Below are 57,671 nucleotides of genomic sequence, written 5' to 3'. Positions count from 1 at the left end.
AGTATATGAATTTTTATCTTCGGCTTGCCTTTGATATAAGCCATGAATCACTCATCTTTGTTGTAAAGGTGGGTGTTTTTGTTTCACTTGACAATGAAAAAGTAATATGTTAAATTCATTTACTGAGTGTTCTTTATAAAGGAGGCTGCAAATGGCACAAGAAAAACGACCTTTAAAGCTAAAGATTTTCTTAAATGAAGATAATGTGCGTCATCAGAAATTAGCTGACAATTTGGCTAGTAAAGCTAATGACTGGATCGAGGCACATTTGGAGAATATTGATCTTGACTCTGTGGAAGTTAATACAACTGCAGCTGGTAATTATGCGGTCTTGACGATTGTGATTAAATATTACAAAATTAGCTCAAACTAAGGAGGCATCATGGCAATTAAAATGTTTATTCGTGAAGAATGTACCAATCATCAGGAATTTGCTGACAACCTAAGTGATGAAATTAATGCCTGGCTGAGCGATCATTCGAACATTTTTGTGAATTTTGTGGATTTTAGATTGGCAGGCAACACCGAAGACAATGGAAAATGGTATTCAATCATCAGCGTTAAAGTTGATTATTCGAAAAGTAGAATCAAAGCCAAGAAGCAGAAAGGAGGAGGTGCACAATTGAAAGGCGTACGTGTAAAAATTTTCCTGGATGAAACCAATATGGAACATCAGAAGTTGGCAGATGAGATGTCCGAACGGGTTAATGTTTTCATTGATGATAATCCACGAAGAGATGTGCATTTTGTAGACATGCGAATTGCATCTATGGCGGTGCCATCTTCCGGCGGTTGGACGGCATTAGGTTTGTTGGTACAGTATTCTGATGGAACAAGACGTTCGTGATTATATAAACACACAGGAGACTAAATAGTCTCCTGTTTTTTGTTGTGGATATCTTTTTACAAATGAATTGAAATAAATTGTCCATGTGTTAAGCTTGGTGCGCGGAACTGTGGTTCTTTTTATAATTTTAATTATTGGCAAGGCAAGGAGGGTGGCAAAATGGAGGTGGGTCATGTTGATTCCAACGCAACGTTGCTCGTTATCGGAGAGCAAAAAGACTGGGACGCGTACCTTAAACTATGCCGGAATTTACGATCCGGTAGGATGAAAAGAACCAACTATGTGATTGAAACTTATGAGTGCCTTGAAGCTGGCAAACTACCTCAGATTGACAGTGAGATTGTAATAATCTTCTTGTTTTTCCCACATACTCATTGGAATAAATACATTGAGTGTAAGGGATATGATGGTCTCTATGGTAATGCTCAGTTTTATGAAAAGTTTCGACGCTTTTGGTCAAAAATCAATCTGGTTTTGCTCAGTCATTACCATGATAAAACTGTGTATTACTTGAATCATCCTTTATACATTTTTACTGACCGAGACAAGGAATTAACTAAGTTGATGTTGCAAGGCGCTGGGATTAATGTGCCTGAATCAGTTTATACACGTGAGCTTGAACAGATTTTGCAGATGGTCGATGATGGCGAGCAGTTGTATTTAAAGGTTCGTTACGGCTCCATGGGGAAGGGCATTACCTACATGGACAAGGATTACTGGAAAACCAATTTTGGCTTTGTTGATGGAAAGATTGTCAATTCTGAATCTGAATTCAATTGGCGATTTCAGGATGTCGCGGGAAATGAAGAGTTTGTTCAACAGCTTTTAAGAAAAGACATAATTATTGAAAAAGCTGTTCCTGCGGGCCTAATAAATGGTTTGAGGTTTGATCTGCGATTTTACGTGTTCAGAGGGAATATTAACTATATTTACTGCCGTGTAAATGAACCAGAAAGTGTGACTACCAACATTTCTCAGGGCGGGACGGGGAAAGATGCTCGATTTTTGCAGTACATACCACCAAAAGTTCTTCAGCGAGCCAGAAAGATTGCTGTCCGTTCAACTAAAGCTTTGGCTTTGGATCTTGCTGGTGTAGACATAATGTTTAGTGCTGATTGGAAAAAAATCTACGTGGTGGAATTGAATGCTTTTCCTGGTTATCCGAGCTCAAAAGGTTTTAATCTTTCTAAACGAATTCTGGAAGTTATCGATGCTCAAGAATGGGAGGAGAAGTAATGTTTACAAATGCGTTCAAATTCGAGCGCATTTTTTTTAATATTGACAAAATCATACAAATAATGTATATTGTGGTGTATTGATCTTTAACGTGGGAGGCGTAAAATGAGTGATTTTGGAGAGTTGAATGGGCATGCTGTTGGTATTATTATGAAGGAATTGGTGCGTCGAGCCATTGAGGCGATTCGCCTAGAGAGGTTGAGTTTTTCAGCCCAGGTTAAGCAGGGTTATGACGGTCAGATGAATGATGTCATGACCTCAGCTGATGCAGCAGCTCAGCGAATTTATATCAAGTCTTTGCAAGAATGTTTTCCTAGCTTTGGAATTGTGGCAGAGGAAGATGAGTTACGCATTGAGTGTACTCATTCGGACTGTGACATATATTTCACCGTTGATCCCTTGGATGGCACGAAGGCCTTCGTGCGACGTCAGTCGCATGGTGTTGGTACGATGTTGGCACTGGTCCAAGGTGGGGAAGTTGTTGCCGCCGCAATTGGTGATGTAAACACCAAAGAGATTTTTTACTTCCGGCCTGGTTCAAGTCGAGTCTATCGTATCTTTGATATGGATATAGCTGAGAGACTTCTGGTTGATGAAAGTAAAACATTGATGGAACAACGTTGGGTTCTGCGAGATCCGTCATACACATATTCACAGCCGATTGATGTCGCTATGAAAAAGGGTGGAATCACTGGTGGTCATGAAATAGATGGTGGCAGTATTGGGACAATGTTTGCTAGGTTGTGGAAAGGTGAAGTTGGTGCAGCAATTTTGCGTGCCGGTTGGCAAACTCCATGGGACTTAACTCCTATCTTTGGGATTTCCAGAAAGCTTGGTTTCAAGTTTTTTGATGTAGTCCCTGTGAGAGGAATAGCAATTGCACTGGAAGATCAGTTGCAAATCAGCTCAAGGAAGTTTCAAACAGATCATGAAATTATCGTAGTACATCAAAGTCGAATTGCCGATCTTCGTGAAATCTTTGATGTGAGGTACGTGAAATGAGTAAAAAGCAATGGTTTGTGGAATGTGCAGATGCTTTTACGAATGAAACCGTCGTTGGTGGCTTGCAAGAGTTGAGTGAGTCGACAGATATGGTGGACATATTTGACGCTGATGATGAAAAACATCGAGTATTTCGTGTGCCATATTCGTTTATTACCAGATTACATGCAAGTCGAAAGTCTTTTCCTGTAAAGTTCAAGGTCTGGCAACGAGCTTCTGATAACTCAAAAGCTTATGTGTGGAAGTTTCACACTACCAGGCGAAAGTCGGTCAAAGAGAAAAAAGCTGAAGCTGACTTGGCTAGACTGAGGAGAAAGTAAGAGAAAAAAGCTCTACCGTTCATCAACGGTGGAGCTTTTATATTTGTTATAAAAAAGATAATAGTTTATAATTAATTTGGTCAGGGTTTGACAATGCCTAATATTATTGATAAGTTTAACTATTGATTTCTGTTCTTTAACCAAATAAACATGACCCCTAGTGCGTTGGGAGGCGGGTTATCCTATCAACTCAACCCCGAATCACAAGATGCTTTAATTTTGTGGAGGAAACATGCCGGAGTCGGAAAAGAAAGTTTACATACTTGACACAAATATCCTTATTTACAACCCCACTGTTATTGATGACTTAGGAGATAATGTCATTGTTGTCCCTTTGTGGGTTGTTGAAGAATTGGATGATATCAAACGGTTGAAACCTCAATTGGCTTTTACTGTTAGAGAAGCAACCAGGAATATTGAAAAATACAGAGCAAAAGCGGAAAGTCAGGGCAGATTCCTACGTAATGGAGTAGAAACTGATGGTGGCGGAATAGTCTTTGTTGATTATAATGCTGCTGATATTTCCAAACTTGGCCTGGGATATCCACTAAAGGAAAAAGTGGATAATCGAGTTATCCTTACTGCTAAACATTGGAAGGACCAGGAAGATAAAAAGCCCGATCAAGCAGGAAAGGAAGTTATTCTTCTTAGTCAAGATGTTAATATGCGCATCAAGGCCAGTGCTATTAGTATTAAATCTGAAGACTGGCAACGTGATAAACTGGTTTCTAGTGTAGATCAGATTTTTTCTGGGATAATTCATCTTGAGTTGTCAGCGGAAAAGGCTAGCGATGTCAATAATAAACTACATCGAGATGACGGAGTTCTTCTTAGTGAATTGTCCGAGGAATTAGGTCAGTTAGAAGTGAATCCAAACACTGGATTTGTTTTTCATTGGACAGTAAAAGATACTCCAAAAACCTCATTAGGTATTTATCGGACCAGTACAGGCAAGGTTCATTTTGTTAAAGGACCTCACGCTAAAACTGGTAACTGGAAAAGAAGAATTAAACCAGTTAATAATGAACAAGCCTTAGCTCTCGCTCTCTTGATGGAGTCGACTGCCACTATGGTTACTTTGCTGGGTCCAGCTGGAACAGGAAAAACCTTGATGGCCTTGCTGGCTGGCAAGAGACTTGTTGAGAGTGCAGATAATGAATTCGACAAGATTCTAGTATGGCGTCCAATTACGGTTGTTGGCGAGAAAGAGCTGGGTTACTATCCTGGCACGTTAGAAGAAAAGTTTGAACCTTGGGCAAGACCTATTATTGATGCTTACTCCTTGTTGGTTACAGACAGAGATATTCAAAATGGTTCAGCTGTGATTGACTACGTTAGAGCTCAAATCACACAACATATTTTGTCTGTAGAACCTTTGATCCACGTTCGTGGAAAAACTGTCAATAATACCATTCTGATTCTTGATGAAGTTCAAAATATGACACCGCACGAAATTACAACTGCAGTTACCCGTTTGGGACATGACTCAAAGATAATTTTGACAGGTGACATTGGGCAAATTGACAGCGAGTATTTGTCTGCCCTTTCAAATGGATTGACATTTACTGTAGAAAGGTGGAAAGATTCGCAAATTGCTGCCCACATTAGTTTTGTAAAACCTGAGAGATCTGCTTTTGTGGAAGAAGCAATCAGGCGTATGCGTTAAAAAATAAACCCGTAAGTTCGATAACTTACGGGTTTTTGTTTACTTACGAGTAACTCTTAAAATTTCCTCAAGTGTGGTTACACCTTCTAGCATTTTATCAATGCCTGATTCTCGAAGTGGTTGCATACCGAGTCGAGTTGCCTCGCGTCGGATTTCCATAGCAGAATAGCCTTGGAGAACGCATTCTCTAATTTTATCTCCCATGGACATAAGTTCATATAAACCTATCCGGCCTTTGTATCCTGTGTTATTACAACGCTTACAACCAACGCCGTGATATAGACAGGCATCAGTAATTTTGTCTTCCGGTAAACCGAGTTCAAGTAGCCTGTCAGCAGAAACAGGCAGAGGTTCCTTGCATGCCTTGCAAATAACCCTAACCAGTCTTTGTGCTGCGATTAAGTTGATGGCAGAAGTCACCAAAAACGGTTCTACTCCCATGTTTAATAGACGATTGATTGTTGAAGGGGCATCATTGGTGTGTAATGTTGACAGTACCAAGTGACCAGTCAAGGCTGCTTTAATGGCAATCTCTGCCGTTTCAAAATCGCGAATTTCGCCAACCATGATAATGTCCGGATCTTGTCGTAGAAATGATCTAAGCGCGGCTGCAAAGTTTAGTCCGATTTCATCATTGATGTGAACCTGACTAATTCCTTCAACAGTAATTTCAACTGGGTCTTCAGCGGTTAGAATTTTGTCTGTTGATTTGTTCAATTCCATCAGAGCACTGTAAAGGGTGGTGGTTTTGCCTGACCCGGTTGGCCCAGTTACCAATACCATGCCCCAAGGTTGCTTAACAGCTTGTTGAAATTCTTCGAATTGCCCAGCGTTGAAGCCAAGCTTTGTCATGTCTAGCTTTAGAGCACTTTTGTCTAGAATTCGAAGGACAATGTGTTCACCATTGGTTGTTGGTAAAACTGAAACGCGAAAATCTACATCCTTGGTGTCACCGATTTTTAGTTTAATCCTTCCATCTTGTGGAAGTCGGCGTTCGGAAATGTCCAGGTCGCTCATAATTTTGATTCTAGAGACAACGGCATTACGAATTCTGCTTTCCGGAGCAACCGCCTCTGAAAGAACTCCGTCGATTCGGTAACGGACGCGGTAAGATTTTTCATAACTCTCAATGTGAATATCTGAAGCGCCTTTCATGATGGCATCGTAAAGAATCAAATTTACAAAGCGGACAACTTTTTCCTCACCAGATTCTGATTCCAGTTGTTGCATGTCAATAGTATCTTCTTCTCTTAATATCCGAATGTCTTCAGTTGACAGGTCGGAGTTTTCTAAAACATCAGTCAGTGTGTCTTCTTTGTAAAATTCATTAAGAGCAGATTCCAATTGTGATTCAGTGGTAACCAGAACTTCAACTTTTTTGAAGCCAGTCATATGTTTAAAATCGTCCATGAGGTACAGAGATGCAGCTGGGTCAGCAGTGACAATGGAGAGAGTGTCTTTTTGTATTTCAATTGGGACAATACCAAAGCGGACTGCATCACGTTTTGAAAAAACCTTCAGAACATCTTCTGGGATGGCAATTTGATCAATGTCCACCGAGGCCACACCAAATCTTTTGGCAATCTGCTTGACATAGTCAGTTTCAGACAGGTGTCCTAACCCTGATAAAGCTCTTTGCAGTGTTCCACCTTGTTTGGCGATTTCACCTCTGGCTTGATCAAGTTGTTCGATCGATACAACCTGCTCTCGTAGTAAAATTTCACCCATCGCATCAACGCTACGAGCGTTTGGCACTGGGGGAGCAGTTTTGGAATTTTTTGTTCCAGTATTGCTACCTTTGTCGTTTTTTCTGGCTGTCATTTGGAGCCTCCTTGTTAAAGATCATTTAATATACTAATTTACAGTAAATAATTAACTTTGTAAAGATAAGTAAAATAAGCCACACAATTGGCGGCTTATTAACAGAAAGCAAATAATTTAAGCTTTTATTCTCTTGCTAAAGAGGTTGTACAACCAGGCAACTATTGCGCCGCCAATGAAACAGTCAACAAATGCCCAAAGTGCACCAATAATACTACCAACGAAAGTTGGAGCATAGCCTACGTAGAGAGTTGAAAATATTTGCACGAGTTGTGTACCGTAGTCAAAGAGCCAGGCTATTAAACCAAGCAAAAGCGCCCAAATAGCACAAGTCATGCCAATTGCTAGAGCGAAACTAAACACATTGATTTGTTTTTTCTCAAACATAAATTTGTATTATTATATTTAAAGCATAGCATAACCACAGAAAAGATAAAGGGTTTCAAAACGACAACAAATGTGTTATATTGACTACAGTTATAATTAATATATATTTTTATGTTAGAGTTTTCAAGTTTAGAATTTCTCAAAAATTTCAGCTTTTTGGAAAATACTTTTTACAGTTGGTTGATTGCAATTATTATTTTCGTAGGCTTAATATTTTTGTTAAAATTATTCCAAGTTATCATTTTATCGCGATTGAAAAAAATTGCCGGCAAAACCAAGAATGATCTGGATGATGCGATGATTGCTATTTTTTCAAAAATAAAGCCACCGTTTTATTTCTTTGTGGCCTTATATTTCGCTATTAAATATTTATCATTCCCTGAATTGGTTGGTAAGGTTTTAACAGTAATTATCTTAATCGCTGTTGTTTATGAGGTTGTTCAAGCCGTGACTCGATTTGTGGATTATTTTATCAGTAAATATTTAGAAAAAAATAAAGATTCACAAGGCGAAAAAAAGCATTCTCAGTCTATGCTCCGAGCTGCCAGCATGATAGTAAAGTTCGTGTTGTGGGCCATAGCCTTAATTATGATTCTTTCTAATCTAGGGATTAATGTTACATCTTTGATTGCTAGTTTGGGGATTGGTGGGATTGCTATTGCCTTGGCTTTACAAAATATTTTGACAGATATATTTAGTTCATTTTCATTGTATGTTGATAAACCATTTCAGCCAGGTGATTTTATTACGGTTGGAACAGATTCTGGAACTGTAGAGCGCATCGGTATGAAAACAACTCGCATACGAACTTTGCAAGGTGAAGAATTAGTTGTGTCTAATCGAGAATTAACAACTGCTAGAGTTCAAAATTTTAAAAAATTAGAACAGCGTAGAGTGGTTACTTCTTTGGGGGTTGTTTATGGATTGTCATTTACTAAGTTAAAATCCATTCCTCGAATCATTAAAAAAATAGTTAAGGAGATTGAAGGAGTTGAATTTGATCGTTGTCATTTTGCTAATTATGGAGACTTTAGCTTGAATTTTGAATTAGTATATTTTGTTAAATCTACTGAATATGCAGATTACATGGACAAAAATCAAGAAATTAATTTACAAATATTCAAAGCTTTCGAACAAGAAAAAATCGAATTTGCTTATCCTACTCAGACTATACAAGTTGAAAAGACTTAATATTGTTTAATTTTAGTCAAAAGGTCGGGATTGAAAGATCCTGGCTTTTTTATTGACAAAATTTGTAATTGTGATAATATATTTCATTAATTGGCCCTTTAACAATTTTGTTTCGGTTATAACACAAGGAGGCATCAATGAGTGGGAATGTAAGTTTGGAATTGCTAAATGTGGTTCTTCAGAAAACACGAGAGCTGTATATCTTTGATGCTGCTGTGATGCCAGCCAGGCAGAATGTGCTTGAGCAGGCTGCCGATTTTGGAGATGAAGATTCCATGCCAAGTGAATTTTATATTTTTCTTGGCTACAACGCTTTTTTGCTTGTAAAACCAACTTACGCAAGTCGTGGTCAAATCAAGATAATTGCTGAGCTTAGTCATGAAGAACGACAGCGTTGGATTTTCTTGATGAAGCAACTTTGTAGAGACGTGTTCTTCGACGCATCATCAACTATTCCTACAGATCTTCTGTGCGAAAAGCCTGAGGTTGTGGAACAATCTGATTCAGTAAGTGAGACTGAAGAGGCGGATAAAGATGCTGCACATTTGGATGAACTTGATCTAGATGATTTGGTAAAAGAGGCTGAATTAGAAGAAGATGAATCTTCTGATGCGGGTGATGAACCTTATGTAATCACACCAAAAGAGGTTGAGCCTGAAGTAGGCCAATCTGTGATTGAATATCCATCTGTGGACGAAGAACCTTATGTTGTTACACCAAAAGAGGTTGAGCCTGAAGTAAGCCAATCTGTGATTGAATATCCATCTAAGGAAGAAGAAGCTGTCGTCGAATGTGTTCAAATTACTCCATTCATTCTCATCACACGTCAGAATACAATTGACGTTTCAGTTTGTCCGCATTGCTTGTTGGTTGAAGAAGTCGGCGAGCAATATTGTAGTCGGTGTCATCACAAGTTTGAAGTTGAAGAATGTGATCATTGTGGTCAGTTCAATTATGCTGGCCATAAGCAATGCTTGCATTGCGAACACAAATTTGTTGAGGATAAGGTTGAATCTGAGGAAGAGTCGAGTCAATCAACTCATCTCGATTCAAAAGATGAACATGAGGATGGCCCGGAAGTAAAATGTCCAGAGTGCAAAAAATATTTTCGTGAAAGTTATATGGAAGATGACGAATGCCCATATTGCTCGGAAACAATTGTGAAGTGTGATCATTGTGGTGTATGGAATGAGGATCGTGATTTTGAAGATTCCATTTGTGTTCATTGTGAAAAAAACTACAATGAAATACCTTGTCCACATTGCGAACTTGGCATTCTATCAGACTTGGATGAGTGTTCCAATTGTGATGAAAAGTTGGAAATGGTAAGTTGCCCACATGAAGATTGTGAGATGCGGTTTTATAAAGGACTAGAAGAGTGCCCTGCTTGTGAAGAAAATGTGGGTGAGTGCCCCAATTGTGGTTCAGTTCAAGAAGGTTGGGATGAAGATGAAGCTCACAATTCCAGTTGCGATAAGTGCGGAGGTTCGTTCTTGCAAGTAGAGTGCCCTCATTGTAATAAAGAAATCGCTGCTGGTTTGCAAGAATGTCCAAAATGCAGCAAAGCGTTGATCAGGACTGATTGTCCCAATGTAGACTGCGAACTTAATACTGAAGAAATTTTGTATGTTGGATTGACGCAGTGTCCATATTGCGTAGGGACCTTTGTTGAATGTATCAATCCGAATTGTTTCAGTATGTTGCTAAAAGGGCATGTTGATTCGCAGGAAATTGAAAATGAAGATTGTTATTGTAGTAAGTGTGACACTTTGCAGATGAAGGTGAACTGTCCTCATTGTCATGTTGAAATTGCTTCGGGGTTAAGTCTTTGTCCTAGTTGCGACAAAGCGTTAGAAAGCTTCGATTGTCCAAATGAGTATTGCGCCGATTATAATAGTGAGCCCCTGTCAGTATATAAAGGGAAGGAACAGTGTCCTTGGTGTAAAGAAAAGCTAGTTGAATGCCCTCACTGTCAGGCGATGACCTCAGCTGGCAAAACTTGTCAGCACTGTGAAAAGGCTTTAATAGAAATGCCTTGTCCATATTGTCACGCTGACATTTGTGCAGAATTGGATGAATGTCCCAAGTGTGGTGAAAGTCTAACTCTGGTTGACTGTCCTGCTGATGATTGTTGCTTGGATGATGATTATGAGCATACAACTCAACTCTACGTTGGACTAACAACTTGTCCAGTGTGTAATAAGTCATTACGTAATTGCATTAAGTGCAAAACCTTGATGGTTTCAGATGGGCGTACCATCAAGTGCAATGATTGCATTGAATAAATAATAAACACAGCAGCTTCTGTAATACAGGGGCTGCTTTTTTATTCACGAAACTACAGAATTACAAAGCAGATAACAGAGTTGTGTTTTCCGTGATTTACTGCTTGACAAAACCCGTATACATGGTAAACTCCTTTGTTGTGTGTTCGTTACAATTGTTTTTGCTATTTTTACGCAAGGAGGCGTTTGATGGAGACTAAGTTAACTAGCCAAAGTTTGATGAAACTTGTGCAAGTATCGAAGCAGGTGTTGGGATTGAACCTTGCACCTATTAGTGCGGAACCAGTTTCATTAATCTCAGTTGAGGAATTTGTGTCAACATCTTTCACACGGGATGTAGTATTTCTTTGTATTGGTCCTGATGCTTTTCTTAAATGTCGTGCAGGTTATTTGAATAAAGGCCAGCTTACTCTGATTGCTAAGCTGGATTCTTCGGCGGTTGATGTCTGGAAACAGGCCGTGAAAGAGGGTGACTCTGATATTTCACTTTCACATTCATCGGTGATTCCCTCGAGCTTGAGAGACAAAGTCAAGTTCCCGCCACCACAAATGACCGAAGAAGAAAAAGTAGAAGCTGAGGAAAATCAACGACGGCTATCTGAAGCTGAACAAGAAAGAAAAGTAGAACAGGCAAGGAAGGTTGAGCAAAGAAAGCTAAAAGAAACAGCAGCTACTGAGAAAAAAAGATTGGCAGAAATTGCTGGACGAAAACGCGAGGAAGAAGAAGCACGAAAACGACGCAAAGAGGCGATTGCCAGACAGGCGGAGGAAATTCGACAAGGTTTGATTTTCTTGTGTCCCAATTGTAGTCAGGAAGTTGCAGTTGATGCAGAAGTTTGTAATCATTGTCAGGAGAAGCTGGCGCGTTGTCCTCATTGTGATCGTTTTATTCTGAAAAGCTTGTTTGATCAGGAGTATCCATATTGCCCACATGAACAATGTGGGCGCAGTTTGCACAAAAGTATCTGTCCAGAGTGCAATTCAGAAACTTATCTGGATATGGAAGCGTGTGTTCGTTGTGGTAAAAACTTGTTGATGATTAGTTGCCCAAACGACAAGTGTGTGGATCATCTTGGTAAACCCAATCGGATTTACGCCGGCAGTTCAAAATGTGTTTTCTGTGAAAAGAAACTCAAGACCTGTCATCATTGTGAAAATCTGATTGAGGCTTCTTGCTATGAGCAGGAAGATCCACGATGTCCTGTTTGTGCCAAGAGTTTGAAGTTGGTTACTTGTCCATTTTGCAGGAGTAGTGTGTATTCGAATTTGAAGAAATGCACTCGTTGCGGTAAACCTTTGCAGGTTATTCAATGTCCAAATAAAGACTGTCTCGATAAGTCTGGTAATCGGAACTTGATTTATAAAAATTCTTCACAATGTATTATTTGTGAAATGAAGATCAAAAACTGTCCGCATTGTGAGAAGTCCCTAAGTATTTGTCCGTATTGTCAAACACAAATCTTCAAAAGGAAAGAGGACAAAAATCAGGATTGTCCGAACTGTAGTGGTTCGCTGGCAAAAAAAGCGTGCCCAGGGTGCGGGCATCAGAATTATACAGAAGCTCTCCGCTGTACTAAATGCAAACAACTATTGGCAAAAATGCATTGTCCTAGTTGTAATAAATTGATTTGGCGAGGGTATTCCCGGTGTCCTGAATGTGAAAAACATATAGCCCAATGTAACATGTGTAAAGACTGGTTTGTTCAAAGCACTAGAGAATCACGATGTTCTAAGTGTCAAGAATTGCGATCAGGATAAAAGAGAGTAGTGCGTATATAAGCGCCTGTTAATAAACAGGTGCTTTTTTATTTTCCGATTTCTATAAAATCTGGTATAATAATTTTGTAAAACAAATAAAAAAAACAAAAACAAATGACAGATGTCTTTATACAGCTTGGAGTAGTGCTTGGCATTGCTTTAATAGTGTCTTTAGTAATGAAACTTCTCCGGCAACCATTGATTGTTGGTTATATAATAACGGGAATAATCGTTGGTCCGTCAGTGACTGGTTTTATTCCTGAAGGCGGAGCATTAGAAGCGTTTTCACATATTGGCGTAGCATTGCTATTGTTTATTGTTGGTCTAGGGTTGAAACCAAAAGTAATTAAGGATGTAGGTAAAGTCGCTGTTATTACAGGTTTGGCACAAATTTTATTTACCACTGTTGGTGGTTTTTTTATTGCTAAATTTTTGGGATTAACGCCTATTGTAGCTTTTTATGTGTCATTAGCTTTTGCCTTAAGTAGTACAATTATTATTTTAAGATTACTTTATAACAAACAGGAACAAGATACTCTTTATGGTAGGATTACAATTGGATTTTTATTAGTTCAAGATTTAGTCGCCATGATATTTTTTATTATTTTATCTGCTTCAAGTACAATGGGAGAAGGTGGGTGGATGACAACGATTTTTACTTTGCTAGGAAAAATGGCCATAGTCGCAGTTTGTATTTATGTTTTGCTGAAGTTTGTAATTCCGCACGTTGACAGGATCTTTGCTGAAAACAAGGAAATGCTTTTTATCTTTTCGATAGGAATTTGTTTTGCAATTGCTTCAGTGTTCTTTAAATTAGGTTTTTCATTAGAGTTGGGTGCTCTGGTGGCGGGAGTAATACTTTCAGTATCGCCTTATCAACGAGAAATTGCTTTTAGGATTCAATCTTTAAGGGATTTTTTCTTGATAATTTTCTTTGTGTTTTTAGGTGCAAATATTCATCTGGGTGAAATTCAAAGTTCACTTGGTTTTATTGTAATATTTTCTTTATTTGTTTTAGTTGGTAATCCAATTATTATGATTCTAGTTATGCGTTGGCTGAAGTATACATTGAAAACCAGTTTTTTTGCTGGACTTACGGTATCACAGATTAGTGAGTTTTCATTGATTATAATTGGAATGGGCGTCGGACTTGGTCATTTGCCAAAAGAAATACTTGGGCCTGCAACCATTGTGGGAATCATTACAATTACTGTTTCTACTTATTACATCACATATAATCACCAGATATATAAAGTGTTTTATAAATTTTTACATAAGATATTTCCTGATACCGATAGAAAAAAAATTACATCTGAAAATCCTCAAGAATATCAAGTTATTTTATTTGGTTCACATCGTTTAGGTGGTGGCTTGGTTCGACAACTCAAGAATATGAAAATTAGTTATTTAGTAGTTGATCATGACCCAGAAGTGATTAAGGTTTTAACAGAAAAAAACATTCCATGTTTATATAGTTCAGCTGATGATCCTGATTTAATAGATAATTTGAACTTAACAGGAACTAAGCTAGTTATTTCTACAATTCCAGAGCTTGATGTGAATATGACCTTGATTTCGCATGTTAAGAGAGCACATTCAAGAATTAATGTTTTATGTATTGCCAATAGGCCTAATCACGCAGAGAAACTTTACAAAGCCGGAGCTACATACGTGATAATGCCTCCATATTTGGGTCGTCGATTTATGATAGATTTGGTCAGGAAAAATAAACTTGATCACAGTAAGTACAAAGAAGAACGAAAAAAACATATATTCGACTTGCCTTATCTGGATGATTCGCTTTTTATGTAGTATTGACAAAATCCAAAGATACAAGTATAATGTGTATGTATGAAACAAATGAACACAATTCATCATCACCATTTAAGTCAGTAAAGCTGGTTCTAGTTTTAATTTAGTTAAAATTGGCCAGCAAAAGCTGGCTTTTGTTGATTATATAAGTTTATGGTGGGCGTAGTCCCGTCGTCGGTTTGTTAAACTTAGTTAATTGTATTTATTATGGTGGGCGTAGCTCAGTTGGTAGAGCACTAGCTTGTGGCGCTAGTGGCCGCGGGTTCAAGTCCCGTCGCTCACCCCATAAAATAATAAAATGAAAGTATATAGCTGAATTCCGTAGAGAGTTGATATGGGTTCAGCCGGCATGCGCCGGCTGCCCGGCGAATGCCGGGCAAGTCCCGTCGCTCACCCCATTCTTCGCTCCGTACTTGATTAGTCGGAGCTACGAATGGCACAGCCATTATAAAAAGCGAAGAATGTCGTTCGAAGCTTTATGCGAAGAATGACATTGAGTCTTAAAAAATAGGATAATATGAAAACTCTAAATTAGAGTATCGAATTTAGAGACACATATGAAATCAGAAATTCTACAACGTGCTAAAGGTGTTAGAGATTTTGGCCCGAAAGAAAAAATTGCTCGCAATAAAATCGTTCAAACTTTGCAGCAAGTATTTGAATCTTTTGGTTTTAATCCAATAGAAACGCCAATCATTGAGCGCAGCGATCTATTTGCGTCTAAGTTTGGAATTGGCGAAGAGTCAGATGCCATGAAAGAAACTTTTAAGTTGAAAGATCAGGGCCTTCGAGATTTAGTTTTACGTACGGAGTTTACTGTGCCCTTTGCTCGTTTTGTAGGCATGAATCCACAATTTAAAAAGCCATTCAAACGTTATCAAATTGGCCAAGTTTATCGTGATGGTCCAATCAAACTTGGTCGTTATCGTGAATTTTGGCAATGTGATGTTGATGTAGTGGGTGAGCCGGATTTGTTTCTTGATGCTGAGATTTTACAGCTCGTAAGTGAGGCTTTTGTTAAACTTGGAATCGCAGTTGAAGTTCAGATAAACAATCGAAAAATATTGAACGCTATTCTTAATTACGCTGGCATAGCTGATGCAGATCAAGTGTCGGTAATTATTTCTATTGATAAGCTTGATAAGGTGGGAAGAAAGGGAGTCCAAGTTGAACTTGAAAACAAAGGTATTGCAAAAGAAAATGTTGCTACAGTTTTAGAATTAATCACTTTAAAAGGTAATAACAAGGAATTACTTGAAAAATTAGAGACAAAAATTGGAGATAATGAAGGTATTTCTGAAGTGAGACAAGTTTTGGAAAATGTATTAGATGGTTCTAATATTAATTTTGTTCCGAGTTTAGCTAGAGGGTTGGCTTATTACACTGGAAATGTTTTTGAAGTATATTTAGAAGATAAAACTAAGTTCAGTTCATCTGTTTGTGGTGGTGGTCGTTATGATAGCATGATTGGTGGTTTTCTGGAGGATGGAAAAGTTTATCCTTCTGTAGGTATCAGCTTTGGACTAGAAACAATATTTGATGCTTTAAGTTTGTCAGAAAATAAAGAAATGCAAGCAAGTGTAGTTGATGTTTACATTGTGCCAATGAAAGACGATTTTATTAAACCAGCCCTAAAAATAGCAAAAACATTAAGAGCGTTAGATGTAAATACAGATATCAGTTATGTAAATAAAAAGTTCAAAAAGGGAATGGAATATGCAAATACTTATAAAATACCATGGGTAATAATTCTAGGAGAAGATGAAATTAAGTCCGAAAAGGTTATGCTTCGTAATATGAAGACAGGTGATCAAAAATTGTTTGATGTGAAAGAAGTAGCAGAGGAAATTCTAAAATTTAAGTAAAATTACTTACCTTCGATAAATCTTCGGTAGGCGAGCAAGGGTATATATAATTTGGTTTTGACATATAGAGAACAGAGCCATTTTTTATTTAATGACTTGACAAATTCTATGGATGTGATTAAATGAAAATACAAACATATGCGTAAATATTTAATAACTTTAGATGTAAATGGGACGTTGCTAGATACAAAGTATAGATCAACTTCCCCAACTATCAATTCTGTAATCGACCAACTTGAAGATGAGGGTCATACTTTTTTGTTGAATTCAAATCGGTCGCAAGAAGATTTAATGCATGTTGCAAAAATATTTAGTTTGCGTGGTCCGATGATAGCTGAAAATGGTTGTTTTATTTATAATCAAGAAACAGGCGCTGTTAACGATTTGGTTAGCTTGGAAACAAAAGAGCAATTGCAAAAAGTCCAACACTTGATACACTGCATAATTGAAAAACATTATCCAGACGCATTATTTTTCGAAGGAGATACAACGGATATTAACAAACATATTGACGTTCAGGAGATTCCACAAGATAAAAAGTATGTCTTTATTATGAATGAGTTTAGGCGTTTTACGATCAGTATTCATGTAAAAAGAATTGAAGACAATAAGTTTGTGGCGGACCTAGATAAGGCTAAAGAATTTCATGAACATGTTAAGAAAGAAATCTTTGAAAACAATTTAAAATTTAAGTCTGAATATACAAAGCCGTTTGCGAATTTGCTTGTTTGTCCAACTGAATATAACAAGGTAGCAGCATTTCGTGAGCTAGCAAGACAGTATCCAAAGCACATTAAAGTTGTAATTACGGATGATGCGATGGATAATCCAATGAGAAGTGAAATCGATTATCTCTTTGTGGTTGGCAATGCCAGCATAGAAGCCAAAGAAGTAGCTGATTTTATTGCTCGTGAGGAAATTACAAAAGGTGTAGAGGAAATATTATTAAAAATTGATGGATTAGTAAAGTAATAAAAACAGTAAGTATATTTTTTATATAATAAGGGAAGTTGAATAGTTCTTTAACCAAAAACAAGGTGGAGGTGCCATGAAACAAGGTGCGGTCAGTAAGCAACCAGGAGGTAGGACTTACATTGTTTCAGGAGATTTGCGAGTAATTGTAAGTCGATGGCTTGGTGAAGCTGGGCCTTTTTACGTGCCAGAGCGACAGTTCTTTCAAAAGCATCAAGCTCGGTTGTTGAGTAAATTGAAAGAGATTTTTCCAGAGCCAGAGCAGAGAGTACATCTTTCTCGCTATGAGTATGTCAAAACTGGAATAATGATGTTGATTAGTGAAAATTCAAAAGATATTCCGGTTATTTCGTTGGACCAGGTTTATGTAGAGCAAGGAATTGCAGATATTCATTTTGATGTCAATCGTGTAGTAAAGTGGTCAAAACATCAAGCAGAAGATAATTGGACTGCAGGTTGGACAGATTTAGGTCATGGCCCTCGAAATTCCAACCTGACAATTGCTTCTCAGTTAGATCGTATTGCTAATCAGGGTCGCATTAAAAGGATGATCAACAAAAGAGTAGTTCTTGTTGATGACGGTACATGGACCCGGCAGTCTTTGATAGCCGCACAAAAACTCTTAAGTAGTATCGGTATCCAAGTTGAAATGTTTATTGTAGGTATTGAGATCCGGCCAGCAGATGAGTCTGAGTGTGTTACACTGGACCGTCCGTATTTCTGGGCAGAGAAATTTGTCAAGGAAGATGTAATTGACTGGGTCAGTGAAAGAGACTTTTATCCAGGAATTGGTTGCTCGGGAAGAACAGTGGGTGAGTCGCTTGATAATAGATTTTCCTCTGAGGTAATGAGGGAATACTATTACTCAATTCCGATGCAAGGTAACTACGGCGCTCCATATGTTTTACCATTGGGTGATCCAATTTCATGGGCAAATATTCCACCAGAGGCAGCAAAAGATTTCTCATTATTTTGTTTAGAGCAGACAATTGTTCTTTACAAAGCTATAGAGGCAGAAACTCAGCGCATTACTAAAGTGCCAGTTCAAGTCAGGATCAAGGACCTGCAACGACCTCCATACTTTTACCGTAAAAGACCGGACAGTAGCGTGGTTGTGGAACTGAAGCGTAGCATAGAGCTACTTAAAGAAAAGTTTTAGTTCATAACACAAGAAGCATCATTGATGCTTCTTTTTGGTTGAATGGATGTAACAAAGTCGTTTGATTGACGTCATAATATATGCAAAAGTAAAAATATGAACACATACAGCCAAAAAATGAGAAAAAATCATTATCGTAAGTTTATTCTTACGGGCTGTTTGTATTTATTTTAATAAGTAATAGAATTTAAAATATAGAACAGTCCATTAGGACTGTTTTTTTGTTGATATGTTGAATTTATTCAAAAATTTCCATTCATACAGACGCACCCTTTACATTTCGGTGGTTTGCTTTGTGTTTTGAATATTCTTTAAAAATATTAAGCAGTCCATCGGATTGCTAATTATTTCAAAGGAGAACACATGAATGTAAAAATGAAGATGTCTGGCGAAGAAGATTTTTGTCACCTGAAAACTGTTTATGAACTGCTATTCACGGAGAACCGTAACAGTCTGGTTGCTTACAAAAGTATGGAAGAATTACTAAAAGAATTCCTCAATGCGCAAGCTGGATTATTGTTTGTTGACAGTGAACTGGTTGCCTATAGTTCATTTAAAGTGTGGAACAGTTGCGTTGAAATGATGAGCTTGGTAGTAAAGCATGAATTCCGTGGAAAAGGTTTGGCTACGAAGCTACGTTTCTTTGTGCTTCAGTCAGCTTTAAAAACGTTTCCAGACAAGTCAGTAGTTTCTTTGCCCAACGAGTATTCTGTGAATATCGTCGAGCGGAATGGCTTTGTAAGTGCGAACAAGCTGACAATGCCAATGGAATTACGTGAATCTTGTGTGAATTGCTTGGAAGAGAGTGATTTTCCAGATTGCCATTGCTTCTATTACGTGTTGCCGAAGTAGCTTGGCTAAAGTTTCTTTGAAAAATAAACAGGCGGAGACAATAACATTGTCTCCGCCCCTAATAAAAATAATTATATTAAATATGACAACATTACAATTATTGAAAAAATTAATCTGTATTGATTCACAGGGAATAAAAAGCAATAAACAAATTGTAGATTTTATTGTATCTTTGTTTCCAAAAAAGTTGTGTACAGTAACGCCGATAAAAAAAGGAGATTTAGATTTGTATAATTTAGAAATTAAAATTGCCGGACAGAGTTCGAACGAACCAATAATTTTCAGTGGACATACAGATACTGTGCCAGTTTCAAACAAATGGACAATGGATCCGTTTAATCCAATTGAGAAGGATGGCAAGGTTTATGGCTTAGGCTCAAGTGATATGAAAGCGGGATTGGCCTGTATGATCCAAGCTGCCAAATCAATCAAGGAGACACCAAAACAAGATATTGTATTCTTGTTTGATGCAGATGAAGAAGCCGGCTGTGCAGGAGGAAAGGAGTTCATGAAAAGACTAAGTTTTTCTGATGCAAAAATAGTAATTTGTGAGCCAACTGGTGGTGCTTTGGAAATAGGCCAAAAGGGGGTAATAGAGGTTAAAGTTAAATTCACAGGTCAAGCCTCTCACTCTAGTAGAACAAGTTACAAAAAGAATTTAGAAAGTAATGCTATTCACAAAGCTTTTCAAGCATTTAAAAAGCTTGAAGAATACGAAATGAATTTGGAAAAAAATGAGGACGAATTATTTGGCTTTCCTACTCAAGCAGTATGTATGATTCAGGGTGGCAGTGCTTCAAATGTTATTCCCGATGAATGTAATTTTGTTATCAATAGACGTATTTTACCAAGTGAAGACATTGAGTCTGTTGTGCAAGATATTATAAGTCTTTTGACAAAAGTGGATTCTCAAGTTCAAGTAGAAATAAGTTTTTTTGGTGAACCAAATTTATTAAATAAGGAAAGCCCCTTGTTTAATCAATCACAAAAAATTTCACAAGAAGTTTTGGGCGGTTATGACCTGAAGGTCACGCCGGGATGGACACAGGCAGGCTTATTTAAGAAATGGGGAGATTGTTTAATTTGGGGGCCAGGAAATCTAAGCCAGGCTCATATGGCCGATGAATATTGTGAAATCAATTTGTTGGACAAAATGGTGGAGTGTTATGAAAAACTAATAAAAGAAAATCAATGAGTATTACTAGTACAACTTTAAAAAGTAAAAAGACGTGAATAACGGTTCAGCTTTTTATTGCAAAAGTCGAGCCGTTGCTCGACTTTTGCGTTTACTTGGAGGTGTAAGATGAGAATCAGTTACGTGAATCATGAGAAAAAGTGTGGCTTTGTTGAACTGATGTTAAACTTCATAATTCTGTCTCACTATTTTTACCACGAAAAGCATTTGCTCTGGAACGGTCCCTGGTCATTGATGAGACAATATTTAAAGGGACTTTCCGTACTTGCCTTTGATGGACGGAAAATAATTGGTCATATCACATTGTGGCCACTTGAAGGGAATTGGTATGAATCTGGCTCAATGTGGGTTCATCCTGATTACAGAAGACACGGTGTGGGAATCTTGATAAAAAGGAAGTTAATAGAAAAGAGTGAACACTTGAATGTTCTATCAACTACGACTAATCCTATTGTTATGAAGATGAACGAAGGATTAGGGATTTCTAATCCAGACTTCTGGGATCTCCCGGAAAATATTCACCGGGCTACCTGTATTTGTTCGGCTGAGAAAATGCGAACTGACTGTTGGGATAAATGTGAATTGAAAAATGATCAATGTCAGTTGTTTGTTCGTTTCTGGAAATAAACCCAAAGGCAAGGATTAAATCGATCCTTGCCTTTTCTTTTCTCAAAGGGTTTATTCACACTTGACTATTTACAGTTGATTTGTTATTATCGTCATACAGTTTCGCCGACGTAGTTTCCGCCTTCGCATAAAGCTTCGGAGGACGCAGCAGTTGGTAGAGCAGTAGTTTTGCCTGTCTGCCGGAGTTTTAACGTAGGTAGATAAACTATTGGTCGTGAGATTGTTGCAATTTACAAAAAACAGGCCGACGTAGCTCAGTTGGTAGAGCAGTAGTTTTGTAAACTATTGGTCGTGGGTTCGAGTCCCTCCGTCGGCTCCATTCTTCGCTCCTCCATGAGTCGGAGCTTCGAATGGCGCAGCCGTAAAAAAAGCGAAGAATGTCCTTCGTAGCTTAACGCGAAGAAGGGCCGTATCTATATGCAAAAACCCTATTTTGTTTATTTGATTGAAAGTATAAATCATGGATATTTATATAAGGGATTTACAGAAATTAGTGTTTTTGATAGACTGAAGCACCATAATGATGGAAGAAGTAAATATACGAATAAATACAAACCTTGGAAATTGAAATTTTATTGTGCATTTGATGATAAAATAATGGCTTTGAACTTCGAAACATATCTTAAAACTGCATCGGGTATTGCATTTACAAATAAACGTTTTATTAAAAAATAGGAAACTGTAACTTCGCTCCTCCATGAGTCGGAGCTTCCGTTTTCGCGTAAAGCTCCAACGGACATATCGAATGGCGCAGCCAGTTAATAAGAGGTTGACAATCTTTTTGAATTAAGCTACACTTTTAGCATAATAAAATAATTAACAATCTATGTCACAAGACAATCTGATCAAATTACAATGTTCAGAGTGTCGAAGTATAAATTATCATTCACGACGCAATAAGAAAAAGATAAAGGAAAAATTGATACTGAAGAAATATTGCAAGAAATGTAAAATTCATACTTCGCACAAAGAAACAAAGTAAGCAAAAAATATGGCAAATTAAGCTGTATTTTTTGTTTACTCTTGACAAATTGAGGCTTGTTTGTTACTCTATTAACGCGTTATTAATAACCAACAAAGGAGGTTTGACGCAAATGAATCGATTGGAATTTTATGCTTTTCCGCGAAGTCAGAAGGTACTAACAATCAGGCCTGACATCATCAAACGATTTTCCTCGGCTGAGGACGTTCCTGAGGATGCTGACTTGATTGTGGTCTGTGGCCGAATCAACAGAGTCCCAACATTCCTTGTTGGCCGAGTTGAAAAGGCTGTAAATGAACGATTTTTCCGTAGACACAATTTGCGCTGGGACAAAAGTGATAACCGATGGGTAAATGGTCAAGTCACAGCTGGAAAAATTGTGATTAGCGTTTAGTGATATGAATTTACAACTCTGTTCTTGATAATATCAAGGCAGAGTTTTTTTATTGTCAAATTGAAGTGATTTTGCTATGCTTTGAATGCAGGTAAATCACAAGGAGCAAATTATGAAAAAAGGCTTATTTGGTGAAAATCTCGGGCCTGGCAAAAATGTGAAATGTAAAGGTTGTGGATTTGAAGCAACATTTTACGCAGAGGTGGGTGCACCTGAAATTGATAAGGAGGTTTGCTTGGGTTGCTTTCAAATGCTTGACAAGGAAGGTCATCCAATTGGCCCTGCTATGGGTAGTATACTAACTGAAGAAAGCATGTTCGGTGGAGCTGGTCACGGACCCCCAGAATTTTCATAGAAATTACAAGCGATCATCTTATGGTCGCTTTTGATTTTTTCGCCAAATTTGCTATGATGATTCATATATGAATATACGGAAATATATAAGTTATAAATCAATTATAATTGTTCTAACAATTGTTTTTTTTGTTGTATATTCCTGGTTTTTGGTTACGGCAACTTTGCCGGGACAAGAATCAACTGGACAGCTAATATTTAGTTGGCCAGATGCTATGGCTAATAATTATTTTATTGAGCATTTTGTTGATAATGGTAATTTTAAAAAAGTTGAATCTTTAAATCAGGAGTTAAGTTCTATAATTCATCCGAGAAGTGCCAATGTTTTACCTAACTCCGGTGATGTGGTACCAGTTTCATTTTTAGGGTTTGTTATAATCTTGGGATTGATTGGTAAAATTATTGGACTAACCTTAGTGCGATTTATAACCCCACTAGCTGCAGTGATTGCAGTTTTTTATTTTTATAAATTAATTAGTCGTATTTTTAATGAGCAAACAGGCTTTTTGTCGGCAATTTTGTTATTTAGCCTAGCTTCGTTTTGGTATTATGCCAGTTTGGTAATGTTGCCAACCGTTCTTTTTACAAGCCTGCTTATTGTTGGTCTGTATTACTTTGTTCTTCAAGGGGAGGAAAAATATAAATGGCATTATTCAGCATTAAGTGGTCTTCTTGTTGGCTTAGCCTTAATTGTGCGTTTGTCTGAATTGGTCTGGGTGTTGGCATTACTTTTAGTTATAACTATTGCTTATAAAAACAAATTCAATTGGACTCGATTGTTGTACTTTATTCTTGGTGGAATAGTTCCAGTTGCGCTTTTACTGGGATTTAACTGGCAAACCTATGGTTCAATGTTCAGTTTTGGTTATTTTAATACTACTTCTAACTTAGACTTGTTGTCGAAGCTACCAACAGAAATTGAAATCGGACAATCCGGCAGTGTAATTGGTTTTTTGAAATTATTATTCATCCCGTTTGGTTTTTATGAAACTAGAATTCTGGGTAATATTATGAACTATTTTGTTTTGATGTTTTGGCCATATGTGGGAGTTTTCATTTGCGGTTTAATTTTTTGGTTAAGGCAATGGTTGAAAAACAGAAAAGTAACAGCTCAGTTAGTTTATTTAATTGGCAGTTTAGTTGTTTTTGTCATTTTAATAATTTATTATGGTAGCTGGCAGTTTGTAGACAAAATGGTTTTAGAAAATAATACAATTGGTAGTTCATATATGCGTTATTGGTTGCCTTTGAACATTATAATTCTTCCGTTCATTGCATATTTACTAGTTCAAATTAATAAACTTCCCTTGAAAAAGATCTGGAGCAATTTGATAGTTGGGGTAGTTGTTTTTTGTTTGATAGGTTATTCATTTGCTTTAGTTTATCAAACGCCAGGTGATGGCTTGATTGATCAGAAAATAGTTTTGCAAAGTTATCATGATCGCGCGAGAACAGTTCAAGGTTTGATTTTTGAAGATTCAATTGTGATTACTGATAGGACAGATAAATTATTGTTTCCAAAATATAGAGTAATAGATTTTAATTTGGATTATACGATTTTTACTGATTTGAAGAAAGTTATTAATGCACAATCGGTTTATTATTTAAATTTACTTGGGGAAGAAGATATTGATTACATTAACGATAGAAAGCTTCAAGGACTAGGCTTAAAGTTGGTTGAGCCGAGTCAAATTGACAGTGTGTATAAGCTCTATAAATTGCAAAATTTAGAGTAAAAGCGAGTTTATAATGATTTATAAATAGTTGCTAAATTAAGATAATTACGATAAAATATAGATATAATTAATACGGAGTGAGTAGTGAGCGTGATTTTTAATTATTACTAATTACTAGTTACAAATTACTGATTACTCGATTTTATATGGCTCAAAGAAAAAATGTTCTTGTGTTAGGTGGCGCTGGTTTTATTGGTTCGCATTTGTGCGAAAGACTTTTATCAGATGCTAATGTGATTTGTGTTGATGATTTTAGCACAAGTGGTGAAGGTAATATTAATCATCTTTTACGCTCACCGAATTTTAAGTTTGTTAACCATGATTTTACAAAGGGCCTTGATTTGGAAAACAATAAAGACTTGGATCAGTTTGAGATCAAGGTTTTTGGAATCAAAGAAGTTTACAATTTTGCTTGTCCAATGTCTGTTAAGAATTTCGAAAAGCTAAAGATCAATACTGTTCTAGCTCAAACAACTGGATTGGTAAATGCTCTAGAGTTGGCAGTTAAATATCAAGCAAAGTTTTTGCAAGCATCTTCTTCAGTTGTTTATGGAGATGTAAAAAAAGGTGAATTTGTCAAGGAAGATTACAGAGGGGTAGCTGATATGTTGTCTCCATTGGCTAGTTACGATGAAGGTAAGCGTTATGCTGAGACCATTGTTAAAACCTATCAAGAGGCTCACAATGTTGATGCTCGGATTGTGCGAATTTTTAGGACCTATGGGCCTAAAATGTTATTAAATGATGATCAGATGCTACCAGATTTTATTTCTAATGCACTTGAAAATAAGGATTTAGTTATTTTTGGAGATGAAAAATTTGAAACATCTTTATGTTTTGTAAGTGATGTGGTTGAGGGCTGTCTAAAAATAATGGAAACACCGGTGCTTGATCCAGTTAATGTTGGTAGTACTGACGTTTACAGACTTGTAGATGTAGCAAAAAAGATAATTGAGCTTACCAGTTCAAAGTCTAAAATTGTATTTAAAGAAGAGAAAGAATTTATGCGTGAATTAGCATTACCTGATATCACCAAGGTTAGAGAAGAACTTGGTTGGATTCCAGTGGTTACTTTGAGCGATGGTTTACAAAAAACGGTTGACTACACACGTGCGCATAAGGATCTATTAACATTTAGTACAGATATATAGTTAAATTGTTAAATTGCTACACTGTTACATTATTAAAGTCCACTTAAATTTACAGAAATACGAGTAGTGAGCTTAAACTCACCACTTGCTATTTATATTTTTTATATATGAAAAGTTGTATCGTAATTCCTGCTTTTAATGAAGGAGGTAGAATTAAGGTTGTGCTGACGAAGTTGTTACAATCGGGATTTAAGAATGTAATTTTAGTTGATGATGGTAGTGATGATGAAACATTGGGAACAGTAAAAGAATTACCGATTATAGTAGCACAACATCAAATCAATTTAGGGCAAGGTGCTGCACTCAGAACTGGAACTCAGATTGCTATGCGTCTGGGTTTTGATGTAGTTGTTCATTTTGATGCTGATGGTCAACACCGAATTGAGGACATTGATACTATGCTCAAGGTTTTAGAGAACGAAGATGTGGACGTTGTTATTGGTTCTAGGTTTTTGCAACACAAATCTAACTTGCCATTAAAAAAACGAATTATTCTTTGGTTAGCCAAGATATTTAGTCGAAAGTTATTGCAATTAGAATTTACTGATCCACAAAGTGGTTTAAGGGCATTTAGAACTAGTATTATTTCAAAAATTGATTGGCAGCATGATGATTTTGCGCACTGTAGTGAAATTTTAAGTTTGATTGCAAAGAATAGATTAAGATTCGAAGAAGTCCCCATAAAAGTTGAATATTCTGTGGCAACTGGTAATAAATCAGTGAAACCACAAATGCGCATGGGGTGGAGGTTGTTAATTGCTAAATTGTTTAATAAATTATGACTTTATTTCAATTTTTAATATTAATAATAATTATTGTTGTTGTTATAAAGGCAGTAATTAGATTGTTGCACAAGGAAATGTCCAGTTGGCTGTTTATTCTTTGGCTATTTTTCTGGGGAGCAGTAGGAGTGATTAATTTCTTTCCGGAATTATTATCGTGGGCCGCTTTTGTTTTGGGTGTTGGTCGGGGAGTAGATTTACTTATATATTTAGGAATTGTTTTGTTGTTTTATATTGTTTTCAAATATAATTTACGACTGCAAAGGTACGAAAAAAAACTAAGTCGAGTGGTTCAGCAAGTTGCTATTGAAAAAGCATTTAAACAAGTTGAATCAAAGGAAAATGAAGAATAAAAAGATAATAAAATTTTTATTGTTATCTTTTGTAGCTTTCTTCCGACTCCTTTATCTTATTGTTATATGAAAAAGGTTGGTATTGTTTTAGTAAATTACAAAGATTATGTTAATCGGTATTTGGCTGAATGTCAGACCAGTATAGAGGGTCAAACCTATGACAGTCAATTTGTTAACGTTTATATAGTTGATAATGCAACAAGTCAGGAGTCTAGGCTCTTTATAAGTAAAGCCTATCCTACGGCAAAAATTTTACCTCGCTATGATGGTAATTACGCCGCCGCAAATAATGTGGGAATAAAGCAAGCTTTACTTGATGACTGTGAATATGTGGTCATTGCCAACATGGATACTAAGTTTGGTAAAGATTGGCTAAATGAATTAGTCAAAGCTGCTGAGAATGATAGTCAAATTGGAGTGGTACAGTCAAAAATATTTTTGTATCCAGAAACTGAAGCTGAATGGAAGCAGCCAAAGATCAACTCTGTAGGGAATAAATTGCATTATCTTGGATTTGGTTTTACTGATGGTTATGGAGAAGTTGATAGGCCTAATGATTCAGGAATTACTGTTAAGGAAATTCCTGGTTATGCCAGCGGTTGTTCATTTTTAATAAAAAAACAAGTTCTAGAAAAAATTATTGGTTATGACGAAGAACTATATATGTATCATGATGACATTGACGTCAGTTTAAAAGTTCGTTTGGCTGGTTATAAGATAGTTTTAGCGACCAAGTCGATAGTTTATCATAAATATGAATTTTCCCGCAGTGTTCGAATGTTCTACTTTATGGAACGCAATCGTTATTTAATAATGTTAATTTATTATAAGTGGTTGACCTTGTTATTACTTTTCCCTATAATGTTAGTTATGGATTTAGGCTTGTTGTTTTTCTCGGTGTTAAATAACACATTTTACAGTAAATTAAAGATTTATTTTTATTTTTTAAGGCCAAAAACCTGGAAATATATATTTGAACGTCGAAAACAAGTGCATAAAAAGAGAGCATTGTCAGATGGCGAATTGTTTGCTAAGCTGGTTGGGCGCTTGGATTTTATGGAGATTAATAATCCTTTGCTAAAATGGGTTGGAAATCCAATTACAGACCTATATTTCAAGTTTATGAAATTTATAATTATTTGGTAGTTTATGTTCAGTAAGATTGTTTGGTCAATTATAATTGTTGCTATCGTATTGGGTGGTTTATACATGAAGTTTCTTTATCCTGGATCTCAGTTACAACTAGAGAAATCTTTTCGGTTTGTTGAAGCAATGCCAGTCGAACATTTTTATAATGCACCAGAAAAGAGTTGTGGGATTTGGTATGAAAGATTAGGTCCGGACGAATACAAGGGAAGCGGAAATGACCAAATTAAAAAATGTTTTACTGAAGCGTTTGAAAAGTGTGAACAAAAAAGCATACTTGAAATAAGTGATAGAGGAGCAACAAGTGAATCAAGTATTACTTATTCTTATATTAAAATTTTGAGACAAAATGATCAAAGTGAGTGTATTATTCAACATTATTTTGATGAACAGAAGCTTGCAATTACTGAAGGAGAGCGGCCACTATACTTTATTAATACTTGCACAGTCTTGGCGGATGATTTTTTCGAGAGCTGTGAGCCACTATACATCAAGGATCAACGAAAATCTAATGACAACGTAATACAAAACGCTATAATAGAGAATGCAATAAATGATAATCAACAAATAGATGGAATCATTGAATAAATCAAAATTGAAAATTGCCCAGGTGGTATGTCTTTTGCCTCCTCGAGCTGGCGGTATTGCTATGGTTGCTCACTCTTATGCTGAACAACTTATTAAACGAGGGCATGATGTCACCGTATTTGTGCCTAAACACAAAGGACAGAACAGTGAAAAAAAGTACAAAGTAAAAACCTTATTTACTCCTATTAAGATTGGACTTGGGGCAATTCTACCCCAGCTATTATGGAGGTTGTGGAGTTTTGATATTGTTCATTTTCATTATCCATTGTTTGGTAGTTCAGTTTTTGTAGCTATTCTGAAAAAGCTTCGTGGTTCAAAAATGAAATTGGTTTTGACTTACCACATGGACGTTAATCTTACTGGTTGGCGAAAGGTTTACGAAGTTCTCTGTCGAACTTTTTTTCTAGATTTTATATTGTCATCAGCTGACAAAATAATTGTTTCTTCGGAAGATTATGTTGAAAATTCAAGAATTCAAGATTTTTATTTCAAAAATATAGATAAGTTTGCTGAGATACCTTTTGGGGTTCCAAAGTTGTTTAAACCAGAGCAAAAAGATCATGAATTACTAAAATTGCACGGACTGTCTGCGGATGATAAAATAGTATTGTTTGTTGGTGGGCTGGGGGCATCGCACTATTTTAAGGGAGTGAACTTTCTAATTAAGGCTTTTTCTCAAATTGAAGACGAACAAATTAAATGTTTAATTGTTGGTGGTGGAAACTTGAAGGCTGACTTTGAAAAATTGTCTAAAAGGTTAGGACTCGAGAAGCAAGTCAAATTTTCAGGTTATGTTGAACCTAGTTTAATGGTTAAGTATTTTAACTTAGGGGACGTTTTTATTTTACCATCTATTAACAGTTCAGAGGCCTTTGGCATTGTATTGATTGAAGCTATGGCTTGTGGGAAACCCTTAATTGCTTCAAATTTAAAAGGAGTTCGATCGGTAGTTGACGTAGGCATCAATGGAATATTGGTTGAACCTAAGAACAGCAGAGATATTGCAAATAAAATTAATTACTTATTTCAAAATCCTGACAAGATTACAAGCTTTGGAAAAAGTGGTTTAGAATCAGTAGAAAAGAAATATCGTTGGTCAGTTGTGACTGATAAATTGGAAAAAATTTATTATAAGTTGCTTAAATAAAAAGATGAAAATCTGCTTAATCAACAATCTATATAAACCATACGCCAGAGGTGGAGCAGAGGTCGTGGTTGAGCAAACAGTGCTGGGCCTTCGACGTTCAGGGCACTCAGTTGTTGTAATTACAACTCACCCTAATAAAGAGGCTAGTTTTAGTGAGGAAAACTCAGTTAAGATTTATCGATTCAGACCCCTGAATCTTTTTTATTATACTGACGCGTCGAAATATAACTTTGTTTTGCGATTAATTTGGCAAGTAATTAATCTTTACAATTTCAAGGCCTCCAAAGTTGTTAAAGAAATATTGATTCGCGAAAAACCAGAATTGGTTATCACTCACAACTTAATGGGAATTAGTTTTCTGCTACCTAAGTTAATCAAAAAGTTGGAAATAAAGCATTTTCATGTTTTGCATGATGTTCAATTGTCAGTTCCTTCGGGTTTGATTTTGCATGGCAAAGAAAATAGTTTAATGGTAAAAGGACCCTTTGCTAATATATATACCAGTATTTGTCGTAGGTTATTTGCCAGCCCCGATGTTGTGATAAGCCCTTCAAAGTGGTTACTACACTTTTATGAAAAAAAGTCGTTTTTTGCTAATTCACATAAAGTGGTTATTCGAAATCCAGTAGATTCCGTTTTAAAGAAAAAGTTTGAGCGTCAAAAAAACTCAGAATATGTATTTGTCGGCCAATTGGAAAAACATAAAGGAATTAAATGGCTGGTAAATTTTTGGCAAGAAAAACCCCAGAAAGGTAAATTGCATATTGTTGGTGATGGAAGTTTGGGGAAGTCCGATTTAAAAAGAGGCAATGTTCAACTGCATGGTCGATTAATAAAGGAGCAGTTGGAAAAGGTCTTTGCTCAGGCATCATATTTAATTGTTCCGAGTCTTTGTTATGAGAATTCACCAACAGTTATTTCCATAGCCTATGCCTATGGCTTGCCAGTAATTGTGGCGGATGTTGGTGGGGCTGGAGAATTGGTTGAACCTGAGCGGACAGGTTGGCTTTTTCAAGCAAAAGATAAAAGCTCTTTGAGTCAGGTTTTGGCTAAGGTTGATTCAGTTTCCGAGGAGGAGTACATACAAATGTCTGAGCGTTGTTTAGAAAAAGTGAAGAATTATAATCTCGAAGAATATATCAAAAAGATTCTATCGATGTAGTCTTGTAAAAATGAATAATTTTTGATATTCTGTTTACACACTTATGGGGGCGTAGTGTCAATGGTAGCACAAGGGTCTCCAAAACCTTTAGACCGGGTTCAAGTCCTGGCGCCCCTGCCAAGAAAACATCACAAAACGTGGTGTTTTTTTGATAAATAAAAAAGGCGTGATGTTTCACGCCTTTGTGTTTGTTTAAGGAAGCCAATGTTGGCGTTTGTAGTTTAGTCGGTTCAGTCGAGCCTCTTTCGTTTGGTGAAGAGTACTATTGGAGCTTTTGTCTCTCCAGTCCTCAACCGAAGAGATGGGTGTTTTGCAGACATGGCATTGTAATGTCTTTTTACTGCCATTGGTCATTAGAAGTCCTGGACATCCATGCAAAGGACAGTCCGCACTTTGAAGGGATTTTAGTTCAGCATCCATAACTTCCTCCATTGCTGTTCTTATTTAATTCTAACCTTTTTAAATTAGTTGAGCAATGTGGACAAGTCGTTATCACGAGACACGTAACACATAACACGTAACATTAAACACAAAACACAGGCCTTGAATAATCAAACATTCATCGAAAACTGAAAATAAAAAACCTGCCTTTGCTCTGTTGAGCTTCGGCAGGTAAGTTGACCTTGTGAGATCCGTTGTAGTTGTTTTAACCTGTGAATTTACGAATGAACTCAGGCGGAAAACCTTTTTCAGTCATAGCCTTCAAGTGTTCAGTCGGGTCATAGTGAACGCGATAGTAAACAACACTGACGTCATTATCTTCAATTGTCAGAATTGCGTAGGTGAAAGGCATCATCTCTCGACTGTTGAGCACATGTCCATCCATGGGACGGCCAATTGCACCAGGGTTGATCAGATATTTATGATCACTGTGCAAATGGTGACGTTGATTGAATTTATCGCAGGTACGTTCAACGTACCGACCCCGTGATGACATAAAGATCGGAAAAGTGTTGTTGCCAAGAAGTAGAATATTAGCTTCTTGAAAGTGCTTGTCTAGAATTTCAAATTCCGTATAGATACGGCCGGTGGTATTTACTGATTGACCAACTTCATTCGCAAGTAAACTTGAGTGACCCATTAGCAACGATTGACCAGTCGTACCCTTTTTGTTGTCCAAGGGGATCTTTTTCACTTTTGTCATTTGAGACATTTGATCCAGTTGCTTTTGGATTAGGGCCTTTTGAGTAAATTCCAGAAAAAGATATTTCTGTGGTGTTTGATTTGGTGGATAAATGCCTTGACCAAGCCAATGTTCCATTTCGCCGCGAGTGAGAACCATTCTTCGTTCCATGGTCAATTCCCAGCACTCGCGTGGGTTTGGACCATAACCAATAGTATTTCCCAGGCACAAGATCGCATTAACTTTATGTTTGTGTAGGTCTGCAAATAGTGCTTGCAAGGCAACAAGATTTCCACCGACATCAGAGATGATCGCCAGTTTCATTATATTCCTCCAGTTGTTAAAATTCATTAATATTGTATTTTTGCACAAATTTAATCAATTGTCAATTGAATTATGTTTGCCTTGATGTGTTTATTTGTGATAAAATATCATTGATAAATCACTAAATAAAATTTATGGACATTAAATCTAAAATCCGCGAAGTTCCTGACTGGCCAATTGCTGGTGTTAATTTTAAAGACATAACCACTCTGCTTGAAGATGGCGAAACTTTTCGTTATGTGATTGATAAAATGATTGAGCCATTTAAAAATGAAAAGATTGATAAAATTGTGGTTCTTGATGCACGAGGATTTCTTTTGGGGACACCTATGGCTTATAATTTGGGCGTTGGCGTGTGTTTAGTTCGCAAGAAGGGTAAGTTGCCATACAAAACTGTTGAAACTTCTTACATGAAAGAATATGGCCCAGATACAGTGACAATGCATGAAGACACAATTAAACCTGGTGAAAAGATTCTAATCGTTGACGATTTATTAGCTACCGGAGGAACATTGGGCGCTTCAATTGAATTGGTTGAAAAATTAGGTGGTGATATTATCGGTGTAAGTTTAATTGTTGACCTTCCGTTTCTTGGTGGACGAGAAAAGTTTGAAAAATATAATTTAAAACATTTAGTTTCGTACGATTCAGAGTGATAAGAATAGAGATTCAGAGATAAAGAGATTGAGAGGAATAAGATAAATTACATTTTAAATATGGGAGTTTCATTTAAGGAGTTGCGTGTATGGCAAAAAGGTAATAAGCTTTTATTACAGATTTATGAACTTACAGCAGATTTCCCTAAAGAAGAAAAATTTTCTTTGACGCAACAATTAAGAAGAGCAGCAAATTCAATTATTGCAAATATTGCAGAATGTCATGGTAGATTTCATTTTAAAGATAAAATTCGAGTTTTATACATTGCAAGGGGAGAGCTGGAAGAGACACGAAGTCATTTGTTAGTTTCTTTTCAGTTGAATTATGTTTCAGAAGAAGTTTATCAAGAATTAGAAAAAGAATATGCAGGTTTGCTTATCGGGATCAATGAATTCATATTAAACTATAAAAAACGTATTAATTAGAAGTTGGTATTAGATTTTTGTGTCCTCAGTCTCTTATCCACTTAATCTCTTTTTTGAGCTATATGCATAAATTTGGAATCATTGGGGGAAGTGGTCTTGACGACCCGAAGTTGCTAGAAAATTATCAAGAACTTGAGGTTGAAACATCGTTTGGTAAACCTTCAAGTAAATTAACAACTGGTCAAATTGGGCAGCATGAGGTTGTGATTATTGCTCGACATGGCAAAGGTCATACGATCATGCCAACCAAAGTTCCATACAGGGCGAATATTATGGCTTTGAAGGATCAAGGTTGTACACATATTTTAGCAACAACAGCATGTGGTTCACTTCGTGAGCAAATTAAACCTGGGGATTTTGTTTTTGTTGATCAATTTATTGACTTTACAAAACATCGCAATTTAACATTTCATGAAGACACAGTAGTTCATACGCCAATGGCAGAACCATTTAATTTAGAATTAAGACAAAAATTAATTAAAATAGCACATAACCTGGGTTATTCGTTTTACGAAAAGGGGACTATGGTCACAATTGAGGGCCCAAGGTTTTCAACAAAAGCTGAAAGTCATATGTTTAGAGCCTTAGGGGCTGATGTAATTAATATGAGTACTGTGCCAGAAGTAATTTTAGCTAATGAACTTGGAATTCCATATGAGTCAATTGCTATGTCAACAGATTATGATTGCTGGAAAGAGGGTGAAGAGCCCGTTACGCTAGAAATGGTTTTTGCCACAATGAGGGAAAATGCTGATAGGGTGAAGAAATTAATAATTGAATTTATTAAAAATAGTTAAATGAATCCGATTGCGCTAGTCAAAAAAAGTAAATTGCTTAGCAATAGTTTTATATATTTTGTTGGTACTATGATAGCCAGTGCCGGAGGTTTTTTATTTCATTTGATTATGAGTCGGATGTTGGATGTCAAGACTTTTGGAGAGTTTGAAGCATTGATCTCGTTAATGTACATTGTTTCTGTTCCAGCGGCTACGTTGATTACCATGATCGTTAAATATACAGCTGACTTCAAAGCTGAGAATCATCCTGAAAAAATTTCTCAGTTATTTAATTCATTCACAAAAGTTTTAATATTTTGGAGTTTTGTCATATTTATCCTTTTTATATCAGCAAGTCCGCTAATTGCTGGATTCTTAAAATTGGATAGTTTTTGGCCGGTGGTTATTCTCGGAGTTTTATTTTTAGCTTCATTTCCGTCGGCGGTTAACCAAGGGATAATGAATGGTACGGAAAATTTTTTTGCAATGTCGTGGCTTGGCGTTGTAAACGTAATAACGAAGATTTTGTTTGCGATTTCCTTTGTTTGTTTGTCATTTGGATTAAGCGGTGTGATTGGTGGTGTTAGTCTGGCAGCGGTTTTTGGGTATTTAATCAGCTTATTTCCGATCCGTAAATATATCAGGCCCAGAGCCGGAAAATTGAAAGATTCCAAAGAAATGTTAATATACCTAATGCCGACGTTTGTAGTTACTTTGTGTTTAGGGTTATTTTATAATGCAGACGTATTATTAGTAAAATATTTTTTATCACCAGAGGAAGCTGGTCAATATGGAGCGATTTCAATTATCGGCAAGGTCATATTTTTTATTACAGGAGTAATAGCTACAGTCGTCTTTCCAATGATTTCTCGGGCCGAGAAAGAAGGAAGTGAGAGGAATTTGCTGAAAAATACTTTATTCTTGGTTGTTTTGACCTCAGTTTGTATAATTTTAGTGTATTTTTTCTGGCCAACCTTGATTATTAAAGTATTAGTTGGTTCAAAATATTTAGGAATCGCTAAATATATCGGTTTATTTGGAATCGCCATGATGATGTTTTCAATTGTCAATCTTTATTCTCGCTATTTTTTGGCAGTTTCAAAATTTAAAATTTTATATATATTTGTTGTAGGTTTATTACTACAAATTAGTTTGTTGTTTTTCTTTCATCAAACAATCACTCAGGTTATTTATGCTATGTTGGCTTCAATGTTTGTTATTTTAGTTGCTACTTATATTTATTATAGATACGAATTAGAGAAAGACCAAAAATCATATGTCAGACAATAAATTAATTTCCTTAATAATTCCCCTTTATAATGAAGAAGCCAATTTGGAAAAGCTTTATTTTGAATTAACAAAAGTAATCCAACCATTGCCCTTCAATTTTGAATTTATTTTTATAAATGATGGTAGTACAGATCAATCATTTAATATTGTGAAAAAGCTATCAAAGTCAGATAATCGCATCAAATATATTGAATTTTCTAGAAATTTTGGAAAGGAATTGGCAACTTCCGCGGGGTTAAAACAGTCAAAAGGTGATTGCGCTATAATAGTCGATGCTGATTTACAACATCCACCTGCACTAATCCCTGAATTTATAAATAAATGGCAACAAAACAATGATATTGTGGTTGGTATTAGAGAAAAAAACAAGGGAGAAGGGTGGATTAAACAATCAGGATCATTTTTCTTTTACAAAATCATGAACTTAATAAGTGAAACGAAAATTCTTCCTAGAGAAACCGATTTTCGTTTGATTGATAGACAAGTAATAGATGAGTTTAATAAATTTAATGAAAAAAATAGGATAACTAGAGTTTTGATCGATTGGCTTGGATTCAAGAGAGAGTACGTCAAGTTTACGGCTAACAAAAGATTTGCAGGCAAGGCGAACTACGGATTTTGTAAGTTAATGAAGTTAGCTTTTAATTCTTTTATCACTCATAGTTTATTTCCCTTAAAACTAGCAGGTTATTTGGGCGTCATTATAACTATTTTTTCCTCTCTCGTTGGAATGTTTATGTTGGTTGAGATGCATTTTTTGCATGACCCTTTAGAAATGCACTTCTCTAATATGGCTCAAATATCTATTCTGATTTTATTTTTGATGGGTGTATTTCTGTGTAGTATCGGTCTAATTGCTTTGTATATTGGCAATATTCATCAAGAGGTTAACAACAGACCTTTATATATAATTAAGAAAAAAAATAATTTTGATACAGATTTATGAGAAAAAGAATTTTGGTAACAGGGGGGGCTGGTTTTGTAGGATCACATCTTTGCAGGAGATTATTATCGCAAGGTGATGATGTCATTTGTTTGGATAATTTATTCACTGGTGGAAAAGACAACGTTTATAAGTTGATGAGTCATGAAAATTTTGAATTTATTCGTCATGATATTACCAATCCGATTTGGTTGGAGGTCGATCAAATTTACAATTTGGCTTGTCCCGCGTCACCGGTTCACTATCAATACAATCCAATCAAAACTATAAAAACTTGTGTTTCAGGGGCGATTAACATGCTCGGACTGGCTAAACGAGTAAATGCTCGAATTTTGCAAGCATCAACTTCAGAAGTTTATGGTAATCCAAGTGTGCATCCTCAAACAGAGTCATATTGGGGACATGTCAATCCAATTGGGATTCGATCTTGTTATGATGAGGGCAAGAGAGCTTCAGAATGCTTATTTATGGACTATCATAGGCAAAACAAGATAGATATTAGAATAATTAGGATTTTTAACACCTATGGTCCAAATATGCATCCAAATGATGGGCGAGTAGTCTCTAATTTTATTGTTCAAGCATTACAAAATCAACCAATGACAATTTACGGTGATGGTTCTCAAACAAGATCTTTTCAATACGTTGATGATCTAATTAATGGTATGATTTTAATGATGAACAATGAACAAAATTTTATTGGGCCTGTGAATTTAGGTAATCCTGTTGAATTTACTATAAAACAGTTGGCTGAAAATGTTTTAAGATTACTACCAGGCTCAACTAGCCAAATTATTTACAAAGCATTACCAATGGATGATCCACTTCAACGAAAGCCCGACATAAATTTAGCCAAAGATAAATTAAATTGGGAACCAAACATTCAGCTTGAACAAGGTTTAATAAACACTATTGAGTATTTTAAGAATATAGTTACAGGTATATGAAAATTATTGTAATAGGGACAGGTTATGTTGGTTTAGTGACAGGTACATGCTTGGCAGATCTAGGAAATATTGTCACTTGTATTGATATTGATGAAAATAAAATTCAAGATTTGAAAAATGGAATTATTCCAATCTACGAACCAGGATTAGAAGATTTAGTAAAAAGAAATTTTGAGTCTGGTAGGTTAAAGTTTCATACAAATTTAAAGGAAAACATTGAACAAACAGAAATAATATATATTGCTGTTGGGACTCCATCAAAGGAAAATGGTGAAGCTGATTTACAATATGTAGAAGCAGTTGCTCATGAGATAGGTAAAAGTATAAATGGTTATAAAATCATTATCAATAAAAGTACAGTACCAATAGGAACAGGTAACCTAATTTCACAAATTATAAAAAAATACTATGCTGGAGAATTTGATGTAATTTCTAATCCAGAATTTCTGCGTGAAGGTTCAGCTATTCAAGACTTCATACAACCTGACAGAATTGTTTTGGGTAGTGATAATGGTAAGCAAGCAATTGAAAAAATGAAAAAAATATATGAGCCATTAAATTGTCCAATTGTTATCACAGATTTAAAAAGTGCAGAAATGATCAAGTATGCATCAAACGCTTTTTTGGCTACGAGTATTTCGTTTATAAATAGTATTGCGTTAATCTGTGAAAAAGTAGGTGCTGATGTAAAAAAAGTTTCAGAAGGTGTTCGATTTGACAAGAGAATTGGTAAACAATCATTTCTGCATGCTGGTTGTGGTTATGGTGGATCTTGTTTTCCAAAAGATGTACAAGCTTTGATTAAAATAGGGCAAGTAAACAATCACAACTTTACAATTCTAAATCAAGTCGAAGAAGTAAATGAAGAAATGAAATTAATTTTATACGGAAAGTTAAAAAATCAAATATCCGATTTATCACAAAAAACCATTGGACTTTGGGGATTGGCCTTCAAACCGAACACTGATGACATTAGATCTGCCCCAGCTGTGAGTATTATCAAAAAATTAATTGAACACAATGTTAATATCAGAGCTTATGATCCAGTAGCTGTAACTAATGCTAAAAAAATATTTCCTAATATTTATTATTCGAGCTGTCCGTATGATACAGCTAAAGAATGTGATGCACTTTTGATTATTACTGATTGGAATGAATTCAAACAACTTGATATTCGAGCTTTGCGTTCAATTATGAAGGGCGATGTAATAATTGATGGTCGAAATATTTTTGAGCCTGAAGAAATGAAAGATCTTGGATTTAATTATTTCGGTATAGGTAGATAATATATGATAAAATATAGCTTCATAGTTCCGGTTAAGAAAATCAATGAGTATATTAGGGAATCAATTCCAAAGATCCTTAAAATTAACCGCGATGATTATGAAATTATAATTTTCCCTGACGAATCCAGTTCAGAAACCTGGACAAAAACAAAGCAAGTAGCAACAGGCCCTGGAGGTCCAGCAATGAAACGAAGTTTGGCAATTAAAGAAGCTCAGGGAGAAGTTTTAATTTTTATTGATGATGATGCTTATCCAAACATTGATTTCCTTAAAAAGTTAGATGCTGAGTTTGCTGATCAGGAAATTGTTGCCGTAGGTGGTCCAGCGATTACACCTAAGCACAATAGTTTTCAACAAAAAGTTTCTGGCGCAGTTTTTTTAAGTCCTTTGTCTGGCGGGTGTCCGGAAAGATATGTGCCAATTGGTGAAAAAAGATTTGTTGACGATTGGCCAAGTGTTAATTTGTCAGTCAGAAAAAATGTCTTTGAAATGGTTGGTGGTTTTGATAGTAATTATTGGCCAGGAGAGGATACTCTGTTCTGTTTGGAGCTGATCAAAAAAACTGGTAAAAAAATACTGTATTTACCAGAAGCTTTAGTTTATCATCATCGTCGCGAAGGTTTTTGGCGACATATGAAACAGGTTGGCGCTTATGGTTTGCATAGAGGTCATTTTGCTCGAAAATTCCCTAAAACTTCAAGGAGGTTTAAGTATTTCTTACCAAGTTTATTTCTAGTTTATATTGTAGTTGGTTTGATAGTCAGTTTGCAAATTGAATGGCTACTATGGCCATATATTGCAGGTTTATTTATTTATGTACTAGCGTTAATTAAAGCTTTTTTTGATATTAGAAAGCATGAAAAAAGATCAGTAGCATTTGTGGCTTTGCCATATATTTTCGGAACCCATATTGCTTACGGAAGTAATTTTATAAAAGGTTTATTTAAAAAACAAATAAAAATCAGTTTACGATAATTTTAAAAAGTATGAAAATTTCAATATCCTTTCCTCCATTAGAATCGCCCAAGGGCGTACCCTTACTGACTCAGAATCGGCAATTTCAATGGTTCAATAGTCCAACCTATATTTACCCAATGATTCCTGCGTATGCAGGAACTTTGTTACAGTCAAAGGGGTTTGAGGTTTTTTGGGATGATGGAATTGCTGAAGAGTTAAGTTATAATGACTGGCTAATGAGATTGATTGCTGAAAAGCCGGATGTGATTGCTATTGAAACCAAAACACCAGTTGTGAAAAAACATTGGCAAATAATTGATGAAATAAAAAAAAGCTTACCAGATTCAAAAATTGTTTTAATGGGAGACCATGCAACAGCTCGACCTTTGGAATCTTTTGAAAAATGCTTAGTTGATTATGTTATCGTTGGTGGTGATTTTGATTTTATGCTTCTTGGCATTGCTAATCATTTAAGTAAAGGTGCTTCACTAACGCCTGGTATTTATTTCAAAGAAGAAAGGAAAGTCACAAATAGTGGAGAATACAATTTACATGAGAATAAATTGACTAATTTACCAATGATTGATCGAGAATTAACCAAATGGAAACTTTATTCAGAAAAGAATGGTAATTTCAAACATACACCAGGTTCCTATATGATGAGTGGTCGAGATTGTTGGTGGGGAAGATGCACATTTTGTTCTTGGACTACTTTTTTCCCTGGTAAATCTTTTAGAACCAGAACCGCTGAGCAAGCTTTGGATGAAGTTGAACATTTAGTTTCTCTGGGTGTTAAAGAAATCATGGAGGATTCTGGCAGTTTACCAATTGGCGATTGGCTAATTGATTTTTGCAATGGTATGATAGAGAGTGGCTTAAATAAAAAGGTGGTCATGAGTTGCAATATGCGGATTAATGGAATTGATGATATAAAAATATGGCACTTAATGAAAAAAGCTGGTTTTAGATTTGTTTTATTCGGATTAGAATCTGCGAATCAAGTAACTTTAGATAAAATTGATAAAAATTTAAAAATAGAGGAAATTGAACCCGGCCTAAAAATTTGTAAAGAGGCCGGACTTGAACCTCATATTACGGCCATGATTGGATATCCATGGGAAACCAAGGTCGATGCTCAGCGTACTATCGATTTGGCCAAAAAACTATTTCAGGGCGGTCTTGTTGACACTCTTCAGGCCACAGTTGTAATTCCATATCCCGGCACACCACTTTATAAATACTGTAAGGAAAACGATCTACTTAGATTCAAAGATTACGATCGGTTTGATCAGCGTGAACAGGTCATGAAAAGCGAATTAACAACAGAGGATGTGAAAAACTTCACACAGCAACTATATAAAGCTTGGATGAGCCCTCAATTTATTGTTCGAAAGTTATTTTCAATAAGAAGTATGGATGATATTAAATATTTATTAACTTCAGCAAAAAAGGTGTTTAGTCATTTGGCTGATTTTAAAAATCGCAAATAAACGATATATGTTTGTCTCAGCTATAATCACAACCAAGAATGAAGAAAAACATATTGAGAACTGTCTTCGTTCAATAAGAGATCAAACTTATCCCAAGCATTTAATTGAAATTATTGTGGTTGATAATAATTCTGATGATAAAACCGCTGCAATTGCGAAACAGTACACTGAAAAAGTTTTTAATCAAGGTCCAGAACGATCAGCGCAGCGAAATTTTGGTGTTGATCAGTCCAGAGGTGAGTATTTTATGTATTTGGATGCTGATATGATCCTTCGACCAGAAGTAATTACAGAATGTGTCGAGTTAATAAAAAAAGATACGGCAATTGTTGGTTTGTATGTGCCTGAGGTTGTTATGGGTGATAAGTTCCTAAGTCAAATCAGGCGATTTGAAAGAAGTTTTTATGATGGTACAGTTGTTGACTGTGCAAGATTTATAAAAAAACAAACTTTTCAAGAAGTTGGTGGTTTTGATCTGAACTTCACAGGACCAGAAGATTGGGATTTGGATAAAAAACTTCGACAAAAAGGAAAAACAGCTCTGATTAAAACAGCACTTGATCATAATGAGTCAGAAATAGAATTAAAAAGTTATTTACAGAAAAAGGGGTATTATGCAAAAAGTTTTGATAAATATATTGCCAAGTGGGGGATGACTGATCCTGATTTGCAAAAACAGCTCGGTTTGTACTATCGGTTCTTGGGGATTTTTATTGAAAAAGGGAAATGGAAAAAGTTATTGATTAAGCCGATTTCAACTTTGGGAATGTATGGATTGCGCTTTTTAGTTGGACTTAAATTTATTTTCAGACATAAAAAAACAAATAATATGGAATCAAAAGAGCCAAAAAAAGTATTAATTTTATCACCATTTTTATTGCCAAATACTGGTGGTGTGGAAACTCATATTGCAGATTTGCAAAGTTATCTTCTTAAACAGAATTGGCAAGTGACAATTATTACTTATAAACCTCTGACAACCAGAGTCAAAGCAAAATTCAAAGAAACTGCTGAAAATTTAACGATTTATCGTATCCCATGGTTTGGCAAAACTCTTTTTCATCGATTTGAAAAGTTTGCCCCGCTACAATTTGCTTATTTAGTACCAGGACTGCTTGTGTTTACTTTTTTCTATCGATTGTTTGCAGGTAAAAAAGCCAAATGGCAAGTGATCCATGCTCATGGTTTTGCAGCAGCGTTTTGTGCCAATTTATTATCTCGACTTTTCAAAGTTCGCTTGATTGGTAGTATGCATGCGATTTATGGTTTTGGAAAAGGATGGTTAACAAAGGTTTGTCATTGGATTTTGAAAAGATTTACTATGGTTTTCTGTTTGGAAGAACCATCTCGTCAGGATTTACTAAAAGCCAAATTACCGGCTGAAATTTTGGATATATATATTCAATGGTGTGATCAGGATAATTTCAAACCTTACAATAAACAAGAAGCTAGAAAACAGATTGGTATTCCTGATCGATTTACAATAACCTTTGTTGGTCGTTTGATTGAAAAGAAAGGTGCAAAGGTTTTGCTTGATATCGCCAAAGAAGAAATAGATATTAATTTTGTATTTGTTGGTGATGGGCCAATGGAAGAAGAGATCAAAGAATTAGGTAAGAAGCAGTCAAATATTTTTGCTGTTGGTAGAAAGTCGCCAGAAGAAGTACCACCATATTATGGCTCTGCCGATGCTGTAGCTTTGCCATCACAGTATGAAGAAGGTTTTGCAAGAGTTGTATTAGAAACATTTTCATCTGGTCGTCCGTTAATTTCATCGAATAGAGGTTGTTTGCCATTTATGATAACACCTGAAGTTGGGTTTTTGATTGATCCATCATTAGAAAATGTTAAAGAAAAAATATTATATTTAAAAAATAATAAAGAAGAATTAGACCGGTTGACTGCAAATTGTAGGCCATATGCTGAAGAAAGGTTTAGTGAACAGAATGGCGCTCATATTGAAAAAGCTTACTACGAATAAATATGCGTAAACGTGATTTAATGTTTGATTTAATAATATATAATAGAGCCTTGAAAAGGTTTATATCTTTTATTTTGTCTCGTGAATTTATTGTAAATAGTAAAATCTATCAGGCTAAGTATCAAAAGGAAATAAAAAAGAAAATAGAAAAGTTTGCAAAGAAACCTCATCGAGTGATGATTGAAAATACTAATGCTTGCAATGCTAACTGTTCGTTTTGCCCACACGGAAAAATGCAAAGAAAGGTTGGCTTTATGTCTCTGGATTTGTATAAAAAGATTATTGATCAATGTGCAAGGAACAGTATTGATTATGTAACTGTGTATGGTTTTGGCGAACCATTAATGGATAAGGATTTTATTGAAAGAATTCAATATGCCAAACAAGCAGGTTTGAAAAGAGTAACAACCAATACTAATGCTTCATTATTAAACTCTGATAAAGCTAGAGAGTTGCTTGAATCTGGCATTGATGAAGTTTATATCTCCTTTGATGCTGCTAGTGAAGAAACTTACAAAAAGATAAGATGCAATCTGGATTTTAATAGCACAAAGAAAAATATTTTGAATTTTGTGCGGCTTCGTAATGATAAAAACTCTACAACAAAAATATATTTAAGTTTTGTGGAAAGTGATGATAATAAACATGAAGTGAAAAGGTATATTCAGGAATGGAAAGGTTTGGTTGATGGTGTTTCAGTTTCATTGATTCACAATTGGACTGGTGATATTGAGAGTAAAGAATTTATTTACAAAAAAAGTTTGCTACGAGATCCTTGTCGGTTGCTTTGGATGGATATGGTTATTAATTGGGATGGCAAAGTACCACTTTGTTGTAATGATTATGAAGCTAAAGTTGAGTTAGGTGATATTAACAGTCAAACGATCATGGAAGTTTGGGGAGGACAAAGATTAGAATTGATTAGACAAAATCATCTTAAAAAAGAGTTTGGACATATTCCAATATGTGTTAATTGTCAGTATAATTTTCATTACAAATCACCGTGGTGGGTTAGTAAGTAGAGAAGGGCAGGGAAGTTAATAAAGTTGATTAAAACTAATGAAAAAGAAGGAAAGTTGATAAAGGTTAGTTAGAAAATACAAAAACAAATATGCAGAATATAGAAAAATTTATTCATTATTTTCAGTGCGTTGACTGTGGTGGTCAGTTATCTTTTGATAGCAAATTAATTTGTAAAAGTTGTCAGCGGGAATATGAAGTAGTTGAGGGAGTACCAGTTTTTTTGCCTTCAGATGTAAAAGATGATCAAAAATCACAATTAGATGCACAAAGTAAATATTTTGATAAAGAGTATACAGAATTGCCTGAATATAAATTAGAAAATTGGCGCAAAAGCATGATCAAGCGATTGGATTTGGCTTCTGAAAATCAAATTGAAAAAGAGAATAAAGTTTTTTGTGATTTTGGTGTTGGTGGTACTGCTTATACAGTAATTGAGCAAGCCAAGAAATATGGACACTGTCTTGGAACTGATATTTCGTTGCAAGGAATGATCAAGGCCAGTAAATATGCTGAGCAGCAAGGTGTTGGTGATAAATGTTTCTTTTTTGTGGCTACAGTAGAGAAGTTACCTTTGAAAAGTAAAGCAATTGATTTTACAGCTTCAATTTCAGTTCTGGAACATCTGTTTGATGATCAGAAGGCAATCTCAGAACTGTGTCGAGTTAGTAATGATGTTATTTATATTGTTGTACCAAATACATACAAAAGAGTTTGGCTATTTCTTTGGCCAATGTACTATTATAATGACAAAAAGGTTGGTCATTTAAGGCATTATGCTGAAGAAGATTTAGAAAAAAAGTTTAAAAGTCATGACTTTGATAAGAAACAGGTTATTTATAATGGACATTTAGTAAAAATTTCTCAAATTCTGTTAAATAAATATTTAAGTAATGAAAAATGGTGGAAGATGGAAGAGAAAGACTTTGTTAATAAGTCTAAGATTGCAGCGCAGTTGAATTTAATTTTTGGAAGAAAATAATTATGAATATAAGGAAAAAGATATTAATATCACTATTTAACCCAAAAACTTTTTTTAATTATTTAAAAAAGGACTATTTTAAAAAAGAAAAGTACTATAAATTTGAATTTCCGGTGCAGATAACTTTTTTTATCACTGAAAGATGCAATTTGAACTGTCCAATGTGTCATGTTAGTGAATCACGGCGTAAATTTTTGGAAAAAAGCAATCAAATTGACTTAGATGTTGAATTAGTGAAGAAAGCTTTGGATGAAGCCAAGGATTTTGGCTCAACTATTCAATTAGTTGGTGGCGAACCACTACTTTATCCAAATATTTTTGAAGTAATTAAACATGCTAATAAAAATCGACTGGTAACTTCAATTACAACCAATGGAACGATTTTAAAAGCTAAAGCTAAGGAGATTATTGATTCAAAGCTTAAGTTTTTAGCCGTCTCTTTAGATAGTGGACTACCAAAGACGCATAATAAAGTGCGTGGAGCTGATAATGTGTTTGATCAAGCTCTTTCAGGGATTAAAGAAATCAAAAAGCAAAGAGGTTGGAAAAATTTTCCTAATATTCATCTCAGAACTGTAATTTCTCGAGAATCTTTGGATGATTTTGATACTGTTTATAATATTGGAGCAGCGCAGGGGATTGATGAGTGGTCAGTTAGTCAATTTTTCTATTATCCAGAAGGATTAAAAAGAAAAAATGATATTTTTGCTGATAAGTTCAAATCTGGCAAGGATATTTGGGGCATGCCAATTGAACAACAAAATTATTTTGAAAAAGAGCAGATAGAAAAGTTAAAAAGCAAAACTATTGGTTTGGAAAAGATGCAGAAGAAGGCCAAGTTCCAAGTTAATGTACAAGATCCTGGTGATTTGCAAAAATATTATGAAGGTGTACCCTTATCTGATAAATCATATTGCGATTCACCATTTTGGCAAATATTTATCCGACAGAATGGAGATATTGAACTTTGTCAGGGGATAATTATTGGTAATGTGAAAGAGGGCACTATTAAACAAGCTTGGGAGTCTAAGAAAGCCAAGCGATTTAGAGAGTTAATTAAAAACAAGCACATCACCCCGGCATGTTTTAGATGTTGTGCTATGTGTAAGTTTAAGTTTTAATAAAACTTTGTTACTTTTTGACACCAAAAAGTAACAAAAAGTGTTGGGGTTTCAAATTCGCCGTAACAAATAGTATGCTTTGGGGTTCTTTCATGGGCTCAATTTCACCCCAAAACCCCCAGGGTGGCTCTATAGACGGAAAAGAAAAATTATGCTAGATATACTATTCATTTACCCGCCGATTTATTTTAATAAAGAGGGTGGACCAGAAACTATGGATGTGGAACATCCGCCACTGGGAGTTTTGTATTTGGCCAGTAGTTTGGAAAAAGAACATGTTTCAGCAGAGATCTTAGATATTGGAGCGGAAAATATTGATTTAAACCGATTAAAAAATATAATTACTGAAAAACGGCCGCGAGTAATTGGATTTACTACCATGACAGCGAATCTTCGCGGCACTGTGCAGGCTGCTGAATTTATAAAGCAAAATTTCCCAGAAATTAAACTTATATTGGGTGGAGCACATATCAGTGCTGATAATGATTTTATCAATCGCTTTGCTCATTTATTTGATGTTGGTATTGCTGGTGAAGCAGAAACTGTTTTGCCAGCAATTATTAACAAAATGAAAACTAATCAGCCTGTGGAGAAATTTTATCAAGGAGTTCCTGTGCAGGATTTGGATTCTTTGCCATTTCCAGCAAGAGAAAAACTTCAACATGTAAAGTACAAAAAAGGTGCACATATTTTTTCTAGTCGAGGTTGTCCGTTTAAATGTGTCTTCTGTTCTCGGCCAGCACTAAGTGACAAAATGCGCTTTCGTGATCCTATGAAAATCTTGGATGAAATGGAAGAGATTTATAAACAAGGTGAAACTTTCTTTATGTTTGCTGATGATACTTTAACCTTGAAAAAGGATCATATTATTGGTATTTGTCAGGAAATATTAAAGAGAGGAATGAAAATTACCTGGACGGCTATTACTCGGGCAGATATGCTTGATGAAGATATTGTAAAATTAATGAAAAAGGCTGGTTGCCTTGAAGTAACGCTTGGAGTTGAATCTGGTAGTGAACGAATTAGAAATGAAATTATTAAGAAAAATTTAAGTACAGAAGCAATTGTCAAAGCTGCAAAGTTATGTAACAAAAATAGGGTTAATGTTAATGCTTTTCTAATGCTTGGTTTTCCAACAGAAACTAGAGAAGATATTGAAAAAACAATGCAGTTTTATAAAACTGCTAGATACAATATTGTTGGCGTGCATATTTCCTTGCCATTACCAGGTGCTGCATTATTTGAAACTGCTAAGTCTGAAAATAAAATTTCAATCGATACAATTGATCAATATGCGCGAGGCGAACTTGGCGAAGGCTTTCATGGTTCATGGCCATTTTATGTGCCAGAAGGTTTTAACTTGCAAGAATTAGAAGATTTTCGTAAAAAAGCATATTTTAAATTTTATTTCCGACCAAGTTATTTGATTCGCAGATTTTTTCAAGACATTTCTTCTTGGGAAAATCTAAAATATTCTATAAAAACAGGTTTATCATTATTAACCAGAGGAGATACATCAAGACAATGATTAAAAAAATAAACAATTTAATAGCCATGCCACGAGCGCATTGGAGTTATAAACGAAAAAAGACCAGATTGAAATATTTGCCAACCGCTCTTTGGATTGAGCCAACTAATGTTTGTAATCTGAAATGTATCATGTGTCCAAATTCAATTATTGGTCAACCAAATCCTGGCTATATGGATTTTGATTTATACAAAAAGATTATTGATGAAGCGAAGCCATTTGTTTCGTTTATAATCTTATGTATTTCTGGTGAATCACTTTTGCATCCAAAGTTTCCTGAAATGGTTAAGTATGCCAAGGATAATAAAATTGCAGTTTATATTTCTACAAATTGTACTTTACTAACACCAGAAATTTCTCGCAAACTTTTAGAAGCAGATTTAGACTGGATAAATTTTTTTTTTGATGGTGTAACCAAGGAAGTTTATGAAAAAGTTAGGGTAAATGCTAATTTTGAAAAATCATTAGAAAATGTGATCAACTTTTTGAAAATAAAAAAAGAACTTGGTGCAAAAACTGTTGCTGATTTGCAAGTTATGATTATGGATGATGAAGGGGACAAGATTTATCAAGAAAACAGAGAACAGTTTATGCAAAATTTCAAGGATTTGCCAATTGACTGTATTCAAATGCGAAGACCAAGTACTTGGGGCAATTTTCTCAGTGATACAGATAAATTTGAAGCCAAAGAATTAGGTAAAGAGTTTTCACCATGTTCATACCTGTGGAGTTCAATGCATATTCAATGGGATGGTCATTTGATCGCCTGCACCTCTGATTTTTTTGGTGATAATAAACTTGGTAAATTCCCAGAGCATAACTTAAAGCAACTTTGGAACAGTGATCAGATGGTGGCTTTTCGTGAATCAATGTTGAATAATACTTATCTTAGTTACAATAAAAATTGTGAAAAGTGTGACAGTATTTGGGAAAAACAGATTCTAAGTTTTCCAGCTGGTATGCGAGGTATTTTTGCCAGTACTTTGAATTCAATTTTTCATTACAATTTTTATAAACCTTTAAAGAAGATTGCTAAGTTTGTGAATAAAGATTTTGCTATGAATGTGACTGAAGAGGATAAGAAGAAAGTTAATGAAAGTTAATTGGGTTAATAGAGGAAACAGAAAAATATTAAATCAATAATTATGAGAAGATTATTTCCTACAACTTATATTGCCATTAGAAATTTTGCCTATTTGACAAGTTCAGGTCATTCAGGTAGGAATAAATTTAGAATCTTGTGTGCCTGGTTAAGGATAAATTTCAAATATTTAACTTATGCTACTTGGTTTAAGTTTAATACTGAGAAAATTTTTGGCTTGCATTTCAAAGCTTTTGAATACAAGAATATAAAATTTTTGTATGAAGATATTTTTTATCGCAATGAATACTATTTTTCTACAAAAAATGATCGGCCAGTGATTTTTGATTGCGGTGCAAATATTGGTATGGCCACACTATTTTTCAAGTGGTTATATCCTAACAGTAGTATTTATAGTTTTGAGCCTGATCCAGCTACATTTGAATTGTTGAAATATAATGTTGAAAAAAACAAATTAAAAGATGTTTATCTATTTAATTGGGCAATATCTGATCATGATGGGAAAATTGATTTTTATGTTGACAAGAAAACTCCAGGTTCTTTAGTTATGAGTACAAAAAAGGAGAGAATGACTGAACACCAACAGTTTTCAAGTGATAAGATTGAGGTGAGTTGTGTTTCATTTGCCAATTTTATCAGTAATCAGAAATTATCAAAAATTGATTATTTAAAAATGGATATTGAAGGGGCAGAGAATGAGGTTTTGCAGGATTTGGAGCAAGCAGGTCAAGTTGGTATGGTTGAAAAATATGGTATTGAATACCATCATAATATTAATGAGGACAAGTCTAAACTGAGTTCATTTCTGCAAATTTTTGAAAAAGCAAATTATTCATACCAGGTTGATGCTAAATGCATTCCACTTTCTGCAGAAAATAAATATCAGGATCTAAATATGTCATTTTATAAAAATTATGAGAGAAATTAAATATTCAATTGTAATTGTTAACTTTAATGGAAAAGAGTACTTGGAAAGAACGGTACGTTCTGTTTTAAATAGTAATTATCAGAATTTTAAAATCATAATTGTTGATAATAATTCTACTGATGGTAGCGTGCAGCATATTGAGCAGACTTTTGTTAAAAATCTAGCAAAAATTAAATTTGTTCAACTTGAAAAAAACTTTGGTCCTGCTAAGGCTAGAAATGAGGGTGTGAAAATAGCCACAGGTCAGGTTTATGGATTTTTGGACAATGATACAGAAGTAACAGCTGACTGGCTTATCAATGCTGATAAAGTTTTTGAACAAGATGAAAAGGTTGGCGCATTGCAGTGCAAATTATTATTCTTAAAAGATAAAAAGAGCATTGATTATGTTGGAGAGTATTTAGGTTCGCTAGGTTTTTTAATTTCAATTGCTGAGTATGGTGAACCGGATAATGGACAATATGATCAGGTCAAAGAAATATTAGCAGCCAAGTCAGCTGGAATGTTTATTACTCGCCAGGCATTTGAGGCTGCAGAAGGATTTGATGAAGACTATTTTATTTTTGTGGAAGAAACTGACCTTGGTTGGCGTTGTTGGTTAAAAAATTATAAGGTTGTTTTTTGTCCAGAGTCAGTTGTGTATCATCATTATTCAGCTACTAAGGATATTACTGACAAAAAGTTTAATAACAAACTGGTTCGGTTCCATGGTTGCAAAAATTACATTTTAACTTTGTACAAAAACTTATCTTTTAAATATTTAGTCAGAATTTTGCCTAAACATATTTTTTTGTGGAATGGTTTGGCCTTTTATTTACTTTTTAAGGGTAATTGGACTTCAGGTATTAATATTTTGAAAGGAATTATGTGGTTTTTTCTTCATCTGCCAGCTAATTACAAAAAAAGAAGAAGGATCCAAAAAAATCGTAAACTATCTGATCAGCAACTGTTTATTGAACAAGGATTATATAAAAAGAAATCAATTTTTTATTTTATTAAACGATTTACAGATTCGCAAAAAAAAGCTGTAACTCCTGAGAATCAGTAATTAGTAATGTATGAATTTAAATATTATTGGTTATGATGGTACTGGAAAGACTACGTTAGCAAAGAACTTGGTTGACCAATTTAATCAAAAATTAAAAATAGCTGAATATTATCGACCAGGCCAGGCAAGATATAATTTTGTTTTGGCTCTAAAGGTTTGGGGGAATAATAATCGTGTTTTGATATGTGATAGGGGATATTATGATTCAGCGATTGTGATGATGCCAGATTTTTTAGTAAAGTCTGACATTTTTGTTAGGATAATATTTAAGTTAATGCATTTTTTCTTGCCAGGTTTTGATAAGGTTTTTCTGCTTGACGCATCATATGAAACAATATGTAAGCGAAAAAAGGAATTAACACTGAAAGAATATGAAAAAAGAGCTAGATTATATAAATTATTAGAAAAAATAGTGCCGGTTATTAGAATAAATGCAGAGCTGGATAAGGCTGAAGTGGAGAAGTTAGTAATTGATGAAATAGATTATGATTTATTAGAGCAAAAGAAGTTAAGTGATAGTGGATTGTACGGAGTTAGTCACAAGTATTCAAATCAAAAACATGTTATAATTGAGGAAGCGCAAAGAGCATATAAAGAAACTCTTAAACTTCTCCAGAAATTGAACAAAAATTTTGAATTTGTTTTATTCAAAGCGCACAAAGATCAGGCTTATGTTGGTCATGATATAGATGTTTTGTTTAAAAATGAACAGGATTTTGGCAACTTTAGAAAAGAATTAAAACAATTAGGTTGGAAACAGAAAAAAGTTTCTAAAATTAAATTTTGGGATAACTGTAATGAAAAGTATAAGGAAATTTGGAGATATAAAAGTAAGGGGGAATTTGTCACTGTTCATTTGCATCAGCAAATCAGTTGGCGAGGTGTGATTTATATTGATAAAGAAAAAGTTTTTGTTAATAAAAAGAAACAGTTAGTTCATGATATTGAATTTGATACATCAAGTGATGAGGATGCACTACTGATTCAAGTGGCTCATATTATTTTCGAAGTGCATAAGTTAAGAATGATTGATTTATTGCATTTAATATATCTTTTAGAAAGAGTTGATGGTAAAAAATTATTAAAAAGAACAGAGGATTATCACTGGCAAGTTGCGTACAAAACATTTTTTAAGTTTTTGAAAGCGAAAAAGTATGTAAATGGAATATATCCAGTGAATATCAAGTTGAACCAGTTATTTAAAGCAAGAATTCATAAACTGTGGTTGGATTTGATTAGTTTGCGTTTAAATACTGTTGGATATGATATATTTTCATACAGTTTGGATGCAATTATGCTATATATTTTTAAACCACTTAGAAGATTCAATATCTTAAAAAGAGAATAAGAATGAAAATACTTTTATTTGAACCATTTTTAATCAAGGGGGAAAATCTTGGTGGCGATGCCAAGAAGTTGGTTCAGCTTGCAGAAGATTTGGAAAAGCAAGGACATAGTTATGAGATTATTACTGAAAATGTTGGTCCAATGTCATCTTGGCAAAATTATCATATTATAAAAAGCATATTTAAGTATAAAAAAGGTGATTATACTGGAGATGTTATTTTAAGTAGTGGTACACCATTTTGGGGAGCACTGACAGGTTTGGTTAGAAAAAAGTTAGGTATTCCTGCCATTTTTTATTTAACGCATATTAATTATCCAAAATCAAATTTTTATAATGTATTAAAGTTGAATTTTTTCAATATAATTTATCCATCAAAGAATTTTTTCCGTAATATTGATAATACTTTGTTTGAAGTTTTTCACGCAGTGTTTGATGGTTTGAAAACAAAAAAGTTTTTTTTGAAAAAGTTAAATTATGTTGATAAAGTGATTGCTTCATGTGAATATTTAAAAAATTATATTAAACCAGTATATAATAAGAAGGTGCAAATTTGTTATCCTGGTATTAAAGAGATACCTGAAAAAGATTTACCAGAAAATAAATTGGATGATGAAGTGAAATTTTTGTATTTTGGTGCTTTGGATTTACGACGAGGACCATTAAAGATAATTAATATAGCTCGTAAACTGAAAAGTTCAAAGTTTAAAATATTAGCTTGGCCGGAATATTTCCCAGCTACCAAAGATTTAATTAAACGAATTATTAAACGTTATCAGATAAGGAATGTTGAATTGTTAGGATATTGTGATGATTTTCCAGGCGAGTTTGCCAAAGTTAACTTTGTTTTATTGCCTTATTTGTATACAAACTATATGCCACCATTGGTTTTGTTAGAAGCCATGTCAATGAGGCGGCCGATAATAACTACAGATGTTGGGGCAAACTCTGAGTTTATCACTGATCAGGAAAGTGGCTTTATTATTGATACAAAAAATACAAATAAGCAAAGTCAGCAGATTCAAAAAATTATAAAAAATAATAATACAGAAAAATTAACCAGAATTGCGGATAGGGCAGCGGAAATCGTAAAAGATAAGTGTGATTGGCAAAAATTTTCCAACAATTTTAAATATGAAATTGAAAAAATTGTTTCTACAAAATAAAGTTCAAATTGTGTCAGCCTTTTGTTTATATGTGCTAATGGCTGTTTTTTCGATAAGAAAATTACTTAGCACTGTGGGTACAGTTGGACATAATTGGGATTGGTCAGTACCGAACATGGCTTCGTTTCTGTCTAATCAAGTTTATTCTTCCTTTTATCTTTGGAAAGATTCTGTTTTAGGTTTTTCTGCTATGTCTTTGACCTTGCCAGTGAAATTGTTAAGAATTATTTTGGTTGGGCCATTTTCTTTGCTTGATTTGGATGGTAATTACTTTTCTAAGTTTTTATTGATTTTTACAATGACTTTAGCAGCTTTTGGTATGTATCTGTGTTTAAGAAGGCTGCTTAAACACTATAAATTGGAAGCAAATCTTGGTTTAATGTCTTTTGTTGGTGGTTTATTGTATGGGTTTTCACCATTCCTGTTTTCTGAATTTATTGGTGGAGCTATGAGTCAGTTTTTGGCCTATGCTCTTTGGCCATGGTGTTTTTTGTCGTTCCATTATTTGATTAACAGTTCTCGCAAGATATATTTGCTAACTTCAGCAGTTCTAATTACTGCCTTGATGATCTCAATTCAACAATTTGTATTTGTGGTAGTAATGTTTTGTTTATACTGTAGTTGGTATGCTTGGCTGAAAAAAGATTGGCAGATTATTAAACGATTAATACTTGTTGGAGTTTTTTCCTTGTTTTTAAACGCTTATTGGATTGTGCCAATGATTGCTGATTTTGGTTATTTATCAGGCTTGAAAGCTCAGAAAGGTTTTGCTGGTATTGCTTTGAAAAATATTCAGTCTGCTCCAAAGGTTTGGCAGATGTTAGTCGGTACTGGTTTTTTTGATAGACACATGTTTACAGCTACGATGTCAAATGTGATTTTGCCAATTTGGTATGCTGTAATGTATTTGTCTTTGGCTGGAACCTTTCTTTATGTCACGATAAAAAAGAAGTTTAATAAGGATATTTTATTTTGGTTATTTACATTTGTTATCTTCATGATTTTTGCTACAAGTGGAAACCCGCCATTTGGTGATTTTGTGCTTTGGTTAGTACAACATTTTTCTGCTTATGCTATGTTCAGATCTGCGCAGCATTATATTCCTGGTGTGTTGTTTTGTTTAACAATAATTTTTGCGTACGGATTTACTTTGATTTTTGAAGATTTAAAAAAGGTAAATAAGAAAATTGCTAAAAGTGTTTTGATTATAATTTTGCTTGTCTGGAGTTTGCCATACTGGTATTTAGGAGATATAGGACGAGAGGTTTTAACTAAAAAAAATAAAGATCATATTGATGTTTATCAGTTAAATCCAGATTTGGAAGAAGTTTATGAATATCTAGATGAGAATCTTGAAGGTGCCAAGGTTCTGGCTCAACCAATTTCTTTTTCACCAGCGTTTGTACCAAATGATTATCAGTTAGATGGCCAGGGTGTTGATGTGAATCAAATATTTGCACCATTTAATGTTGTGGTTGATCAAGGATTTAGTAATAAAATGGGTGAGAAGTTGTTGCAAGGTTTTCGAGATTTTCAATGTCAAGCAAAAAATTCAGAGTTGTATTCAAAAATGTTACAGATTTTAAATATTCAGTATGTTTATTTCCGCACGGATATAGTACCGCATTTTAGTTGTGCTAGAATTTGGAATATTTCACAACAAAAAGAATATTTAATGAATAATAAGGATTTGAACTTGCTGAGTTTAAGTGAGAATATTGATTTATACGAATATAATGATTTTACACCGTTTTTGTACATTGCTAATAAAGATATTGTTATTGATGGTGATATGGGTTCTTTGATTTCTTACTTGGATATTTCTGAATATAATAATAACTTTAAACCTGTAATTCATTTTTCTGAAGCTGGTCAGTATGGAGAATATGCAGTTGAAGTAATTGCTAATAATACAGATATTGATAAATTAGCAGAGTTCAATAAAGAATTAAAAGAGGCTACAGAAATCAGTGATTCAGAGGAACAAGCTAGACTAAAAAGAGAAGTAAATTACAACACGGAAAATGTTGTTTTGGATGATTACAAATTAGAGATTGTTCATACGGGTGAGTATGAAATATATTTTAATTTGAATGAAGCAGGTTTAGAAGCACCTGTATATTTAAGTCTTGACGATAAAGTAATTAGAAGTGATGTTGTTATGTCTGGTGATTGGATTGACTTTGGTAAATTTAATCTTGAAAAAGATATTTATTCTGTAGATATTAAGAATGCTGAAGGACATTCAATATATGCTATACCTGTGAACAATTTGCTTTTTGTTTATAATCAAGAAAATATTCAACCAGATTATGATCAAGGTTTAGAATTTGCTAAACTAAATCCTGGCAAGTATGTTGTAGAGGTTCCTAAGTTGGATGGTATTTATAGTTTAGTTTTTAACAATGGTTATAACTCAGGTTGGACTATAAAAACATATGAAACTGATAAAGAACAAAACTTTTTCACAAAAGTATTTTCTCGTGATGAAGGTAATTTAGCGCCGGTTAGATTGGCAAATGGTTATGCTAATAGTTGGCAATTGGATGATTCAGTACTTGGCCCAACAAGATTAGTTGTTTTGGAATTTTGGCCACAAAATGTGTTTTATTTTGGAGGATTAATATCAATAATTGCACTGGGTATGTTGGTAGTGTATGTTGTGTGTTGTAAAAAAGATGAATAGTATGAAAAAAGATTTAAAAATTTTATTAATACAACCACCGTTAACGCATTATGGTGAAGATTCTAATGCTGGAGCGGTTTCATTTCCAATTAATCTTTTATCTGTTTTAAGTTATGTAAAAAAACATGGTTATGAAAATATAATGATAGAGGATTTCATGTTTACCAAGGAAAAGATTAGAAAAAGATTAGCCAATGACAGTGTGAGAATAGGTGTTGATGATACAGAGATTGAAAAGAAGATTAGAGAAAGTAAGCCAGATATAGTTGGTGTTTCTTGTGTGTTTACTAGGTATTTTATGGATTCACATAGTATAGCTAGTATTACCAAGAAGATAAATCCTGAAGTAAAAGTTATTTTTGGTGGTACTCATGCCACAAATTTCTGGCAAGAGACTTTAACTGACAAAAATGTTGATTTAGTTGTGATAGGTGAGGGTGAATTAACATTTTTGGATTTATTAAATAAATATTCAGAAAATCAATCTATTCAGGATGTACCTGGGATTGCTTATAGGAATAATAAAGGAAAACCGATCAAAACAGGTGTTCGTGAACCTTTGGATATAAAAACTTTACCAATTCTGGATTATGCCTCCTTGGACATGAAAAGATATATTACCTTTAATGAGGATTATCAAATGAAAACGCCGTCTTTTCAGTTATCAACCAGTCGTGGTTGTCCAATGGACTGTATTTATTGTTCAGTAAAAACTGTTTGGGGACACAAGTGGCGAGGTAAAACACCTGATCAAGTTCTTGATGAAATTGAATATTTGCAGAAAAACTTTGGTATTAAGGAAATTTCATTTCTTGATGATAGTATTAGCGTTGATCCACATAGGTTCAAAGCAATTTGTCAGGGGATTATTGATCGTGGATTGAAAATTTACTGGTCAACACCAAATGGGATTGCTCATTGGACATTGAATAAGGAAATTTTGTTATTGATGCGCAGGGCTGGTTGTTATAGAATTACTTTTGGTATTGAGTCAGGTAATAATGAGATTAGAAAGTTTATTGGCAAACCTTTTGATCTTGCTCAAGCTAAAGAACTTTTGCAATATGCTAATAAGATTGGAATGTGGACTGTGATCACTACAATTTTTGGCTTTCCATATGAAACTAAGGAAAAAATAATGGATACAGTTAATTTTGCTTTGTCCTGTGGTGTTGATTATGCAGCTTTTTACAAATTGACACCATATCCTGATGCTCCATTGTATAAAATAATGAGAGAAGAAAAGTTACTAAACTTTGATGCTATGATTGATCCAAATAGTCAAAATGCTAGATTGATTTCAAATTTTTTGTCAGCTGAGGTTAGAACTAGACATTTGAGTAATAAAGAACTTGACGACCTAGTTGGATTTGCGACAAAAAAGTTTTTGAAAAACAAGATTTTACGATATGTTTTTAGACCTTGGGAAGTGTTTTATAAAGTTTATTCAAAAGACAGTTTATTATATACTTTAAAGATCGTTATTAGTGTTATTAAGCTTGTCTTCCGGTCAATATATTATGGTCGGTTTGATGTCACAATGCTTAGAAAGAAACAAAAAGAAAAAAAATATAACAATGAATAAACAAAAAAATCAAATTTCAGATTTGACTTGGTATGCTGTTCCTATTTTGGTAATTGTTATTCCAATATTATTAAAACCAGGTTTTGTATTTTTAACTGACCTTGCTTGGGGTCCGCAAATAACGGTTGATTTTTTTAAGCAGTCTTTTCTGTTAAATTCAATAGTGAAAAT

Annotated in this window: 53 protein-coding genes and 3 tRNA genes (1 of these 56 only partly in view); 53 read left to right on the top strand and 3 right to left on the bottom strand. The window is 34.8% G+C overall.

All coding sequences use genetic code 11. The annotated features are described in order from the left end of the window. The first annotated feature begins 151 nt into the window (after positions 1-151). The 6 genes from HN643_05950 (at position 152) to HN643_05925 (ending at position 5,071) form a co-directional block, all read left to right on the top strand. On the top strand, positions 152-373 hold the full coding sequence (locus tag HN643_05950) for a hypothetical protein (GenBank protein ID MBT7501176.1): 222 nt from the start codon (positions 152-154) through the stop codon (positions 371-373). A gap of 9 nt (positions 374-382) precedes the next feature. Continuing rightward, positions 383-847 (top strand): hypothetical protein, encoded by a 465-nt coding sequence (locus tag HN643_05945; protein ID MBT7501175.1) that lies wholly within the window; start codon positions 383-385, stop codon positions 845-847. 159 nt (positions 848-1,006) lie between these two features. Beyond that, the gene (locus HN643_05940; GenBank protein ID MBT7501174.1) at positions 1,007-2,083 is read left to right on the top strand and encodes a hypothetical protein; all 1,077 of its coding nucleotides are present in this window, start codon (positions 1,007-1,009) and stop codon (positions 2,081-2,083) included. 105 nt (positions 2,084-2,188) lie between these two features. Continuing rightward, positions 2,189-3,085 (top strand): hypothetical protein, encoded by an 897-nt coding sequence (locus HN643_05935; protein MBT7501173.1) that lies wholly within the window; start codon positions 2,189-2,191, stop codon positions 3,083-3,085. After that, entirely contained in the window at positions 3,082-3,405 is a 324-nt protein-coding gene (locus HN643_05930) for a hypothetical protein (protein ID MBT7501172.1), read from the top strand. The genes HN643_05935 and HN643_05930 overlap by 4 nt, the downstream gene beginning before the upstream one ends. Before the next feature lie 232 nt (positions 3,406-3,637). Beyond that, positions 3,638-5,071, top strand: coding sequence for a PhoH family protein (locus tag HN643_05925; protein ID MBT7501171.1), 1,434 nt, complete (start codon positions 3,638-3,640; stop codon positions 5,069-5,071). 39 nt (positions 5,072-5,110) lie between these two features. Here the strand turns inward: HN643_05925 and pilB are convergent, their stop codons facing one another. Further along, positions 5,111-6,799, bottom strand: a complete 1,689-nt coding sequence (pilB, locus tag HN643_05920) for a type IV-A pilus assembly ATPase PilB (GenBank protein MBT7501170.1) — start codon at positions 6,797-6,799, stop codon at positions 5,111-5,113. Between the two features lie 210 nt (positions 6,800-7,009). Next, entirely contained in the window at positions 7,010-7,279 is a 270-nt protein-coding gene (locus tag HN643_05915; protein MBT7501169.1) for a bacteriophage holin, read from the bottom strand. Between the two features lie 111 nt (positions 7,280-7,390). Between HN643_05915 and HN643_05910 the strand changes: the two genes are divergently transcribed. The 25 genes from HN643_05910 to HN643_05790 all read left to right on the top strand — a co-directional run bounded on the left by HN643_05910 (position 7,391) and on the right by HN643_05790 (position 30,910). After that, positions 7,391-8,470 (top strand): mechanosensitive ion channel family protein, encoded by a 1,080-nt coding sequence (locus HN643_05910; GenBank protein ID MBT7501168.1) that lies wholly within the window; start codon positions 7,391-7,393, stop codon positions 8,468-8,470. Positions 8,471-8,607: 137 nt separating this feature from the next. After that, positions 8,608-10,755: a hypothetical protein gene (locus HN643_05905; GenBank protein MBT7501167.1), complete on the top strand. Its 2,148-nt coding sequence runs from the start codon at positions 8,608-8,610 to the stop codon at positions 10,753-10,755. Positions 10,756-10,944: 189 nt separating this feature from the next. Beyond that, on the top strand, positions 10,945-12,513 hold the full coding sequence (locus HN643_05900) for a hypothetical protein (protein ID MBT7501166.1): 1,569 nt from the start codon (positions 10,945-10,947) through the stop codon (positions 12,511-12,513). A 114-nt stretch (positions 12,514-12,627) separates the two neighbouring features. Beyond that, entirely contained in the window at positions 12,628-14,325 is a 1,698-nt protein-coding gene (locus HN643_05895) for a sodium:proton exchanger (protein MBT7501165.1), read from the top strand. A gap of 210 nt (positions 14,326-14,535) precedes the next feature. Beyond that, positions 14,536-14,611, top strand: a tRNA-His gene (locus HN643_05890). A gap of 271 nt (positions 14,612-14,882) precedes the next feature. Continuing rightward, positions 14,883-16,190, top strand: coding sequence for a histidine--tRNA ligase (gene hisS, locus HN643_05885; GenBank protein MBT7501164.1), 1,308 nt, complete (start codon positions 14,883-14,885; stop codon positions 16,188-16,190). 138 nt (positions 16,191-16,328) lie between these two features. Next, the gene (locus tag HN643_05880; protein ID MBT7501163.1) at positions 16,329-17,162 is read left to right on the top strand and encodes an HAD family phosphatase; all 834 of its coding nucleotides are present in this window, start codon (positions 16,329-16,331) and stop codon (positions 17,160-17,162) included. A gap of 76 nt (positions 17,163-17,238) precedes the next feature. Further along, positions 17,239-18,321: a hypothetical protein gene (locus HN643_05875; protein ID MBT7501162.1), complete on the top strand. Its 1,083-nt coding sequence runs from the start codon at positions 17,239-17,241 to the stop codon at positions 18,319-18,321. Between the two features lie 363 nt (positions 18,322-18,684). Further along, positions 18,685-19,173 (top strand): GNAT family N-acetyltransferase, encoded by a 489-nt coding sequence (locus HN643_05870; GenBank protein ID MBT7501161.1) that lies wholly within the window; start codon positions 18,685-18,687, stop codon positions 19,171-19,173. Between the two features lie 82 nt (positions 19,174-19,255). Then, complete coding sequence (locus tag HN643_05865) at positions 19,256-20,368, top strand: M20 family metallopeptidase (GenBank protein MBT7501160.1); 1,113 nt, start codon at positions 19,256-19,258, stop codon at positions 20,366-20,368. 108 nt (positions 20,369-20,476) lie between these two features. Then, complete coding sequence (locus HN643_05860) at positions 20,477-20,995, top strand: GNAT family N-acetyltransferase (protein MBT7501159.1); 519 nt, start codon at positions 20,477-20,479, stop codon at positions 20,993-20,995. Positions 20,996-21,238: 243 nt separating this feature from the next. Beyond that, positions 21,239-21,314: transfer RNA gene (locus tag HN643_05855), tRNA-Thr, on the top strand. 98 nt (positions 21,315-21,412) lie between these two features. After that, on the top strand, positions 21,413-21,670 hold the full coding sequence (locus tag HN643_05850) for a GIY-YIG nuclease family protein (GenBank protein ID MBT7501158.1): 258 nt from the start codon (positions 21,413-21,415) through the stop codon (positions 21,668-21,670). Between the two features lie 151 nt (positions 21,671-21,821). Beyond that, entirely contained in the window at positions 21,822-21,977 is a 156-nt protein-coding gene (gene rpmG, locus HN643_05845; protein ID MBT7501157.1) for a 50S ribosomal protein L33, read from the top strand. A gap of 112 nt (positions 21,978-22,089) precedes the next feature. Continuing rightward, positions 22,090-22,371 (top strand): hypothetical protein, encoded by a 282-nt coding sequence (locus tag HN643_05840; protein MBT7501156.1) that lies wholly within the window; start codon positions 22,090-22,092, stop codon positions 22,369-22,371. Between the two features lie 112 nt (positions 22,372-22,483). Next, the gene (locus HN643_05835; GenBank protein MBT7501155.1) at positions 22,484-22,726 is read left to right on the top strand and encodes a hypothetical protein; all 243 of its coding nucleotides are present in this window, start codon (positions 22,484-22,486) and stop codon (positions 22,724-22,726) included. Between the two features lie 67 nt (positions 22,727-22,793). After that, positions 22,794-24,461: a hypothetical protein gene (locus tag HN643_05830; protein ID MBT7501154.1), complete on the top strand. Its 1,668-nt coding sequence runs from the start codon at positions 22,794-22,796 to the stop codon at positions 24,459-24,461. A gap of 146 nt (positions 24,462-24,607) precedes the next feature. Continuing rightward, positions 24,608-25,612, top strand: a complete 1,005-nt coding sequence (locus HN643_05825) for an NAD-dependent epimerase/dehydratase family protein (protein ID MBT7501153.1) — start codon at positions 24,608-24,610, stop codon at positions 25,610-25,612. A gap of 107 nt (positions 25,613-25,719) precedes the next feature. Continuing rightward, positions 25,720-26,394 (top strand): glycosyltransferase family 2 protein, encoded by a 675-nt coding sequence (locus HN643_05820; GenBank protein MBT7501152.1) that lies wholly within the window; start codon positions 25,720-25,722, stop codon positions 26,392-26,394. Beyond that, entirely contained in the window at positions 26,391-26,747 is a 357-nt protein-coding gene (locus tag HN643_05815; GenBank protein MBT7501151.1) for a DUF2304 domain-containing protein, read from the top strand. The genes HN643_05820 and HN643_05815 overlap by 4 nt, the downstream gene beginning before the upstream one ends. A 66-nt stretch (positions 26,748-26,813) precedes the next feature. Further along, positions 26,814-27,893, top strand: coding sequence for a glycosyltransferase family 2 protein (locus HN643_05810; protein MBT7501150.1), 1,080 nt, complete (start codon positions 26,814-26,816; stop codon positions 27,891-27,893). 3 nt (positions 27,894-27,896) lie between these two features. After that, a complete protein-coding gene (locus HN643_05805; protein ID MBT7501149.1) occupies positions 27,897-28,481 on the top strand; it encodes a hypothetical protein in 585 nt (194 codons plus the stop codon). Further along, positions 28,465-29,628 (top strand): glycosyltransferase family 4 protein, encoded by a 1,164-nt coding sequence (locus tag HN643_05800; protein MBT7501148.1) that lies wholly within the window; start codon positions 28,465-28,467, stop codon positions 29,626-29,628. Before HN643_05805 ends, HN643_05800 begins: the two co-directional genes overlap by 17 nt. A gap of 4 nt (positions 29,629-29,632) precedes the next feature. Next, positions 29,633-30,790 (top strand): glycosyltransferase family 4 protein, encoded by a 1,158-nt coding sequence (locus tag HN643_05795; protein ID MBT7501147.1) that lies wholly within the window; start codon positions 29,633-29,635, stop codon positions 30,788-30,790. A gap of 45 nt (positions 30,791-30,835) precedes the next feature. After that, a tRNA-Trp gene (locus HN643_05790) sits at positions 30,836-30,910 on the top strand. 526 nt (positions 30,911-31,436) lie between these two features. Here the strand turns inward: HN643_05790 and HN643_05785 are convergent. Further along, positions 31,437-32,237 (bottom strand): metallophosphoesterase, encoded by an 801-nt coding sequence (locus HN643_05785; protein ID MBT7501146.1) that lies wholly within the window; start codon positions 32,235-32,237, stop codon positions 31,437-31,439. A gap of 134 nt (positions 32,238-32,371) precedes the next feature. On the opposite strand from HN643_05785, the gene HN643_05780 reads away from it, so the two are divergent. The 22 genes from HN643_05780 to HN643_05675 form a co-directional block, all read left to right on the top strand. Beyond that, entirely contained in the window at positions 32,372-32,893 is a 522-nt protein-coding gene (locus tag HN643_05780) for an adenine phosphoribosyltransferase (GenBank protein MBT7501145.1), read from the top strand. Positions 32,894-32,953: 60 nt separating this feature from the next. Further along, complete coding sequence (locus HN643_05775) at positions 32,954-33,319, top strand: four helix bundle protein (protein ID MBT7501144.1); 366 nt, start codon at positions 32,954-32,956, stop codon at positions 33,317-33,319. Between the two features lie 62 nt (positions 33,320-33,381). Further along, a complete protein-coding gene (mtnP, locus tag HN643_05770) occupies positions 33,382-34,116 on the top strand; it encodes an S-methyl-5'-thioadenosine phosphorylase (protein ID MBT7501143.1) in 735 nt (244 codons plus the stop codon). Then, a complete protein-coding gene (locus HN643_05765; GenBank protein MBT7501142.1) occupies positions 34,117-35,385 on the top strand; it encodes an oligosaccharide flippase family protein in 1,269 nt (422 codons plus the stop codon). After that, positions 35,372-36,331 carry a glycosyltransferase family 2 protein gene (locus HN643_05760; protein MBT7501141.1) on the top strand — a complete coding sequence of 320 codons (960 nt, stop codon included), beginning with the start codon at positions 35,372-35,374 and terminating at the stop codon, positions 36,329-36,331. The genes HN643_05765 and HN643_05760 overlap by 14 nt, the downstream gene beginning before the upstream one ends. Continuing rightward, entirely contained in the window at positions 36,328-37,275 is a 948-nt protein-coding gene (locus tag HN643_05755; protein ID MBT7501140.1) for an SDR family oxidoreductase, read from the top strand. The genes HN643_05760 and HN643_05755 overlap by 4 nt, the downstream gene beginning before the upstream one ends. After that, on the top strand, positions 37,272-38,561 hold the full coding sequence (locus tag HN643_05750) for a UDP-glucose/GDP-mannose dehydrogenase family protein (GenBank protein ID MBT7501139.1): 1,290 nt from the start codon (positions 37,272-37,274) through the stop codon (positions 38,559-38,561). Before HN643_05755 ends, HN643_05750 begins: the two co-directional genes overlap by 4 nt. A 3-nt stretch (positions 38,562-38,564) precedes the next feature. Further along, positions 38,565-39,536, top strand: coding sequence for a glycosyltransferase (locus tag HN643_05745; GenBank protein MBT7501138.1), 972 nt, complete (start codon positions 38,565-38,567; stop codon positions 39,534-39,536). A gap of 11 nt (positions 39,537-39,547) precedes the next feature. Next, positions 39,548-41,008: a B12-binding domain-containing radical SAM protein gene (locus tag HN643_05740; protein MBT7501137.1), complete on the top strand. Its 1,461-nt coding sequence runs from the start codon at positions 39,548-39,550 to the stop codon at positions 41,006-41,008. A 7-nt stretch (positions 41,009-41,015) separates the two neighbouring features. Beyond that, complete coding sequence (locus HN643_05735) at positions 41,016-42,989, top strand: glycosyltransferase (protein MBT7501136.1); 1,974 nt, start codon at positions 41,016-41,018, stop codon at positions 42,987-42,989. Positions 42,990-42,991: 2 nt separating this feature from the next. After that, complete coding sequence (locus tag HN643_05730) at positions 42,992-44,011, top strand: radical SAM protein (protein ID MBT7501135.1); 1,020 nt, start codon at positions 42,992-42,994, stop codon at positions 44,009-44,011. 89 nt (positions 44,012-44,100) lie between these two features. After that, positions 44,101-44,991 carry a methyltransferase domain-containing protein gene (locus HN643_05725; protein ID MBT7501134.1) on the top strand — a complete coding sequence of 297 codons (891 nt, stop codon included), beginning with the start codon at positions 44,101-44,103 and terminating at the stop codon, positions 44,989-44,991. A 2-nt stretch (positions 44,992-44,993) separates the two neighbouring features. Further along, positions 44,994-46,112: a radical SAM protein gene (locus HN643_05720; protein MBT7501133.1), complete on the top strand. Its 1,119-nt coding sequence runs from the start codon at positions 44,994-44,996 to the stop codon at positions 46,110-46,112. 151 nt (positions 46,113-46,263) lie between these two features. Next, the gene (locus HN643_05715) at positions 46,264-47,640 is read left to right on the top strand and encodes a radical SAM protein (GenBank protein ID MBT7501132.1); all 1,377 of its coding nucleotides are present in this window, start codon (positions 46,264-46,266) and stop codon (positions 47,638-47,640) included. Between the two features lie 26 nt (positions 47,641-47,666). Next, positions 47,667-48,743, top strand: a complete 1,077-nt coding sequence (locus tag HN643_05710; GenBank protein ID MBT7501131.1) for a radical SAM protein — start codon at positions 47,667-47,669, stop codon at positions 48,741-48,743. A 42-nt stretch (positions 48,744-48,785) separates the two neighbouring features. Continuing rightward, positions 48,786-49,670 (top strand): FkbM family methyltransferase, encoded by an 885-nt coding sequence (locus HN643_05705; protein ID MBT7501130.1) that lies wholly within the window; start codon positions 48,786-48,788, stop codon positions 49,668-49,670. Continuing rightward, positions 49,657-50,718, top strand: coding sequence for a glycosyltransferase family 2 protein (locus HN643_05700; protein ID MBT7501129.1), 1,062 nt, complete (start codon positions 49,657-49,659; stop codon positions 50,716-50,718). Before HN643_05705 ends, HN643_05700 begins: the two co-directional genes overlap by 14 nt. A gap of 10 nt (positions 50,719-50,728) precedes the next feature. Further along, complete coding sequence (locus HN643_05695) at positions 50,729-52,066, top strand: hypothetical protein (protein ID MBT7501128.1); 1,338 nt, start codon at positions 50,729-50,731, stop codon at positions 52,064-52,066. Positions 52,067-52,068: 2 nt separating this feature from the next. Continuing rightward, positions 52,069-53,229 (top strand): glycosyltransferase, encoded by a 1,161-nt coding sequence (locus HN643_05690; protein ID MBT7501127.1) that lies wholly within the window; start codon positions 52,069-52,071, stop codon positions 53,227-53,229. Beyond that, positions 53,198-55,915 carry a hypothetical protein gene (locus tag HN643_05685; protein ID MBT7501126.1) on the top strand — a complete coding sequence of 906 codons (2,718 nt, stop codon included), beginning with the start codon at positions 53,198-53,200 and terminating at the stop codon, positions 55,913-55,915. The genes HN643_05690 and HN643_05685 overlap by 32 nt, the downstream gene beginning before the upstream one ends. Before the next feature lies 1 nt (position 55,916). Then, positions 55,917-57,500: a radical SAM protein gene (locus HN643_05680; GenBank protein ID MBT7501125.1), complete on the top strand. Its 1,584-nt coding sequence runs from the start codon at positions 55,917-55,919 to the stop codon at positions 57,498-57,500. Further along, positions 57,493-57,671, top strand: the start of a protein-coding gene (locus tag HN643_05675; GenBank protein ID MBT7501124.1) for a hypothetical protein. Its footprint extends 1,450 nt past the window's final position; only the first 179 of its 1,629 coding nucleotides appear in the window; it begins with the start codon at positions 57,493-57,495; its stop codon lies beyond the right edge, outside the window. The genes HN643_05680 and HN643_05675 overlap by 8 nt, the downstream gene beginning before the upstream one ends.

It is taken from the genome of Candidatus Falkowbacteria bacterium, from assembly GCA_018674305.1.
In the GTDB taxonomy this organism is placed as follows: domain Bacteria; phylum Patescibacteriota; class Patescibacteriia; order UBA11705; family JABHMO01; genus JABMRF01.
The sequence above is the reverse complement of the archived record's forward strand: the minus strand, read 5'-3'. Positions and strand labels throughout refer to the sequence as shown.

Coding starts and splice junctions, on each gene's coding strand:
- HN643_05680 (MBT7501125.1), top strand. CDS start 55,917: ATGAAAAAAGATTTAAAAATTTTATTAATACAACCACCGTTAACGCAT.
- HN643_05735 (MBT7501136.1), top strand. CDS start 41,016: ATGTTTGTCTCAGCTATAATCACAACCAAGAATGAAGAAAAACATATT.
- HN643_05690 (MBT7501127.1), top strand. CDS start 52,069: ATGAAAATACTTTTATTTGAACCATTTTTAATCAAGGGGGAAAATCTT.
- rpmG (MBT7501157.1), top strand. CDS start 21,822: ATGTCACAAGACAATCTGATCAAATTACAATGTTCAGAGTGTCGAAGT.
- pilB (MBT7501170.1), bottom strand. CDS start 6,799: ATGGGTGAAATTTTACTACGAGAGCAGGTTGTATCGATCGAACAACTT.
- HN643_05800 (MBT7501148.1), top strand. CDS start 28,465: ATGGAATCATTGAATAAATCAAAATTGAAAATTGCCCAGGTGGTATGT.
- HN643_05750 (MBT7501139.1), top strand. CDS start 37,272: ATGAAAATTATTGTAATAGGGACAGGTTATGTTGGTTTAGTGACAGGT.
- HN643_05765 (MBT7501142.1), top strand. CDS start 34,117: ATGAATCCGATTGCGCTAGTCAAAAAAAGTAAATTGCTTAGCAATAGT.
- HN643_05785 (MBT7501146.1), bottom strand. CDS start 32,237: ATGAAACTGGCGATCATCTCTGATGTCGGTGGAAATCTTGTTGCCTTG.
- HN643_05685 (MBT7501126.1), top strand. CDS start 53,198: ATGAAATTGAAAAAATTGTTTCTACAAAATAAAGTTCAAATTGTGTCA.
- HN643_05910 (MBT7501168.1), top strand. CDS start 7,391: ATGTTAGAGTTTTCAAGTTTAGAATTTCTCAAAAATTTCAGCTTTTTG.
- HN643_05740 (MBT7501137.1), top strand. CDS start 39,548: ATGAAAATTTCAATATCCTTTCCTCCATTAGAATCGCCCAAGGGCGTA.
- HN643_05825 (MBT7501153.1), top strand. CDS start 24,608: ATGGCTCAAAGAAAAAATGTTCTTGTGTTAGGTGGCGCTGGTTTTATT.
- HN643_05805 (MBT7501149.1), top strand. CDS start 27,897: ATGTTCAGTAAGATTGTTTGGTCAATTATAATTGTTGCTATCGTATTG.
- HN643_05830 (MBT7501154.1), top strand. CDS start 22,794: ATGAATATACGGAAATATATAAGTTATAAATCAATTATAATTGTTCTA.
- HN643_05900 (MBT7501166.1), top strand. CDS start 10,945: ATGGAGACTAAGTTAACTAGCCAAAGTTTGATGAAACTTGTGCAAGTA.
- HN643_05710 (MBT7501131.1), top strand. CDS start 47,667: ATGCCACGAGCGCATTGGAGTTATAAACGAAAAAAGACCAGATTGAAA.
- HN643_05815 (MBT7501151.1), top strand. CDS start 26,391: ATGACTTTATTTCAATTTTTAATATTAATAATAATTATTGTTGTTGTT.
- HN643_05705 (MBT7501130.1), top strand. CDS start 48,786: ATGAGAAGATTATTTCCTACAACTTATATTGCCATTAGAAATTTTGCC.
- HN643_05760 (MBT7501141.1), top strand. CDS start 35,372: ATGTCAGACAATAAATTAATTTCCTTAATAATTCCCCTTTATAATGAA.
- HN643_05850 (MBT7501158.1), top strand. CDS start 21,413: ATGCAAAAACCCTATTTTGTTTATTTGATTGAAAGTATAAATCATGGA.
- hisS (MBT7501164.1), top strand. CDS start 14,883: ATGAAATCAGAAATTCTACAACGTGCTAAAGGTGTTAGAGATTTTGGC.
- HN643_05945 (MBT7501175.1), top strand. CDS start 383: ATGGCAATTAAAATGTTTATTCGTGAAGAATGTACCAATCATCAGGAA.
- HN643_05905 (MBT7501167.1), top strand. CDS start 8,608: ATGAGTGGGAATGTAAGTTTGGAATTGCTAAATGTGGTTCTTCAGAAA.
- HN643_05720 (MBT7501133.1), top strand. CDS start 44,994: ATGAATATAAGGAAAAAGATATTAATATCACTATTTAACCCAAAAACT.
- HN643_05745 (MBT7501138.1), top strand. CDS start 38,565: ATGATAAAATATAGCTTCATAGTTCCGGTTAAGAAAATCAATGAGTAT.
- HN643_05950 (MBT7501176.1), top strand. CDS start 152: ATGGCACAAGAAAAACGACCTTTAAAGCTAAAGATTTTCTTAAATGAA.
- HN643_05935 (MBT7501173.1), top strand. CDS start 2,189: ATGAGTGATTTTGGAGAGTTGAATGGGCATGCTGTTGGTATTATTATG.
- HN643_05940 (MBT7501174.1), top strand. CDS start 1,007: ATGGAGGTGGGTCATGTTGATTCCAACGCAACGTTGCTCGTTATCGGA.
- HN643_05925 (MBT7501171.1), top strand. CDS start 3,638: ATGCCGGAGTCGGAAAAGAAAGTTTACATACTTGACACAAATATCCTT.
- HN643_05820 (MBT7501152.1), top strand. CDS start 25,720: ATGAAAAGTTGTATCGTAATTCCTGCTTTTAATGAAGGAGGTAGAATT.
- HN643_05755 (MBT7501140.1), top strand. CDS start 36,328: ATGAGAAAAAGAATTTTGGTAACAGGGGGGGCTGGTTTTGTAGGATCA.
- HN643_05930 (MBT7501172.1), top strand. CDS start 3,082: ATGAGTAAAAAGCAATGGTTTGTGGAATGTGCAGATGCTTTTACGAAT.
- HN643_05835 (MBT7501155.1), top strand. CDS start 22,484: ATGAAAAAAGGCTTATTTGGTGAAAATCTCGGGCCTGGCAAAAATGTG.
- HN643_05840 (MBT7501156.1), top strand. CDS start 22,090: ATGAATCGATTGGAATTTTATGCTTTTCCGCGAAGTCAGAAGGTACTA.
- HN643_05895 (MBT7501165.1), top strand. CDS start 12,628: ATGACAGATGTCTTTATACAGCTTGGAGTAGTGCTTGGCATTGCTTTA.
- HN643_05875 (MBT7501162.1), top strand. CDS start 17,239: ATGAAACAAGGTGCGGTCAGTAAGCAACCAGGAGGTAGGACTTACATT.
- HN643_05915 (MBT7501169.1), bottom strand. CDS start 7,279: ATGTTTGAGAAAAAACAAATCAATGTGTTTAGTTTCGCTCTAGCAATT.
- HN643_05795 (MBT7501147.1), top strand. CDS start 29,633: ATGAAAATCTGCTTAATCAACAATCTATATAAACCATACGCCAGAGGT.
- HN643_05695 (MBT7501128.1), top strand. CDS start 50,729: ATGAATTTAAATATTATTGGTTATGATGGTACTGGAAAGACTACGTTA.
- mtnP (MBT7501143.1), top strand. CDS start 33,382: ATGCATAAATTTGGAATCATTGGGGGAAGTGGTCTTGACGACCCGAAG.
- HN643_05780 (MBT7501145.1), top strand. CDS start 32,372: ATGGACATTAAATCTAAAATCCGCGAAGTTCCTGACTGGCCAATTGCT.
- HN643_05880 (MBT7501163.1), top strand. CDS start 16,329: ATGCGTAAATATTTAATAACTTTAGATGTAAATGGGACGTTGCTAGAT.
- HN643_05870 (MBT7501161.1), top strand. CDS start 18,685: ATGAATGTAAAAATGAAGATGTCTGGCGAAGAAGATTTTTGTCACCTG.
- HN643_05715 (MBT7501132.1), top strand. CDS start 46,264: ATGCTAGATATACTATTCATTTACCCGCCGATTTATTTTAATAAAGAG.
- HN643_05865 (MBT7501160.1), top strand. CDS start 19,256: ATGACAACATTACAATTATTGAAAAAATTAATCTGTATTGATTCACAG.
- HN643_05730 (MBT7501135.1), top strand. CDS start 42,992: ATGCGTAAACGTGATTTAATGTTTGATTTAATAATATATAATAGAGCC.
- HN643_05700 (MBT7501129.1), top strand. CDS start 49,657: ATGAGAGAAATTAAATATTCAATTGTAATTGTTAACTTTAATGGAAAA.
- HN643_05860 (MBT7501159.1), top strand. CDS start 20,477: ATGAGAATCAGTTACGTGAATCATGAGAAAAAGTGTGGCTTTGTTGAA.
- HN643_05775 (MBT7501144.1), top strand. CDS start 32,954: ATGGGAGTTTCATTTAAGGAGTTGCGTGTATGGCAAAAAGGTAATAAG.
- HN643_05725 (MBT7501134.1), top strand. CDS start 44,101: ATGCAGAATATAGAAAAATTTATTCATTATTTTCAGTGCGTTGACTGT.
- HN643_05810 (MBT7501150.1), top strand. CDS start 26,814: ATGAAAAAGGTTGGTATTGTTTTAGTAAATTACAAAGATTATGTTAAT.